The sequence below is a fragment of the Microcoleus sp. S13_B4 genome, from assembly GCF_036700885.1.
Lineage (GTDB): Bacteria > Cyanobacteriota > Cyanobacteriia > Cyanobacteriales > Microcoleaceae > Microcoleus.
On the sequence record NZ_JAUBPU010000011.1, the window covers coordinates 57,479 to 115,149 of the forward strand.

Genomic DNA, 57,671 nt, shown 5'->3' on the forward strand with positions numbered 1-57,671 from the left:
ATTAGTGCTAGTTACCTCGACGATTAGGGGGACTGATGAACCCATTGTGATAATTGATGATTTCTCCCATCGCGGCTCGTTTCCAATGGTTTGTTCGTTAAGTACAATAATATCTGGTTCATACCCCGATTCCTCGCGCATGGGTTTGATGACGCATTCTTTGGGGATGAAGTAGGGCAAGTTGAGACGCTCAATCTCTATTCCGACTTTCAGTGCGGTAAAACCGGCCACTTTAGAATGTTTACCTGTTGCTTTTGGCATCTCAACAATTTCTCCATTGTGCAGTTCGTAGTGGTGTTCTGAATTTTCAGGATACCAGTCAATGAATTGATCGAAGGTTACTAATTCGGGTATGATTTGAATCATGGTGAGTGCCTCAAGTTGGGTTTTGATAAGCTGTACGGGGAATTAAGATTTTGGCAAAAACACAGTCTTTAGACCAAGTAGCGCTCGCACTTTTTGATGCGTCTCTACTGCTGCTGTTGGCGCGATCGGCAGCCGAGGATGGCAGCTAAGATGATACTGGGGGTAAAGACGGCGATTAGGGCGTTGAGGTCGGTTGAGGGGATGGATAAGCTCGGCCCTGCGTATTTGATGGCCACGGAAAGGGCGGCGGAAAGGGTGAATACTTTGAGGATGGGGCTGATGTTGGTGTTCATGGAGGTGGTAGTTGGTTGGGCGATCTGGTTTTGAGAGTATTATGGCAAGTATGTGTTGCGGCTGGGCGGGCGATCGGCTATTTTCTGAGATACTAGAATAATTTGCCAGCGTTGAGTGTAATTGAAAATGGATCACCAAAATTTTGAGTTAATAGAAAATATTCGCCAGCAATTTGACAATACTCCTTTTCCCAGAATCCCCCTAGAACAATCTCCCAAAGACAACAGTGAATTGCTCTACCTTCATAATCTTGTAACTGCTTACTACTTCAGAAATAGAAAAGTTATTAATATCGAAGGTAAAGTTATCCTTGATGCAGGATGCGGCACCGGTTATAAATCCTTGGTTTTAGCTCTAGCCAATCCGGGAGCGAAAATAGTAGCCATCGATTTATCCGAATAATCTGTGAAGCTAGCCGAGCAACGTTTGCAATATCATGGGGTTGCTAATGCAGAGTTTTATGCTTTGAATATAGAAGAGTTACCAAGTTTAGGATTAGAGTTTGACTATATTAATGCTGACGAAGTTCTGTATCTCTTGCCCGATGCTATTGCTGGGTTGCAAGCGATGAAGTCAGTTCTCGCGACTGATGGCATCATCCGCACAAACCTTCACAGTTCACATGGTAGAGCCGGAGTATTTCGCGCTCAAGCTGCTTTCAAAACAATGGGATTAATGAATGGATCTCCTGGAGAATTGGAGATAGAAATAGTCCGGGAAACAATGGAAGCATTACAAGATGAAGTAGGACTTAAGGCATGCACCTGGAATTCCGATCGCGCGCAGGATGAGGGATGGATTATGGCTAACTATTTATTGGTGGGTGATAAAGGTTGTAGCATTCCTGAAGTGTTCGGAATGTTGAGAGGTGCTGATTTAGAGTTTATCAGTATGGTGGCTTGGCGGAGGTGGGAGTTGATGGATTTGTTCAAAGATCCAGATGATTTGCCTCCGTTTTTGGCGATGAGTCTGCCAGAAGCTTCTCTGGAAGAGCGGCTGCATTTATTTGACTTGTTACATCCCCTGCACCGTTTGTTTGATTTCTGGTGCGGCAATCCCGATCGAACTCAGGCTTTTGTGCCCGTTGCGGAATGGACCCAGGCTCAATGGCGGGAAGCACGGGTACACCTGCACCCTCAACTGAGGACTTGCCGGATTAGGGAAGACTTGAGTAATTGCATTGACACGCAGACGGTGTTTGAGATTAGCCATTATATTATTGTGCCAACTCTAGCGCCTGTGGCGATCGAGAGTGCGATCGCTGCTTGCTTGCTGCTTTGTGGGATGAGCCACAGTCTGTGGTTTTGATCGTGGAGCACTGGCTGCCGATCCGCTCGCAGATCGGTGTTAACGTAGAGCCTGTTAGTGAGTAGACGGCCTTTGAGGAAGTCAAGGAGGAACTGTTGATTAGGCTGGAAGTCTTTCTCTATGTGCTTTTGGAGCCTTAGAGCCAGGAGTTGAAAAAAAAAATAGTTTGGGGTGATATTAAAGCGCTGGTAACTGGGTAAGTTACATATAAGAGTTAGAAATCGAGCATCCCACCCCTCAAGGAGAAAAGACTTATGAAGACTGAATTTAAAGCCAAGTTCCTGCAACACATCAACAAAAGAAGACAGGATCAAGGTTTCACCCTGATTGAACTGCTAGTTGTTATCATCATTATCGGTATTCTTTCCGCTATCGCTTTGCCCGCCTTCCTCAACCAAGCCAATAAAGCCAAGCAGTCTGAAGCCAAGCAGTATGTCGCATCAATCAACAAGGGTCAGCAAGCCTACTACGCAGAAAATACTACATTTGGACAGAATGTTGGTGCCTTGGGTCTCGGTCTCAAAACTACAACCAATAATTACAACTACTACGTAACAGGTACTTCAGATGGAGCACAAGCCAGCGCCCCTCCCCTTACTAATGCTGCTGCTGCTCTCAAGGGATATTCTGGGGGGGTCGCTTTAGTTAGTGCAGGCGAAGCAAAAACCACGCAAAGCGTACTTTGTCAGACAGCAGGTACCGGAGTTGCTACTGCTACTCCGCCTACGGTTACTGGTACTATAACTGAACTGAGCTGTGCCACTGCCACTGGCATGGAAGCAGTTACCAAATAATTATTGAGCCTGACAAGCCATGCCTGTTACCGAGAGCAGGTGGAACTCATTGTTCTACCTGCTCCTGTCTGTTGTAGAAAAACTTCTTTGAACAGCTTGATCTTATGGTTTCTAGTAATGTATCGGTTGTAGCATCTGATTGGCAAAAAACTCATCAATTTGTGCTTAACGGAAATTATGCCGAAGCTGCCAAGCTTTACGAACAGGCAATTGAAGACGAACCAGGCGTCAAGTCGCACTATTGGCAGTTAGGGTTAATGTTGCTGTTGCAGGGACAAGAAGTTGAAGCTCAGACTACTTGGCTGTTGGGAGTGGCGGAGGGAGAACCTGAAGAAATAGATGGGTGGACTGAGGATCTAATACAGATTCTGCAAACAGAGGCGGAGCGACAGAGGGAACTGGGTGACTATTCGGTTGCTTGGGCAATTCGGCAACATATAAGGGAAATTAATCCTACAGATATCAACAACCTCCTGCATTTGGTGGGTTTGTCAACCATGCTTGAGACTTATACAGGAGAAGAATTGGCAGATATTGGTATTATTGATCTCCTCAAGTCACAAGAAACAAATGAGGTGGACTTTGAGCTATTGATGCAAGTGTTGAAGAATGTTTTAGATCGGGCTCCTTTGTATCCGTCATCCTTTGACTTTACAGAAGCTAGTACAGCCCATATCAAAGATACTTTAGTTTTTTTGATTATTTTAATACCCTTTATTTATAAAATTGCTTACTCGGCAAAGCAGGCTAACTTAGCAGCACGCTTCACCGAAGTGTGCTTGCGTGTGGAGCCTCAACATCCAGAATTACTGGTTGCTTTGTCGGTTTTTTATCAAGATATTAGGGAGTACACCAAAGGAATAGAAACTGCTAAGTTGTGTTACTCAGTTATGGAAGGTTTGGCAAATAAAATTTATGCTAATATACTAATAGTTCGTAGTTTGATGGGTGCTGGTGGCTACTGGGATCAATCTCTTTTAGGGCTAGAAAGAGAGAAATCCCTTTTAGGCTCTTTGTTTGAAGATCAACCGACATCCCTAAATTCAAGTGAGACAATGCGCTTATTTACCGCGGGCTTTTTTTTCCCCTACTTTCAGGATAGACCCGAGGAAAATTTGCAAATTCGCCGTAAAATAGCTCAGGTTGCTCAGTTAAACATTGAAAATTTCGCTAAGGAGAATGTAGATCGGTATCGCCATTGGCGTTCGCCTATACTAAACAGCAATCTTCCGGCAAAACGCTTGAAGATTGGATATATTTCTCATTGCTTACTTAGTCATTCTGTAGGCTGGTTAGCCCGGTGGGTGTTTCAGTACCGCGATCGCGACCGCTTTGAAGTCAATGCTTACTTCCTTGCCTCTGAAATGAGCCGCGACCCCGTAGAGGACTGGTACATTAGCAAAGTTGACAAAGCTTATAAATTAGGATTGGATGGTTTGGATGCTGCTGAGAAAATTTATGAAGATGAAATTGATATTTTGGTCGATCTTGATAGCATCACTCTGACAAATACTTGTGAAACTCTAGCTGTTAAGCCTGCACCTATTCAAGTGACTTGGTTGGGGTGGGATGCTTCGGAAATCCCGACAATTGACTATTTTATAGCCGATCCTTATGTTCTGCCGGATGATGCTCAAAACTATTATTCGGAAAAAATTTGGCGATTACCTCAAACCTACATAGCAGTCGATGGTTTTGAGGTTGGGGTGCCAACGCTGCGACGCGATCACTTGGATATTGGCAGTGATGCTGTGATATATCTTAGTGCTCAGAGGGGATATAAGTATCACCCCGATACCGCACGGCTGCAAATGCAAATTATTAAAGCAGTACCGAATAGTTATTTTTTAATTAAAGGTTTGGCGGATCAAGAATCAGTCAAAAAGTTTTTTGTCGAAGTTGCGGAATCAGAGGGAGTGGGAGCGGATCGCCTGCGATTTTTAGCCTTGACCGGCTCGGAGGCAGAACACCGGGCTAATTTGGGGATTGCAGATGTGGTACTAGATACATATCCCTACAACGGAGCTACAACAACTATGGAAACGCTGTGGATGGGCGTTCCTATAGTAACCCGTGTGGGGGAGCAGTTTGCCGCTCGCAACAGCTATACGATGATGATGAATGCTGGTATTTCGGAAGGGATTGCTTGGACTGATGAAGAGTATGTAGAATGGGGAATTCGTTTAGGGAAAGATCCTGTTTTGCGGCAGCAAATATCTTGGAAACTGCGACAGTCGCGACAGACTGCTCCGCTGTGGAATGCCAAGCAATTTACGCGAGAGATGGAAAAAGCTTACGAACAAATGTGGCAGATATATTTAGATAAACATTAGTCATAAGGGAGATCGGGTGATTGGAAAAGCTGAAAATTCTGGTTGTAAATAATCTATATCCACCCCAAGTGGTTGGAGGATACGAACGGGCGATCGCAGATTACGCTAAGCTTTTACAAGAGCGTGGTCATCAGGTTCTCGTTATCACCAGCAACACGGAACACTTACCCACTGGTTATAAAAAAGCAGATTCAGATCCTCAGACAGTGCGACGCTGTTTATCTTTATGGGGAAGTTGGACAGAGCTAGGAGCACAGCCTTTTTACCCAGCTCATATTGCAGCAATTGCTGTACAAAATTACAAAACTTTAGAGGAAGTGTTGCGATCTTTTAAACCAGATGTTTGCTTAACAGGCAATGCAGATTTTTTAGGTTCGCCTATTTTAGAGCAGATACTAGCTGCTGGGATACCGATCGCTCATTATGTGATGAATTCACAACCCGGATATAGCTGTGATCTGGCTCCTCAGAGTTCTTTATATCGATACATTACTGTTAGCGATTGGATTCGAGAGAATTTACAAAAACAAGGCTACCCCACAGAAACTGCTCAGACGATTTACCCGGGTGCAGAGGTTGAGGAATTTTACCAAGCTGAAATTCCACCGCGCGATCGCCTCCGCATTGTCTATGCCAGTTTAGTGATGCACTATAAAGGCCCAGATGTTTTGATTGAAGCTCTTTACTTACTCCACAATGCAGATATTGACTTTACTGCCACAATAGCAGGAGGTTCTTTAACTCCTAGCTTTGTTCAAGAACTTCAAAAATTTGTTGAATCAGAGGGCTTACAAGACAAAATTCACTTTGCTGGATTGCTATCCCGGCAGGAACTAAAACAACTCTACAAAACGCATAATATTTGGGTATTGCCCTCTCGCTTTGAAGAACCGTTTAGCATTGGTTTAATTGAAGCGATGGTTGCTGGAATGACAATAGTTGCCAGCAATACAGGGGGCTCTCCAGAAGCCGTGAAGCACAAAGAAACTGGGCTAATCTTTGAGTCAGAAAACCCTATGGATCTTGCCGATCAGTTATCTTATCTTCTGATAAATCCTACTGAGTGGGAAGATATGGTGAGACGAGGAAAAGAGCGAGCCTTATCGGAATTGAATCGCACTTATACAATGGATAGGCTAGAAACAGTTTTATACGAACTAGCTGTTCAGAAAGATTAGTGTACTCTATTTACCTGCAATCTGCTGTAAATAATATTATTTTATTAAAATAACTTGCTGCTAAAGTTATTTATTTCACAAGTAGGAATATTCCCTGCTTTCGCCTCTGCGATCGCCTCTCTATTCTCATTTTTCAATACAATTCTAGCATCAAGGTTAGGCAAAAGCGCTGCCCACTGAATTTTACTCAGGTTGCCAAGAATAGAAATTTCGGGTCCATCCGTAACCTCTATATCTTCTTGCATAAGAAGATTCATGATAACAGCGGACAAAATTAGATTCACATCATCCTCAATATCGTTGATAGTAGCTATTAATAAACTCATGTAACTTTTATTTGGATGAGTTACAACGGCCTTAATGACTCCTTCCAAATCCAAGCAGATAGACTCCTCTGACTGTAACCAATCGGGAAAAATAATTAAGTTAATTTCCTTTAATTGAATAGGTAGGAAAATATTAACTAAATTGCCTTGACTGTCAGAGTGTTTATCTAGCTGTGAAGAGCCAGAACTAATCGTCTCAAGAAAACGCAAAGCTGTAGGAACAGGTCCATAATTTTCAATTGCCCACTGACAGCCATCTATTGAGATTCTTTCTAAAATTTCTGGGTCACTATGGATGCGCTCGACACTATCTTGTATATTGTCAAGATCAATTCCTATATAGTGACGCCAGTTTTCTGGCATCACTGGCAGTTGAATGCCGTACTTCTCAAAGTCCACATGAAACGTCGCGCAACCCGCGGCCAGTGATTCCCAAAACCTCCAACTGTCCCACCATTCCACAATGGTTTCTCCTGTCCAATAACTAGGGATAAGACAACCTCCAAAACAGGCGCAAGCAGTAGATTGTTTTAGGCGTTGATAATAACTTGGATAGTGACGTTTATTAGTTTGTTTCCACTGTAAGTAGTGGTAATTGTTGATGGGAGGCTGTTCAAAATCGTCAACGGTATCATCCAATGGCATAATCTCTTGAATTTTTGGAAAAAATTTTTCGCGAACAATCTTTCTCAAGGGATATTCAACTACAATGAATCCTTTTTCAACCCCTATCCATCCTTGGGGAGTTCTGAGTAAGCTTTTTACGCAATCTAAGCGCTGATGGTCTACTCGGAAATTAGCAAGTAAGTTTATTTTTCTTTTAGCACTTTTTTGAAGGTCGCTAGTTTCTCGAAGAATGCGGTCGGAAATACCATAAGCCCAAGGTATGCAGTTTGATGGATATTGAGATTTGCTATTGTAGTGAGTTCTTAATCTGAAATCAAAATTGTTGAGTTCTGGGTTCCAAATTGTAAACCCATCCATAAAGTCCAGATAAACTGTAATATATTTTCGATTTTGATGAAAAAGATTTTCAGGAAAATCTGAGCAAGAGTCTAACCAGGTCATATCCACCACCACAACAGAGCAATCGTCAGGTTTTACGCTGGGGTTATAGCAAAACAAATATTCTTGCCTTTCTGGTGAAAGCTGCCAATAGTTAATATTTGAATAAAATGGAATATCTAATTCTTTAAATCCTTCAGCTAGACAAATGCTTAAATGCGAAAATTGGTTTTTACACAAATAAAAAAATACCTTTCCTTCAAAAATGTTTGGCAACTCAGATTTTACAGAGTTTGTTTCGTTATTCATTTGTTTTATTAGTAAGATGATTTGGGTGTTTTAACGCCAAGTTATCCAACCTTGAAATTATTTAATTTCCAAACAGGAATATTTTCTGCACCTACGTCTACAAATGCTTGCTCGTTCTCATTTTCTAAGACTACCCGATAGTGGATGCAGGGTAGTAAAGCTTTCCACTGCATTTCACTGAGATTTCCCAGTAAGGAAACTTCTGGAACATCTGTCTCATCTAAATCTTCTTGCATAAGAATATTCATTATAACAGAGGATAAAACTAGATTCGCATCTTCTTCAGAGATGTTGCTTGTGTCGAGAAGCGCAGTTATTTTACTTGGCTCTTTGTAAGCCAATAAAGTGGTCATTACACCTTCTAACTCAAGACATAGGGACTCTTCAGATTGCTGCCAATCAGGAAACAGAATTATATTAATCTCCCTCAGTCTTAAGTTATTGAGGAAGTCATCCAATTCCGCTGACAGTGAAACTTCTGGTGAGACAACCAAATTTAACTGTGAACGATAGCGATTTAATAGATTCTCAGCCTTGACCAGCTTTGGCACAATTTTCAAAACGGCTTGCGCTGTTTTTTTGGCTAATTCTATATTGCCCATTTTTTCTGAGGCTTGGGCTAAATACCAAAAAGTGCGCCAGTGATTACAGTCTTGATGAACAGAATCTTCTTTTTGAAACCATACACCAGTATAGTCGATAACGCGAAGAGCAAATGATTGACCGCAAAGCCTTTCAAATTCATGGATTGCTTTTGTACAACCATCCCAGTGACCGTAATCGTCTATCTGGATAAAACCGTTGGGAACAACACGATCGTAAATGTTGTTAAATATATCCATTGTTGACTCATACCAATCGCCATCAGCATGCAGTAAAGCTATACTGCCTATGGCGGATTTAGATTCAGGTAAGGTTTGAGCAAATAGCCCCTTAACGGGTATGACAATATCTGCGACATCCAAGGATTGACAAATGACATCTAAGTTGTCAGTAAGTGGAGCTTTGAGAGTCCCCGCACCCCAATCTGTTAAATTAGCAGGAATTCCGTTATGTTTATCAGCTTCAGTGGGTTCTGGCATCCCTTCAAAAGTGTCAAAAGCATAGACGACTCGCGGGCGTAAACTGTATCGCTTGATAACGACTGCTAGAAGTGCTGCTGACCCTCCTTTGTAACTGCCGCATTCAACGAAGTTACCTGGTATATTATCTAAACAGATTTGCCTGGCTAGGGAGTATAGCGAAAACAGTCGGGCTTCACTCAATAATGTGTAGGGTCTGATAACTGAGAGTATTTCTTGAAACTCGTCAGTGAGAGTGTTGTCAAAAGGTATGTTGCTAAATTGAGCCAGGATATGATGCTGCAAGCTTTTTTGAACGTCCCCTACTTGCCAGTAAAGCGAGCTGAGATAGTTCTGAGCAATTAAAGAGCTTGGATGGACTTTTAGTGCCTGAGTGAAGGTAGTGATCGCCGTCTCTATCTCACCCTTCACAAAACACTCTTTGCCTTTCTGAATTAACTCAGTAAATTTTTGGCGAGCGCCGCTAAAATCAACAGAGGAGCGTACATCAGACACAGAGTGATACTCTTCAACATAATGAAACAGCTTATTTAAAAAAGGATCGACAGACTGATTATTTGAGATACCGCTGACTGTGTAACTTTGTAAATGTGCTGGTAAAACCCAGTTAACTTTAGGATCGGGCTGATGGATAACTGGCTCTACATTTCCCCGCCAAGCAACCCCCATTATTTGCATAGTTTGGTACACCAATGTTTGCCATCCCTTGTCCCTCAAATAGTCCAAGCCTTGAGCTACATCAGGAGAAGCCAAATCGTGAAATAAAATCAAAGCGTCTGCTTCTGCTAATTGTTCACAGGCTATCGCATCATTAAGTGGTCCTGGTGATTCGTGATTGCCATCAATAAAAATCAACGACCATTTACGTTGAAATTGATCTGCTAACTCCTCCACTTTTTGAGGGCTATAACCATCCACTAAATTAACGGACTCAAAAACTTCAGCCGCTTTCAGCGAATTGCTGACACTTTCATAAAATTCTGGTATCGCTAATAGAGGGTCAACTACATCTAGCTGTACTCCTGCTAATGCTAGATGACAAGCAGACCAACCCAACCAGCAGCCAATCTCTAAAGCTTTTTTCCCCTGAAATTTAAGAGCTGTATTGTAAAGAATATGAGCCTCATCTCGACTCAGAAACCCTATCGTTGGGTGTCGCTTGTCCACATACCAATTATGGGGGATTTCCCGACGCAGGTAAGGCCAAGGTTGACTGTTAGCATCTCCTGCGATCATATTTGGGAAACACTTGTCAGGCTGTACGAGTTCAAATCCAGGCGATACATAATCTCCGACGGGTAATAAGGCACGCTCAATGACTTTTACTGTTTCCTCAATCATCCGTTCTTCTCTAAACATTTCTTCTGCTCGCTGCTTGCAATCTTGACCAATAGAGTGACGTAATTCTGGATTCTCCACCCACTCTTCAATTGTTGTAACTAATTCTTTAATTGTGGCTTGGGAGTCAATTTTGGGATCTGAAAGTAATTTACCATTATTGCCCAATTCTTCGGAAATGCCACTGACATCTGTAGCAATTACTGGTAAACCCTTTGCCATTGCTTCCATAACGCACAACGGCATTCCTTCTAATTCGGAGGGAAAAACAAACATATCAGCCACATCCAACCACTCTGAAACATCAGGAATTTGTCCTAAAAACTTAACTTTTTCTGTTATTTTCAGTTCCTGAACAGATTCTTTAAGTTGTGTTTCGAGCTGTGGATCAAAAATTCCCCCCCCTGCCCACGCAAAGTAAAGTTTAGACCAGATTGGGCTTGGGATAAGCTGCTTAATTGCTTCTAGTTGGTACTGGTAGCCTTTGCGCGTCTCTATGCGAGCTGCTGTGAAACAAACTATAGCATCTAAGGGTATACTCCACTCTTGGCGCAGCCGTTCGCGAACCCCTGCATTACGAGGAGCAAAATATTGCGGAGGTCGTCCGTTATAAATAACCTGTCCTTGATATTTAGGAAGTTTGAACCATTTGTGCAAGAGATTTAAACTATCATGTGAAACTGCAATGACTGACTTAGCGAGAGTGTATTGATGTAATAGCTGATTCAAGTATGCAGCAAATTGAGTTGCTAAATGAGGATCGACAAGATGTTCAATTATGATATACGGAATTCCTAGCTCGATTGCCGTCTCCTTTGGTATCCAATTAGAAAAAGGACAGGAATTACTAAAAATAATTATGTCTGGTTGAAGAGATAAATTTTTAAAGGTTTTCATAAAAAAATCAACAGCTTCACCTTCAAGCCAGATGTGGTGAATCCCTAATAGTTGTTGGTGCGTAATTAAGCTATTAGATGCCTTGGATTGTACGCACGTAACTTGATAGCCTAATTTTACTAATCCGCACAGAAGGGAGTGATTACATTGTGCAGCTCCCCCTACTCCTGGATCATCTGTACACAATAAAATATGTTTAATCATAAATTTCAATACATTACTTATCCTTTAGAATACCTATTTCTCCCCGAAAAGCGATCGCCCCTTCATCCCTCCTCCTACTCCTTCCCCTTCGCCTGCCCCAACAGCGCCTTATAATCCGCTCTGCCGGGATTCAGCTTCACCAACTTCTCCAAAGGCTCGATCGCCCCCACCTTATTATTCATCTGCAACCGCACATTTGCCAACCCCTCCAGAGCCGTCTGATTTTGAGGTTCCCGCTGCAAAACCGTTTCATATCCCCGTTCCTGCGCCGCCAGCAAAGATTCCTGAGAAACAGCCACAGGCGTCGGCTTTTGTTGGTGCTGGCTGCTCAAACCGCTGCTGAACAGACTTACAATACCAAAAATTGCCGAACCACCAAAGCCAACCATTGATACTAACGCAAAAATCTGCTTAATTCGATCGCTCTTATGAACCCGACTATCACTAGATTTTTTCTGTGTACTTTCCATTGCTAACTCTTGGCCTCGCTGTTTTCCAGGCACTCGCAAAGCACCTAATCTCTAGAATGCCCAAGTTCGATCGCAAAACGATCGCCCTTCGGCATTTAAAATTGGAGACCCATTCTTTTGCAACCACAAAACTTTAGATTTGTCAAGGACATTTAGGTAACAATAACACGCGGGCGATCTCGATCGGTGAAGCGCGATCGCACCCTTACTTTTTAGCCGTTACTCTCAGGCAATTGGCAAAACCGAGCTCGGTAACGCGGTAGCAAAGATGCGAGTTCAGCACCACGCTGGCGTTCCGCTTCTAGTGCTGAGGCTAATTAATCAGAAAGCAGTAATTTTTATCGATTATCTTCCCGAGCAAAAAGAATGAGTTTTCCATTTATTTATCAACCGAGTTGCAACACTTCACTGCGACTATCAGTAATTAATTTATAGCTATCTTGCTGTTGGTAGTATTGAGATCGATCGCCATTTGGAATTCCTTAATTGCCTCAACATGACTCGGCATACTAACACACCTAACGAGTAAACCAATATCGAGTTCTGGGAGCAATTGGGAACTCGCAATCTCTTCGTATCCTTGCTGTCTGAGAGCATACAGAGACAGTCCGCTGTTTTCCCAAAACCAGACTTCAGGGATTTGCAGGCGTTTGTAAGCCTCTAGCTTATCAATTCCGCCGCTAGTGACGACTACTTCGATCGCTAAATCTGGACGTTCTCTGTCAGTACCCAATTCGTAAGACTTGTCTGCTTCACACTTCACCAGTCGCGATTCATTTTCTAAAGTCAGAGACTCCGTAGGGGTGAAATCAATTCCTGCCGCCATCATGTAAGTTTCTACCAACGCACCGATACGTCCCTTGGCTGTTTCGTGTTTTCTTCCAGGCCTTTTCTGAATCTCCAGTATCCCATCTAAAAATGACAGCCGAACCCCTGGAATATCCAGCATCGGTTCTAAGGTTTTGAATTGTTCCCAGGTTAACCCTGGAAATAGCAACGGCTGATCTAATTTTTCTTCTAATGTTGTTGCAGTCATGCCCGCTCCTTAATTGTGGTTATTTTTAATCTAAAACGCCCTGACTGACTCGATTGTGCAATCAAAATGGGATTGGATTAATGGCCGAAAGGTCGATCAACCTCCCACGCCTTCAAATGCCATCAGGATCGATACCCTGACTTCTCAAGTATGCCATTAGTCGATCGGCCCTCTGGCGTTCCTCTTCGGCGCGCTGGCGTTCCTTTTCCACCCGTTCGGCACCCCAGAGCAGCAAATTGCCATTCTCATCCCACCAGCGCAACCAATAACCCGTTCTCTGAGATTTTTCACCTTCCCAAACCCCCAGAAATAAACCCATTCATTCTCTCCAGAATCGCTGATTAGCATCCGGTTCTTGCAATTCGTATTCTCCCGAGTTCGAGAGTATGTACACTTCCAACACTCCCGATTTCGGTTCAAAAATTACATAAATCGGTACTTGCAAAATTCGCTCATAAAACCGCCATTTCCGTAAGGATATGTCGGTTTATTTGAATATTCACTGCCGTCTGTATCCGATAAAAATTCCATCACTACGGCAGGTACTTCTCCCTCAGCATTGCGCGTATAACTGCGGCGAACTTCTCCCTGTTCGGCGGGCAATACCGAGGGAACGTACACCAAATATGGGGCTTTTACTACTATTTTGTCGTTAACTTTGGCACACAGTCCAAAATTGGAAGCTATTAGCATTGAAGCGAGGATAAATCCTGCGAGATCCAAGGCTTCTCGCAGGGCGGCAGCTAAAAGTGGTTGGTCGATATTTTCCACAGGATCGTCTGGTAATTTAAAGTCATCTGGCAATTTTTCCCAACTTATATTATACTGGCTTTTGATTGCGTCCGGTTTCGATAATGTGTGCGTCATTGTTTTTCTTTTTCTTATAAAAAGTTTTTTGTTAATAACATTTGGACACTAACTTTAACACCGGGGTGCGAAAGGTTTACCTTATGAATTAGCTGTAATCGGGTTGCGCTTTTTGCATCTTACTAACTAGATTATAGCGCGAATTTTGTGCAATTGCAGTTATTTTATGATACCCTGTTTTAAGGGGTATTTACGGGAGCAACTGGTTCTGCTGACCTTGCAGTTGGAGAAGCTATAACAGGCAATTTTTTCTGTTTTTGCAAGCTAGGAAATCCCGGGTCTACTGATTGATTGCTGGCAGATGTACTCACATTTACTTTCTCAGAAAGGGGAGCTAATGTTTGAGTGACTTTAACTTGCTGTCGCAGTTGTTCTGTCGAACCCAACAGGCCTCCTAATCCGTTAAACAACCTGCGAATGTTGTTGCGGAAAGCCGGATCTCCTGTCAAATCATCTACGTCGGAAGTAATTTTTTGGACGTTCTGAAATGTAGCTCGTGCAGAATCTAGAGTTTGTTGCAATAATAGCAAAGTGGCCGGATTGTTTACCTGGCTGGATAAATCTCGCAAACTACCAGAAGCTTGGGCAGCATTCGCTGATAAAACTTCTAAATTGTTCAGCAATTGTCCTTGGTTGATGCGATTAACGGTCGGACTCAAACTGCTGACAGCTACCCGCAGTTCCTGACTGCTTTGATTGATGTTATTCAGAGTGGACACTAAACTGGCGCGGTTGGTTGTTACTAAGGAATTGAGTTGGTTGGCTGTTAATGTAACTTGATTGGCTGCTTGAGTTACTGAATTAGCAGAAGTTATCGCAGCCGCCGATACGGATTTTGTGGAAGCGTCCGCCGTATCTGCAACTTTAGAAACATCAGCAGCAACTCCTGATATTTCCCCTTTTATCGATTTATTTAAACTGCTCGCTTCTCCCTTTAAGGATTGATTTAAGCTGTTAGATTCTCCCTTTAAGGATTGATTTAAATTGGCTATTTCGGTTTTTACAGATTGATTTAAACTCCGAATGTCTCCCCTGACAGATTGATTTAAAGTTTTTATTTCGGTTTGGGCAGTTTTAGTTAAACTCGATAAATCTTGAGTGAGTTTAGCTGCACCTTTAGCTGTGTTGGCTGTATTCTCGGCAAGAGATTTAATATTGTTGAACAGCACCGGGTCGGTGTAGAAATTAGCGAGGCGGACTGTGGATCGAATAAGTTCGTCGATAGTGACTCCAGCTTGACCTTTTAAGCGCGAATTGTTGCAGATAATCTCAGGGGGACAGTCGGCACTAACGGGATTGGCGGTAAGTAACGATTCTGGCAAAATCGAGTTGGGGGTAATGTCGATCGACGATTCCCCAATTAAACCGGACTTATTCGCTTCGATCGTAACATCGCGGGGAATCACTAAAGTACCGGGCGCAATCTCCAGCATCACGTCTACGCCATTGGAACCCGGTTTGAGGGCGGTAATTTTACCGACTGCAACCCCGCGATACCTGATGGGTGTGCCTATTTGCATTCCCTGGGCGCTGCCAAATTCTACGGCGAATTTGTAGTTGCGGTTGCCTACCTGCACGCCCCGCAGCCAGAGCACTAAGCCGCCAAATAAACCGATTCCTACTAAAATTAAGAACCCGACAGAACCTTCTCTTACAGTTCGCGATCGCATATTACCTCCTTAGTCATTGGTCATTGGTCATTAGTCATTAGTCATTAGTCATTAGTCATTAGTCATTAGTCATTAGTCATTAGTTATTAGTTATTGGTCGTCATTTTTAGGGGATGACCCGATAGATTGTAGGTATGAGTTTAATTGAGGGGCTAAGTCATTAATGATTGCTGTGAATGTATTTACTTGTTGAACGGTTAAAAGTTTTCGAGTGTAAGCTCGTCTCAACCAGTGTTGAGTTTCATATAAAGAACCTCTAGCTATCTTGACAAAGCGTCATAACTGCCTCGTCCCACTCCTTCTGCTATGTTAGCACCGACGCTATCGGCTGAACGGAAAATTTGTTTGCCGATCGTATCTTTGGCAAATGGCTCCCAAGTCTTAACAGTTTGCCAAATTTCATCTGCTAGTCGTTCTGATAATTTATAAACTCGCAATTCCTGAAAACTTTTTGTTGCCATATTACCCTCGACCTTAATGACTAATGACTCATGACTAATGACTATCCAAGCGCTTGAATTGGCCCAGTAACACTGCCGCTAAAAAATTGTCTGATCAGTAAATTATCTGTCGATGCAATGTCATTGACAGTTCCCTCCCACTGCACTTTGCCTCGATAGAGAAACACGATGCGATCGGCAGTGCGACGGATGGTACTGTCTTGGTGAGTGACGATCGCATAAGTGCTGCAAACACCTTGGGCCACCTGCAAGTCGCGGATTAAATCTTCAATTACCGTCGAAGCGATCGGATCTAAACCCGCCGTCGGTTCGTCGTATAGCAAAACCTCTGGATTATCCCTGTCATTATCCGGATTCGCCATGATAGCGCGGGCAAAACTTACCCGCTTCCTCATTCCCCCAGACAACTGCGCCGGATAGCGTTCGCCAATTCGTGGCAAACCCACCATCTCCAACTTTTCCTCCACCAATTCCCGAATGCGGCGGCGCGGCAGCTTAGAATGCTGGTAAAGTAAAAAACCGACATTCTCCTCCACCGTCAGCGAATCAAACAAAGCCGCTTGCTGAAACACCATCCCAATTCCGATCGGATCGGCCACGTCGTCTACCCATCCGACCCTGCGCTGTCCCTGAACGAAAACCTCACCGGCATCCGGGGCCAACAAACCCGCAATTATCCGCAAAATAGTAGATTTCCCCGTGCCCGAAGGGCCAATAATTGCCAGGGCTTCTCCCCGATAAATCCTCAGATCGACTCGATCGAGGATCGGGTTCTGGCCGAAGGACTTACTTACCCCCTTGAGTTCGATTAGCGGCTCAGCCATAAGATGTTATCCATAAGTTGTCAGTCCTCAGTCATCAGTCTACCTAATGACTCATGACTCATGACTAATAACTAATTACTTCAATTGACTGCCACAATCAAAACTCTCTTGTATTGTAAATTTGTCAGATCGAGCTGTTCCCATACCCTTAAGACTAATTAACCATGTCAATTAGTTCACTTCCTAAAGCCCTCCGCGTCTTGGCTAAAGCCAAGCAGGTTTTTGCCCAATCCAGAAATCCTTACCCCCCTTCTTTGCGGAACGGGCGAGTTCACCAGTGGTTTAAGTGGTTAGCCCCCGGACTTTTAGTGAAACGGTGGCTGCTGATCAGTGCCAGCGGCGTGGTACTTGCCACTTTGGGTTTAGCAATTTGGACTGGGATGACTCCCATTTTCTTCTTATTGCAATTGTTGAGAAATTTTTTGGCGTGGATTGCGGAAGTTATTCCCAATTACGTGTCGGGGCCGATCATCATTGCTGGCGGGATTTTGTTAATTCTGTGGGGTCAAACTCGCAGTTTGAACTCTATTACTCAAGTGCTGATGCCGGAAGGGAATGAGGAATTGGTCGATCGACTCCTCAACCACCGCCGCTTGCACCGCGGGCCGAAAATTGTGGCACTTGGGGGCGGAACAGGCCTTTCTAATTTGCTGAGGGGATTGAAGGATTATAGTGCCAAAATCACGGCTATTGTCACGGTGGCCGATGATGGGGGGTCTTCCGGGCGGCTGCGCCGGGAAATTGGGGTATTACCGCCGGGAGACATTCGCAATTGTTTGGCGGCTTTGGCAGATGAGGAAAAGTTATTGACTGAGTTATTTCAATATCGCTTTCAAGCCGGTGATGGTTTGGTGGGTCACAGTTTTGGGAATTTGTTTTTGACGGCGATGAGCGACATTGCTGGAGATCTGGAACAGGCGATCGCGGCGAGTTCTAAAGTTTTAGCAGTGAGGGGAGAGGTGCTACCAGCTACTCTGAGCGACGTGTCTTTGTGGGCAGAACTCGCTGACGGCCGGAGGATTGAGGGGGAGTCCAGCATTACAAAAGCTAACGGAAAAATCCTCAGAATAGGCTGCACTCCTGCGAATCCTCCGGCGTTACCTAGGGCTGTGGAAGGTCTTCGGGAAGCCGATTTTATCATTATTGGGCCGGGGAGTCTTTATACGAGTGTCATTCCGAATTTGTTGGTGCCGGAAATTGCTGATGCGATCGCCAACAGCGAAGTTCCGCGCATTTATGTGTGCAATATTATGACTCAGCCGGGGGAAACTGACGGATACAGTGTTGCAGACCACATTCGGGCGATCGATCGCGCTTGCGGCCGGCCCCTGTTCGATGCTGTAGTCGTTCAAGGAAAAGTCCCTTCTGCAAAAGCTTTGATCCGCTATTCTCAGGAGGATTCTTATCCGGTTGTACTCGATCGCGAAGCAGTAACGCAATTGGGGCGGCGAATTGTCATCGCAAATGTGATGGATGAAGATAAAAATACGGGTTTAATTCGCCACAATTCTCAAAGGTTGGCAGGGATGTTGCTGCGTTGGTACGGCCGCGCCCAGAACATTTAAGCTGGTGACTGTTGACTGCTGATTGTTGACTGTTGACTAATGACTAATGACTAATGACTAATGATTAATATGATACTTTCACTTCCAGATGCTGAAGCTACCCGCAAGTTTGGTTTTGCGTTAGGTCGATCGCTTCCTGCCGGCACTGTCATCTTATTAGAAGGAGACTTGGGTGCTGGCAAAACTACCTTGGTTCAAGGTATAGCTGAAGGTTTAGGAATCTCAGACTCGATTGAGAGTCCTACTTTCACGCTGATTAACGAGTATTTTACAGGGCGAATTCCGCTGTATCATCTAGATTTGTATCGACTGGAACCCGAAGAAGCCGAGGCTTTGCACTTAGAAAGTTATTGGGACGGATTAGAAAGGGATTTGGGAATTGTGGCGATCGAATGGGCGGAAAGATTGCAGTACAAACCAGAAAAATATTTGCAAATTTCTTTAAGTTATCTCGATAACGGGCGGCAAGCTGAAGTGATTGGTAATAGCGAGTTAGGGGATTGGCAATGGGAAAAGTGAGAAAGGGCGATCGAACTTACTGTGGCGGGCGGTTGACTCGAATCAATTTACCGCTCAAATTTTCCTCACCCGCAATAGCATTATTGATGCGTGTTGCCAACATTTCTACGTTCCGATCTTTCGTACAAACAATAATACCAGTGTGGTCGGGCTGTCGCTTATGCAGTCCGATGAAATCAAACCGATTTAATGTCAAAACAGCTCGATCTTTGCTTATAGCAAATGCTAGCACCTCTGGATCTGGAATCCCAAGTCCTGCTTTTCCTGCTTCCTGAACAGTCAAGATATTGTGACCAAAAGCGCGCAGCAATTGGACGACTGGCAAAGGAAATTGTTCGTCTGCATACAAATTTAGCATGACTCAGGCTTCCTCATTCTTGCAGATTGCTTCTTCGATTTCCTCCAGATGTGCATCAGCATAAGTCCAAACATTGACTAGATCGGCAGCGCTTAGATGGGGATAAAATTGTAGAAGTTCAGAATCGCTTGAACCTTCACGGCGAAAACTTTCAAGCAGCCAAACGGGGATGCGAGTTTTGGCAATGCAAGCATCGCCACCACACACGTCAGGAGTTTTGGTAATTCCTGGCCAACTATTGTTTAAACTTTGGGTTAAAAGCCGGATGGCTTCAGCTTTCTCAGTCGGAGTTAAGGCCAGGAGTTGTGTTTCTAGTTCTTCGAGGAGCATGGGTAAAATCGCCTTTGCGATGCAGGAATACCCAATTATAACACTTGAGTTAAATTCATGCTTACTCAGCGTCAAATGTCAAGGCTTCTCCCCTCACATTTGTATCCAATTTACCATTCTCAAAAACCACTTTTCCTCCAACAACAGTCACAACTGGCCATCCAGTCAAACTCCAACCTTCAAAGGAACTCCAGCCGCACTTGCTCGCCATCTCTGCGCCGACCACCGGGCGGTAGTTCTCCAAATCAACTAAGACTAAATCTGCATCAAAACCCGGAGCAATGGCCCCTTTGTTCGGAATCTTATAAGCCTTAGCAACTGCCGTCGACATCCAATTAGCAACTTGAGCAACTGTACATCTTCCCTCTACTGCTTGCGTCAGCATCAAAGGCAAAGAAGTTTCTACTCCCGGCATTCCCGACGGCGTATTTGGATAATCTTGAGCTTTTTCTGCTAATGTATGCGGCGCGTGGTCGGTGGCTATAAAATCAATTACGCCGTCGAGTAAAGCTTGCCAAAGTATTTCGTTATCGCGGGGTTCGCGCAAAGGCGGATTCATCTGAGCTAAACTGCCAATTTTTTGATAGGCGCTGGTATTTAACAACAAATGCTGCGGCGTAACTTCGGCTGTCACCCAACTCGGTTTTTCCTGGCGCAACAACTCAGCTTCATCCCCAGTTGAAAGGTGCAGAATGTGCAGTCGGCGCTGATATTTATTAGAAAGTTTTAAGGCTAGCTGAGTTGCTAACAAAGCTGCTTGATTGTCTTGAATTTGGGAGTGCACGGCAACATCGGAAATCCCGGCAAATTCAAGACGCCTCTGGTTGATTCTAGCTTGGTCTTCTGCGTGCACGGCAATTAGTCGATCGCCCTTGGCAAAAATCTGCTCTAAAGTTGCTTCTCCATCCACCAACAACTGCCCGTGCATCGAACCCATAAACACCTTAATTCCCGGAGTCGGATTCGCAGTCAACAAATCCGGCAAATTCTCGGGCGTTGCACCAATAAAAAAGCCGTAGTTCACCAAACACTTATCGGCAGCGCGACTTAGTTTATCATCTAAGGCAGCTTGGGTTGTAGTCAGAGGTCGCGTATTCGGCATTTCCAGAAACGATGTCACGCCGCCTTTAGCGCAAGCACAGCTAGCGGTAAATAAGTCTTCCTTGTGTTCTAAACCCGGTTCCCGGAAGTGTACCTGGGGATCAATTACTCCGGGTAACAGAGTTAAGCCTTTCGCATCTATTTCTCGATCGCCCGATTCGACAATTTCAGCAGCAACTTTGACAATTTGGCCATCGCAGATTTGCACATCTCCTACCAAAAATTCACCATTGGGCAGAAGAATGCGAGCGCGACGGATTAACAAACTTGATTTGGGAGTCATAATATATCATTAATTGAGTAGACAGCGTGCTAGCATGGAAACATTATTAAGTCTATAATTTGTATCCAGCTCAGTCACTACAATACCCTATGACTCGTCTAGACAAGTCAGCCGACGAAAAACCTCCGCAAGACACCGAAAATCCTTGGATCGAAGGAATTAAGACGATCGGCTTAGCAGCATTTTTAGCGTTTGGTATCCGCACCCTGGTTGCCGAAGCACGCTACATTCCCACCGGCTCGATGCTCCCAACCTTACAAATTAACGATCGATTAATTATAGATAAGGTGAGCTATCGATTCCAAGACCCCCACCGGGGAGATATTATCGTATTTATGCCTCCTGACCCGGCTAGTTTGTGCACGGGACAGCCACCGCCGATCAAAGATGCCTACATCAAGCGAGTGATTGGACTGCCGGGGGATACTGTGGAAGTCAAAGAGGGAAAAGTTTTTATCAACAAGCAGCCGCTACAGGAAAAGTATATTGAAGAAATTCCGAATTATCCCTACGGGCCTGTAGTTGTAGCTAAAAATTCTTACTTGGTGCTCGGCGACAACCGCAACGCAAGCTGTGACAGCCATTATTGGGGCTTTGTACCCAAGCAAAATATCATCGGTAGGGCAATTGTGCGTTTTTGGCCACTCAACCGCACAGGCTCGATCGACCCCACGCCCCTTTATCCCGCTAAAAATTAGCTCTAACGGAAGGAAGAAGGAAGAAGCAAGAAGGCCAATTCAATAATAGCAATGGTTTGGGTGATTAAGAACATCCTAATCGTCTTGCCCGTTGCTATACAAAACGCGAGGGATATTAGATCCCCGACTTCTTCAAGAAGCCGGGGATCTAAGCTGACTGGATCAAATCTAAAATCTAAAATCTAAAACCTAAAATCGCCTGACGTTTCGCGATCGAGCACTTTCACAACTTTGTTGTACATATCCTCTGCTTCTTGCTGCGAATTGCCGATACTCGTCACTCCCAATTTGCCAAACTCCGACAAACAACCCATTAAATGAAACACACTGCCCGTCTCTGTACCGCTGTCAAAGTGCAGTTGATTGTCAGCAATAATATCCATCAAATCGTTCGGTAATAACCCCCGATAGCGCTCTTTTTTCAAGTTGTCCGAAGCGACATAATATTTCGGACGGCCCTGCTGGCTGTAAAATAATCCTGTCGAACGTTCGTACCGACCATTTGTCAACAGCTTCAGCGCCATAAACGGATGAGTTGTGCCTCCTTTCCGCAAGTTAATTTCTATTGCTTGCATATCCCATTTCCCATCGGATTGCCTTACAGCGAGAAAATCTACTCCAAATCTCTCTAAAGCCCCTTTTTTAGCTAAGTTTTGCCCCACTTTCCATCCCAATTCTTGCAACGCCAGCCGGTAAGATTCGTCCGCCGGAAATCGGCAACCCAAGAAAATTTGACCGTCGGGGCCTCCTAAAATTTGGTCGTGAGTGGAGAGGATTTCTACTTCGCCGCTGGGAATAATTCTGCCTTGAACGCTGGGCGAGAACTTTTCTTCTCCTTCGATAAATGCTTCGGCAATTGCCCCTAATTCGGGAATGCGACTGCTAAAATTTTCCCAGGTTTCGCCTGTGGATTGAAAGCGCAAATTATGGAAGCAATCCCCAATTGCCTTGGCTCTTTCTTGAGGCGCTTTACTTGCCAGGGAACGCAGATCTAGAATTGCATTCCCTTCCCCCGAAAAACCTTCATTTAACTTAATTACCATCCGCTGCAAATCCGGTTGCCGTTCCCACAATTGAGCGGCAGCTTCTGCTAAATCTTCGGCATTCCAAACCAACTCGGAACCGTCAGGATAAGGCACGCCACATTCTTGGAAAATTTGCCTGCTGCCGCTTTTTGTTCCCCAGTATAACAGATCGGGATCGCTGGCCCACAAAGGAATCCCCAATTTAACAGATAACTCGCGTTCTAAGGGCGTCGAGTTATAACAAACCATATAAGATTTTGTCGGCCGTACTGCTTGACGAATGCGCTCCATCAAGCGAGGGCGCTCTAAAATTTTCTGGGTGAGGGATTTGGCAGAAGCATCGTAAGCACTGAACAGCAAAAGCCGATCGCGCGCGTGAGAAAATGGAATTCCTGGCAGCAATTGCAGGTAATAATCCACAATCATCGGGTGCAAGGGTTCGGAGGTAATGTAAATTAAGCGCGTGCGGGGATTTCGCAGGCGAATCAATGAAAATAAATGCCGCTCTTCGTAGTGGTAAGCACCCTCAACTTTCTGCATTTCTTGCTGATCTAAGCTGACAGAAGGAATGATAATAATGTCACAATCTCCGCTGTCGAATTCTTCGAGCCCTCGCCAACGTTCACGTAACTCTGTCTGAAGATTGCGAAATTGCTGTGCGGATTCGGAAGATAAATTATTTAACTCTGGCATTGCGTTTAATCCTAAGTATTCAAATAATTATTGCTGATGCTGTCGGGTGTGTCAGCCCAGATACTTGAGACAACTCAAACAGTTTTTTCTGACTACAATCCTCAATCTTATACCAATTATTAAAAGTCAAAGCGAACATTAGGGGAACGGCACTGCCGTATCCCTAATCCCCGCGCCGGACACGGCATTGCCATGTCCCTACAGATGCTTACGTACAATCTATCTGTATCACTACTTTTCATAATTGCTCTAAGAAGCTCGTCGCACTCGAAAAAGTCTGGCATACTCCAATATTGGCTCTAAGCGGCGTTGATTTTGCTTGAGTGCCGATCGCAATTTTTCCGAAGGGCGGAACACTAGGGGAGCCGAATATTTGTTCAGCATCTCGATTTCTGGCGACTGGCTCATCAGCATCAGCCGCACGTCTTTGTCGAGCAAATAACTCAGAGAAAGCAAATCTCCCATGTTCGTAAAATCGTTGCCGCGATCGCTAATTACAATTGTATCTTTAATTGATCGGTTAGCTATCGCCTCTTTGTTAATAATTTTCGCAACTTCAGCATTAAAATAGCTCAAGTCTTTGCTCCACCAAGTATCAGAAAAAGCGCTAACTGTACAGGAGGCTACACTAGCTGTAAATACCAAGGCTAAAATGACTTGCCAAAACCGCTGCTGAGTTTTCAGGTAACAGGCGAGCAAGTAAGCAACTGCTAGCTGCACTCCCGGAAAGCAGGAAATCAGATAACGGCTGACGGCAGAACGTTTGCCACCTAGGATTAGATCCGGTAATGCCAGTATCAAAAAAGGTACAAAAATTGATGTTAAAATAAACAGCCAAGTTGAACTACTAGCCCGACGGCAGATTTGGTAAAGTGCTGCCACAATTAACAGCAAAGATGGCAATCTCAGCAGATAAGTCAAGATATTATCAAACCCGAAGTCGCAGTCAAAAAATAAGGCGGTAAAGCTGAGAGTCCACAATTTGACTAAATACAGCCAACCGGGAGATACTCGCGTCCAATCTGTCGTAGCTGAGGCACGTTCCAGGTTGGTTGCCAGCACGTAAATCCAGGGGATATACAATATTAAAGCTGCTGTTACTGCTAAGAAAAATTGGGAATTAGTTACGTGACCGGGCAATTTGGTTTTTTTGACAAACAACCAGTAAGAAATTATAAAAACTCCCTGTCCGATGAGTGTTAAACTGAAGAACGGGTGAGTGTAGAAACCAAGGGCGATCGCCAGCGAGTAAAATACCCAATTTTGCCAGCCCCGCAACCGCACGGCTCTCAGCAGCAGCCAACTGCTGCCAATAACGGTGGCTGTCAGCAAACTGTACTGCCTTGCTGTCTGAGCAAACAATATGTCAAAGGGAGATAATGCCAAAAGTGCTGTTGCTAATAACGCCACAAAATTCGAGGCAAAAAGTTCCTGAGCTAACAGGTACATCAAAGGCAACGACAGCAAACTCAATAGTGCTGGCAAACTGCGGGATGCTGTTAGAGAACTGCCAAATTGCTGCATCCACCAACGAGCCATGAGAAAGTATAAAGGCGGATGCTGCGGGTCTTCTAGTGCTAAAGAACGAATTGTGTCTGCTTCTGTACTTCCCGGTTTAATCCGCTGATATTTTTGCAATTCTGGTGCGGGAACAATCCGGTTTTGGAATAGTTCGTCGTCAATTTCTTGGCGGGTGAAACCAGCGGCGCGGATTGATGTGTAGGCTTCGTCGTGCCAGTACAGTTTGCGATCGATCTCAAAAAACCGAAATCCGATACCCAGTAAAATGCCGATCGCCAATAAGTTCATCAGCCAGCGGGAATTTTTGGTACTAACAGATGTGTCTTGATGTGTTGTAGATCCCATGCTTGTCCTAATTGTGGCGATTCCGTCGGGGATAGCTACGCTTCACGGAATTTGGAACTGTAGACAATCATTAAACCTCACTCCGATAGCGATCGATACCAACTACATCTCCTAACAGACAATAATTCTACCCTCTGCCGGATGCCGAATACCTTCTAGATTAGAGCCTGCTGAAAGCTGGCTCAGGCTGAACCACCCCCAAAATCAAGAATCTTCAGCCAGATCCTCCCAGAACCTCCAGACCCCAAAAATAACTGCTAACATACGTGTTGTACAGTTAATCAACAAGCTCCGCAAGGGGTCTACCCGCGTACCGCAAATGGCAAAAAAAGAAGCGTCTATAAAAACTTCCACTGAAAACTCAGAAAAGCAAAAAGCTCTAACTTCCGTACTCTCCCAAATCGAGCGCAGCTTTGGCAAAGGGGCGATCGTCCGATTGGGAGACTCCACTCGCATGAGGGTAGAAACCATTCCCACCGGAGCCCTGACACTGGACATTGCTTTGGGCGGCGGTTTGCCAAAAGGTCGAGTCATTGAAATTTACGGCCCCGAAAGTTCCGGTAAAACCACTCTAGCCCTCCACGCGATCGCCGAAGTCCAAAAATCCGGCGGTATCGCAGCCTTCGTCGATGCCGAACACGCCCTCGATCCCACCTACGCCTCAGCTTTAGGCGTCGATATTGAAAATCTCTTAGTTTCCCAGCCGGATACCGGCGAAATGGCCCTGGAAATTGTCGATCAACTCGTCCGTTCCGTCGCCGTCGATATCGTAGTAATTGACTCCGTAGCCGCCCTCGTCCCCCGCGCCGAAATTGAAGGCGACATGGGCGACTCTCACATGGGTTTGCAAGCCCGATTGATGAGTCAAGCTTTGCGGAAAATCACCGGCAATATCGGCAAATCCGGCTGTACCGTCATCTTCCTCAACCAATTGCGGCAGAAAATCGGCATAACTTACGGCAACCCGGAAACAACAACCGGCGGCAACGCACTCAAATTCTACGCCAGCGTGCGGCTCGACATTCGCCGCATTCAAAGCTTGAAAAAAGGTACCGAAGAATACGGCAACCGCACGAAAGTTAAAGTTGCTAAAAATAAAGTTGCTCCGCCTTTCCGCATTGCCGAATTTGACATTGTATTTGGCAAAGGCATTTCTACTTTAGGCTGTCTGACTGACTTGGCCGACGAAATGGGAGTAATTCTGAAAAAAGGTTCTTGGTATAGCTACAACGGAGAGAACATAGCTCAAGGACGAGACAAAGTGATCCAGCACATGGAGAAAAACATCGATTTCAAAAATGAAATTGAGGAGCTAGTTAAAAAGAAACTTGAGACAGGTGCTGTGGTTTCTGCTAATTCTGTCGCTCCTGTTGAGGTAGATGATGTAGATGATGTAGATGATGTAGATGATGTAGATGATGTAGATGGCGTAGATGATGTAGATGGTTTGGACGAAGAAATCTAAATTTTTTAGTCCTCAATTATTACTCGTTTACTCGTTTTACTCGTTACCAGGCGGCAGCGAAAGTAACGCTCAACAGCGACCTAGAGCCTCGAATTTAATTTTCGCTCGGCTTCGGCTCTTGGTCGCTTATATGGGTTAAGAGGCACAGTCAGTAAACCAGTAACGCAGCCTGGGAACCAGTAAAACCAGTAAATTATGCTTCGGCGCGATCGAATTTACTGGTTTATTCGTTTTACTCATTACCAGGCTGGAGCGAAAGTAACGCTCAACAGCGACATAGAGCCTCGAATTTAATTTTCGCTCGGCTTCGGCTCTTCCTTTAGGTATCGGTTCCCAGGCTCCAGCCATAGAACCAGTAAATTGACCCGACATGATATGAGTTCGGGATTGCTGAATATTGCGGATTGCTATACTTGTACAGTAAGTAGTACAAGTGTCAAGTACATGAATATTGGGCGTTGCTTAATCAGGGTAAGAAAAAAATAAGTTGAAAATCCCCAAGCTTTGTGGATACTGGTTTCCATGACTGGCATATTTAGCCTTTCATACCATAAATCAGCAACGCCAGCATCGAAAGTGTAGTTGTGATATCACTTGTGACCTGTATCTGACTTTTTCCCGATTTCTTTCTAACTTTTAAGGAAATTTAACAATGAACCTGAAAAGATTTCTGTGCTACAGTGCGATTTGCTTAACGGTAGTTTGTGTTTATGCAAGCCCAGGAGTTCTTGCACAACAAGCTCGTGGAAGGCTTATTAGAAATCAACTATCTGGCAAATGCCTTGACGTATCAGGATATCCGGGTACTGCAAATGGCACACCATTAATTCTTTATGATTGCGAAACGTCTGACCCTGAAACAGACCAAAGATGGATAATGACAAGTAGAGGATTCATCCAAAATCAACTATCTGGCAAATGCCTTGACGTATCAGGATATCCGGGTACTGCAAATGGTACACCATTAATTCTTTATGATTGTGAAACGTCTGACCCTAACACAGACCAAAGATGGATAATGACAAGCAGAGGATTCATCCAAAATCAACTCTCTGGCAAGTGTATTGATGTTGCTGGTGCTCCAGGTCAACAGAATGGCGCACAGTTAATACTTTGGGACTGTGAAACGTCTGAACGTAATGGTGACAACGGTTCAGTAACAGATCAACGATGGAGTCAGTAGAAAATCAGGCGTTGCTGGATTGAGGTATGATAGAGTTCGAGCGCTCTTCATCTGACTCGATCGTAATGATTAATTGAATAGGGAACGGGAACACTATTAAACTTAAGATAGTGAATTAGTAATCGAATTGAATGTTTGAGCATTTCTTCTGACTTAGAATAACAGAGAGTTTTTCTTTTTAAGCGAGCTAGATAATGTCTGAGTCTGGTATTTTCTCCTTTTACTCGTGTCATGTAAGTTTTGCAAACAAGGTGGTCTCCATCGGGAATAAACATTGGGTAAACCTTCCATCCATCAGTCACATAAAAATAGCATTTCCATTTGCTAACTACCTCATCCCATAAAGGTTTAAATGTCTGAGCGCTATGGTCTCCCAACACCCACCCTAAAATACCTACTTGAAAGTGGTTTACGGCCGTCCATAACCAAATTTTATTTTTTTTGACTTAACAAATGTTTCTAGTTCATCTAATTCTCCTACTTCGGGTAGGGTCTCTGGAGTGTAATAATCGGGCAGCAGTTCTCCTACTTGTTTCACCCAAGCCATAATTGTTGTATTATGTACGCCTGTAACTCTCTCTATCGCTCGAAATCCCATGCCATTAACATACATCGATAGGCATTGTTGTTTAACTTCTTTTACGTATCCTTTCTGAGCTTCATAAGAGTCTATAAATTGCCTACCACAGTTAACACAAAGATAATTTTGTTTGCCTTTTTTGTGTCCATTCTTGTGAACATGAGTTGACTTACATTCAGGACATTCCATTGATTTTAATTCTCTGTTGATGTTTTTTTGTTACTCTCGCTCGAACTATATCATACCTCAATCCAGCAACGCCTTGTTTCTTTTAGCGAAGCGAGAAATAACCTCAAGGCTGTTTTAGACAGAGTAGTGGAAGATACGGACTATACCATCATCACTAGACGGGATGCGGAGGATGCCGTGGTGATGTCGTTAGAGTTCTTTAATAGTTTGCTAGAAACAGTTCATTTACTCAAATCTCCCGCCAATACGGCCCATTTGGAGCGTTCTATTGCTCAGTTTAAGCAGGGGAAAGTGGTGGAGCGAAATTTGTTGGATGACTAGAAAGTTAGCATGGACGGATGAGGCTTGGGGTGATTATTTATATTGGCAAGGGCCAGACAAGAAAACGTTAAAACGAATTAGCAAGCTAATTGAGCCAACAATCCGATTGCCGTTTGAGGGCATCGGAAAGCCAGAACCACTGAGGGAGAATATGGCTGGTTTTTGGTCGCGGCGAATTGATGATACGAATCGATTAGTTTATGCTGTGGATGACGAGTATCTAACGATTATCTCTTGTCGATACCACTATTCTGATTGACATCCTCCTTAGCCTGCTTAGCTATGATGTGGCGTTTTTGTTTGACCGGAAAGTCGGCGATTCTTTGAGCAGTTTAATTTTAATTTAATGACGATAGCGAGTTTCTATTTAACGGGCGATAGTAACTTTTGTCACGCTATGTAAGTTTTGCAGGATAAACGGGGATGAGAGGGTACTCCTTTGCATGGCAATTGTTATGCAGTGATCGATTGTTTAGTAGTGAAGCCACAAAATAACGCGGACTTTTTTGGGATTCCCTAGCTTCAATAAATCTTCAATCAACTATTCGACGCAACCCACATAATCTCGATAAGTTTCCACCTATGAAACCTCAGTTGTCTTGTCTTTTTTATACTTATAAACAGGTTTATTTTTGGGCAAATCCTGGGGAAAACAACCTGAATTATGAAACGGATAAGCATATCGACGGTCTACATAAGCGGTGCATGGTAAAAACCTGCCGTCCCCATCATATTCAATAACTTCCTGAACCATAAACCAAGTAAAGTGATACTTTAAGCTGTCGCGCATTTAAATGGCATATTCGAGGCGGTCGGGACGCCCAACCCCTACTCCCCACAAGACTTTGATTGTTTTTTGACATACAATTTAAATCCCGCAACAGCTTATCCCAACAGAATTGTTTTCAGAATACTCCTTGTAAACTGGATTCATGTCTTTTGGTAAGCTGCGTGGATCTGACAGCGGGACTGGGAGCATCTCATATTGGTAAAAATACTTCTTCTGGCTCCTTCCTTCTGCCTTCTGCCTCTTGCCTCAAAACTCCAATTGTGGGCTTGGCTGTTTTCATTGAGATGCTCCCTACTTACGCTCACTTATTCAGGCATAGAAACTGGCTGAACGTATTGAGAATTAGCGCGCACATAACAGCCTTGTCTTGTGAGCAACCAGGGTTGACCGTTCGCCATTGTAATCGCATTTACTCCCCTGAGTTCAGCAGCAACTGTATCTTTATCCGCGCGGTAAACTGTTTGAATTGCTCCGTTTGCGGTCTTGCGGCAGTTGAGCTGTCCATCTCGCGACGTGACTCGCCAAGCAGGCCAAGTTGCAGAACCAGCAGTTTGAGTCAACCAAGTATTAGAATTGCTAGAAGTATAGTCGCCACTTGCATTAGGAAGCGGTAAAGCTTCTACTAAATTTACTTTAAATGTCTTGCCAATAGAAGGACAATTTTCTCCTTCTTTCACCTTCCAAGTAACTTCGGCTCCCAAGCTACTCCTTCCAACTTGATGCCTGATAATGCTAATATCTCCAGAACAAACAATTTTTCTGCCAGGGCCAGTCGCATGGTCTTTGAAAGTTCCGTTGTAGTAGTAAGAGCCTGCTGCTCCTTCGGAACGAGTAATTTGAATATTGCCCAAAAAATCACGATTGCCTACTCTGGTAAAGTAAAAACTGCTGCTATTGTTCACTTTTTCTGACAGGTTTAAAGTAGTTTTACCCTTGGGGTTAACATAAGTCGTAGCGCTAGCAGCAGCGCACCAAATTAATGACATAACTCCTGTGGATAACCAAATGTAAAGTTTTTTCACAGCAACACCTTGTATGAATCTCTACTTTATTTATAGCTGTTGGTGAAAATACTTGACCAGTCGCTCAAATGAGTGTCACTCATTTGAGCGACATTCTAACGACATACGGGCAATCCCCCATGCTGGCCACTACAAATTCGCCAACCACAGGGGATGGGGACTACTGCGTAATTCCAAAAAATCAACTCTGCATAACTTCACCTTGCTTCAGCTCCCTTCAACTCTCTTCACTTGTATGCACCTGCATCACGATGCCTGCAAGCTTCCACCTCTGACTCATTGCAAGTTCCAATAATTAGCAGCAAAATAAATTCATATACGTAAGTAAGCGGGTTCCAATCACCGCTAAATACTGTGGATTTTACGGGTACTTCCGGGTGAGGCAAGTTGGGATTCCAAACACTAGGGCGATTTTTACAGATAGCAGATTTCACATCTAAGAAGGTTTGTAAAGAAATGTAAAAGCTCCTGATAGCCAATTGGTTTGACAGAAAGTACGATTTTTAAGCTGACTCGGTAAAAAAAGTCGTCTTGATTCACCGCAAAAATGAACGTGACAAACACAAATTAATTTGCTCGAAATTTAAATCATTGTTGAAGGGAGGATAAATTATGGCTGACGGTCAATTAGAAGTTATATTAAAGATGGCTCAAACAATTAATCCTCAAATTGAGAGCGATCGACATTTTGAAATAAACTTGGCAAAATTGCGCCAACTGCCAGCAGGAACATTAGGGTGCGAAGTGGCGCGATTTCTAGACGAACAAGGCTTTGAGCCGATCGCATCGGGAGACTGGATTCAGCGAAACCACGACGTTTGGCACGTCCTGACTGGCCTTTCGGCTTCAACTGAAGATGAATTGGTACTTCAAGCCTTTACTCGCGCTCAAGTATTTCGCCCTTCCTGTGCGATTTTAGTGTTAGTTGGACTAATCGGCGGAAAATGCGCGATCGGACAAATTATCAAAGGCTTAAAACACGGAAAATTAGCCACTAGGCTAATTAATTGGGACGTTGCATCTGATTGGGAAACTCCTTTATCTGAAGTTCGAGAGAAACTCGGAATTCTACCCTTAATTGATTAGATTTTAACTCGTTACCTCATTGCAAAAATATGCAAAGCACAAGTTACAAACCGGAAATTAGCCTGAGTCCGCGCGAAAGAGCGATCGCGCAATTAGTAGCCCAAGGCCTGCCAAACAAATGTATTGCCAAAAATTTAAATATCAGTCACTGGACGGTTGCTACTTACGTGAGGCGGATTTTTATGAAACTCGGTGTTTGTTCCCGAACTGCGATGATTGCACTGCTGATCCAAGAAAATTTGCTCTGGGATTAATAAATAAGTAGGGTGCGTCAAATATTAAGAACGGGCAAGATGCCCGTTCCCCAAAAATTCAATGTTCTTGTGGAACGGGCATTTTGCCCGTAGATATTAAGAACGGGCAAGATGCCCGTTCTTATTTGCAAGCGTTAATTTTTTTCTAAGCCAAAGCCAAAGAAGGAGAAGAATTTCTCAGAAAGCTCAGCAATTCTCGATTCACCGTTTGCGGCGCTTCCTGCTGAATCCAGTGACCGCAGTTAGGGACTAATTTTAACTTAAACGGAGCCGTAATTAATCTGTCTAAACCTTCTACAAGTTTGTGGCTCAAAAACGCATCTTCTTCTCCCCAAAGAACCAAAGTAGGCACTGTCACAGGTTCTAATTTCTGCCCCAAATGCCAAAGCCGCTGCGGGTGAAACATCTGCCGATAATAATTGAGCGCGGCGGCTAATACTCCCGGCTTTTCTAAAGCAGTCTGATAAATCTTAGTTTCCTCAGCGCTAAAAGCTCCTTTGCGAACAGCTTGTCCTTGAAAAACATTGTGCACAAAATCTTTCAAGTTTTGCCGGATCAACCATTCGGGAATGCCGGGAACCTGAAAAGCCAAAACGTACCAACTGCGACGGATTTGATCTAAATTGCTCGCCATTTCCTGTAAGAATCGCTGCGGGTGGGGAGCATTTAAAATTGCCAAGCGATTGAGCTTTTCAGGGAATTTTTGAGCTAAATGCCACGCGATCGCGCCTCCCCAATCATGACCGACAATGTGAGCTTTTGTATAGCCCAAGCTCGCAATCAAACCCCCAATATCGGCGCTCAGCGTATCTAAATCGTACCCGCCTTCCGGCTTGTCGGAATCGTTGTAGCCCCGCAAATCTGGCACCACAACCTTGAAATAACGCGCTAAAGCAGGAATTTGATGGCGCCAAGAGTACCAAAACTCGGGAAACCCATGCAGGAGGAGAACGAGATCGCCTTCTCCTTGAGAAACGCAGTGCAGGCGGATGTTATTGGTTTCGACAAAGATGTGTTGCTGCTCGGAATCTAAAGAATTCATAGTTGGAAAGTTAGACTTATTTTCGGGAAGTACAGAAACCGCCGACTGATAGCAGGCTGAAACGGCCCAATGGTGTTAATTTTTCTACTTTTATTGTAGCTGCTTTTCGAGCTCCGCCGCTGCAATCTAATGAAACTTAAAACTTGTAGGGTTTTTGGGTGTCCTGTTTTTTAGGTGTAACTACTGAGCTTAACTTTCTCACCTTAAATGTGTTGTTTTAACAGCGACGCAAGCGGTTCAATAATAGCACAATTTCGTCAGTTGCCGATCGCATTTTTGCAGCCGATAGGTCAGATTGATTGACGATAATGCTAAACACCAGGGGTTCGTAATTCGGAACTTCGATATATCCCGACAGCGCCGAAACTCCGCTCAAAGTTCCTGTTTTAGCTTGCAAAATTACGCGGTTTGGTGTATTATTGAAGCGATTTTTTAAAGTGCCGTTCTCGCCAGCGATCGGCAGTGACGCACGGTAAATAGATGCCGCAGGCGAATTTGCCATAAATCTCAAAGTTTGCACCAAGGCTTCTGGACTAATTAAATTGTGCCGAGACAAGCCCGAACCGTCGGCTAATATGTAGCTGTTTGGATTTACTCCTAATTGAGTTAAAACTGTCTTTAACTCTTTCAAACCCATTTCACGTGTATCCTCTTCCTGCTGGGGCATCTTGTCGGTAAGTTTTCCAAGCAATCTCAATAAAACTTCTGCATAAAGATTGTTGCTTTCGCGATTAGTTTCTCTCACCAATTCCGCCAGCGGCGGCGATTCAACGGTCGCTAATTCTTGATTTAAATTGCGATAATTCGAGGCAACTAAAGCCTGTTTAACAGGAATTCCCTCCGCCGCCAGAACTTGCTGAAACTGCTGCAAAAAATTATTAGCTGGGTTGACAACTGCGACATAAGCTGATTCAGGTTCGCCACCAACTTTCAACTGTCCACTAACTCGAATTATAGGTCGATCGAACTCCCGGCCAACTTCAATAAACTCGGATTCGCTTTGAGCGACGGTAACAGAATTGTTCTGAATTTGCCACTGATTTGCCAGCTTTGGTTCGGCAAAAGTAACTTTCAGAGGTTGCCCGAGATCCTGTGGGGACAAGAGAAGGTCGATCGCGTTTTGATTGAAAATTAAACTGTTAATTGGCGCTCCGTAGCCAGCTTGCGCGTCTTCCCATTCCCAATTCGGATTGACTGCACTGCCTTGAAAATAGCTGTCATCGCCAATCAACTCGTTTACTTGAGTGATTCCCCGCTGCTTCAACTGCTGCGCCAAAGATTTCAACTGAGGCTCAGCAATGCTGGGATCTCCCCTGCCGGCAACGTACAAACTCCCATTTTCGCCGCTGTAAACCGATGTCTTAATCCGAAAATCTGCACCGAGTTTCTGCAAAGCAGCGGCTGTGGTTAGCAGCTTGACATTTGATGCTGGAATAAAATATTTTTGGGCATCGCGGCTGTAGAGAGTAGTAGTAGAAGATAGAGGTTGAATCAAAATGCCCCAGCGCGATCGGCTAAATTCGGGACGATTGGCGATCGCATCTACTTGCGCCCCCAATTCCCCAGGACAAATATCCCCAGCAACCGCAGACGTTTGAGCAGCAACCGCCGACGGACGCCCCAGAATTAGGACTAACAAACTAAGCGCAATTCCTTGGATTTTCAAAGTGCCAGTTCCTTAACAATAACTATTAAAATTAGATGCGCCAGAGCTTGGAAGTTTCACCTAATCAAGTCAATATTAATAATAATAACGCGCATGAATTCTCGGATTGAACAGCGCCTCTACAGGTTTTCCCCCTTTGAAGTGCTCTTCCACAATCAACGGTACATCACTCGGTTTAACTCGACAATACCAAATTTCGTCTGGGGTAACTCGTACAGTCGGACCAGTGGTGCACTGTCCCTGACAACTACAGGCCTCCACTTTCACCCCTGCAACTTGTTGAGCTTCAAAAGCAGCTAGCACTGCTGCTGAACCATTTTTCAGGCAAGATAGATACTGGCAAACCAATACACAGCGCGCTTCTGGTTGGGAGTCTGGTTCTCGGGCTGGAGATTCTGGCATTGGTAAGGATTTATCCGCTCTTTAAGATATCTTAACAATCTTGTCAGACCGATCGCTCGCCGGAGGGAGGCAAACGGCAGAATTTTATAGTGCGATCGAAAAAAACAGCAAAATTCTGGCATTCAAACTTTTTCCTTCCTTCTACCTTCTAACGAATCCCTTCAGCAGAGCTTCCTTTCTTCAGTTTGTGCCGCCCTTTCCCTATATGATCGATTTAGAGCAACAACTCAATCAACCGCTAATCATGCCAAAAACAGTAGCCGATGTAATGAGCCGCGAGCCGATTTTGGCGCGACCCGAAATGCCCTTGAACGAAGCGATTAAAATTTTAGCCGAACGACGCATTAGCGGTCTTCCCGTCGTAGATGAGAATGACTTGTTGGTAGGAGTCATCTCCGAAACCGACTTGATGTGGCGCGAAACCGGCGTAACTCCGCCGGCTTATATCATGGTGCTCGACAGCGTGATTTACCTAGAAAATCCAGGTCGTTATGAGCGAGAACTCCACAAGGCTTTGGGGCAAACAGTAGGAGAAGCGATGAGTAAAGAGCCAGTTACCATCGATCCCGAGAAATCTCTCCCAGAAGCTGCAAAACTAATGCACGATCGCAGCATCCACCGATTGCCAGTAGTTGATGCTGCGGGCAAAGTAATCGGCATCCTCACTAGGGGAGATATTATTCGAGCGATGGCGGCCGAGTCTTAATTAACTTTTGCAGTTTCAGGACTGGATCAGAAAACGAGCCGATCGCTCTTTCAATCTGCGAATTTTTGGCAATTGCCAATTACCAAATCTAAAATCTAAAATCTAAAATCTAAAATCCGATGAGCATTACCCCTGAGTCTGTCGAACAATTGCTGAATTCCGAGGATTTTGGCGAAAGACTGCGAGCAGTCAACCAACTGCGGCAACTAGAACCAGCGATCGCCTATAAACTGATTCAAATTGCGATCGGCGACAACAACGTGCGGGTTCGCTACGCAGCAGTCAGCCAATTATCAACCCTCGGCACGCAGAATCTGCCGAACGCTTTAGAGGTACTGCGAAACAGCTTGAACAACGACCCCGAACCCGACGTGCAAGCAGCCGCAGCCGATGCTTTGGGCGCATTGAAATTAACAGATGCTTTAGAAGATTTGCAGCAAGTTTACAGCAGTACATCTGAATGGCTGGTGCAACTCAGCATCGTCGCGGCTTTGGGAGAAATGGGAGATCCAAAAGCTTTTCCGATGTTAGAAAATGCCCTCACTTCTGAAAACGAATTGATCCAAACTATTGCGATCAGCGCATTAGGTGAATTGGGAGATGGACGGGCGCTGCCGCTGCTGCTTCCCTACGCTTCCAATGCAGATTGGCAAATCCGTTACAGAGTCGCCCAAGCTCTCAGGCGCTTGGGCGGTAAAGAAGCAGAGGCGGCTTTGGAAATTCTCGCCAAAGATGAGGTTGAACAAGTTGCTCAGGAGGCTAAAGCCGGACAAGAAAATAGTTTGAAATCTTGAGATTGCTTTTGTGATCCCGAACAACCCTGCGCGGTTGTGAATTTTGAATTAATTTAGAATTTTTGGTGAAGATTCTACTAAAAACTCTGTTCGCGATCGCACAAAGAATTCACAAACCCGGTTTCTTCCTATATTTCTCGTTCCTGTCCGCAAAACTCGTAGAAACCGGGTTTCTAGCCCGCCAGCCCGCGGGCTGGTGCACACCGCAAACCTTACTAATCAGGAACAATCTCAAAGCTCAAATCTGAAATATAAAATTGTATTGATGCCAGGGCCGATCGCAAATTCTTTTGAAACTCTCCTCAAAGTCGATCGCACTCTTCCCAAACCCAACCAGAGCCGGACTCTTGACATCCCCACTTTGAGAACAGCTATAATCTAAATAGATACAGCAGTGGCAGGAATTAATACAAGTATTTAATTTTGCCCAGCTAGCGATCGGGGAAACTATCGTTAAGACGGTAAGCCATCTACCAGCAAAACCAAGTCTTAAAACTGTTTATCATCCCCATGTTAGAACAACTACCAAATTCTGCTTCGGATTCTGAGTCTTTGGACATTTTAACAGGAGAGCGAGCTGCCTCTCAAGTAGCACCAAGCCCAACCAATCAAAACTTTATTAATAGAGTTTTAGAACTTACCAACATCGAACGCAGCAAATTAGGTTTGTCCCCGCTAATTTTAAATAGTCAGTTACTAAAGGCAGCGGAAAATCACAACCAAAATATGGCACTGCAAGACTTCTTTTCCCATACCGGAAAAGATGGTTCGTCGTTAGCAAGTCGGATTTCTGCAACGGGCTATCAATTTTCAGCAGCAGCAGAAAACATTGCTGCGGGCTCTTCTACACCCGAAGAAGTTGTATCATCGTGGATGAACAGCAGCGGCCACCGGGCTAACATTCTTAACCCCAATCTCAAAGAAATTGGCATCGGTTACTATTTCTTAGCCAACGATACTGGCACAGAAAATTTCAATCACTATTGGACGCAAGTTTTTGCGACTTCTCTTGACGGTAGTGTCAATCCCGCACCAACTCCCACACCGACACCCACACCGACACCAACTCCTACTCCCAACACATTGGTATCGATTACTTCGCCCATACCCAATGCTACAGGGGACGGCATCTCGACAACAGCACCCAAAAATACAGCCAGCGGAGGCAATTATTTCCTATCAGATAGTGCCGATACTCAAATACCGCCAAATGCTGCGGGATTGCCAATTTTTGCCCTTTCCGGCAAAGACAATATCACCGGGGGAGAAGAGGTTGATAGCATTAATGGAATGCAAGGTGCGGATACAATTAATGGCGCAGGCGGCAATGACAGCTTATCGGGCGGCAAAGAATCCGATTCAATTGATGGCGGTGTTGGCAATGATTTTATTAGCGGCAACAACGATAACGATCGACTAATCGGATCTGACGGTAACGATACTATTCGCGGCGGCAAAGAAGATGATGTCTTGATTGGCGGTAATGGCGACGATTTGTTGGCGGGCGATCGCGGGCAAGATATTCTGACGGGCGGCGCGGGAAATGATACGTTTATTTTAGCAGGAGGTTTGTCTGCTTCGGCTAGTTTAATCGGTGCTGATGTAATAGCCGATTTTGCGATCGGGGATAATATTGGTTTGACTGACGGTATGGGATTTGCCAACTTGACTTTTGAAGCTGTGAGTTTGCAGTTGGATGCAGGTGCAAGCATCGCTTCTACGGCGATTAAGTCGGGCAGTAGTTATTTGGGAATCGTGCAGGGTGTAAGTCAAAGTCAGCTTACATCTTCTGTTTTTGTCAACACCTAAAAAACAGCATACCCAGATTCCCGACTTCTTGGAGAAGTCAATCGATTTTAGATTTTAGATTAAAGAATTGAAGCATTGACCCCACGGATAAATTCGGGGGGCAAGTTTCATCGGATACACGTTTTTTATTTGTGGACGGATGAATCCGGGGGCTTGTATCCTGGATGCTTTCGGTCAACTCAACCGCAGGCATGGGTACTGAGTTGACGATCGCATTATCAGTGAAAGCCAACTTAATCGGGTCAAGTCAGAGCTTTTTGCAAGCTGCCGTCATACCCTTCGGGTTGACGGCGAGTTCTTGACTGGTTCAGCTTAAAAGTGGGTGGCAATAGGGATAGATGCTGCATCAGACTGAAACGAGTCGTTTAGCACTTTGGTGATTGTATCAGCGTTAGCAGGGCGACTGAAGTAAAACCCTTGACCTTCATGGCAGCCTCGCGCTTGCAGGTAGTCACGCTGCTCCTTGGTTTCAATGCCTTCTGCGGTGATCGTTAACCGCAGACTTTTGGCTAGAGCAATGATCGCATCAGTAATGGTGGCGCTGTCCGGGTTAGACAGTACATCTTTGACAAAGGATCGATCGATCTTGAGCATATTAACCGGAAACCGTTGCAGGTAATTAAGGGAAGAATAACCTGTGCCAAAGTCATCTAGGGCGAGGGACACGCCAAGTTCTCGCAGTTGCGTTAAGATTTTGACCGATCGATCGATGTCAGTCATCAAGGCAGTTTCAGTCACTTCCAGTTCTAAATACGCAGCTTCGAGTTCCGTCTGGGCCAAAATTTGGCGAACCATCTCAACCAGATTCGGCTGCTCAAATTGTCGAGCCGACAGATTCACCGAAATCCGCAGGGCTGGCAGCCCAGCCAGTTGCCAGCGACGGGTTTGAGCGCAAGCCGTTCGCAATATCCATTCACCAATGGGCACGATCTCGCCATTGGCCTCGGCGATCGGAATAAATTTTACCGGAGGGACCAAACCCTCTGTAGAATGCTGCCAGCGAACCAGCGCCTCCGTTCCTGTCACCTGTCCGCTGTGCAGGTCGATCAGCGGTTGATAGTAAACCAGTAGTTCGTTACGCTCCAGCGCTCCGCGCAGGCTATTTTCTAGGGCCAGTCGCTCCTGTAAGTGAACGTTCATTTCGGGTGAATAAAACTGATAGTGGCTCCGCCCTTGCTGCTTTGCCTGATGAAGTGCGAAGTCGGCTTGCTGAAGAAGTTTATCTACAGAATTCGTATTTTCTAGATGGTTCAATGTAATGCCAAGACTGGCGGTGATGTGGATCGGGTTGCCCTTGATAGAGAAAGGTTTGGTCAGCGTACTCAGCAGCAGTTGGGATAGCTTGACCACACTCTCCAGCGAGGGGAGTTCGCTGCGAGCGATCGCAAACTCACCGTCGCCCAAACGCGCCAAGACATCTGACTGATCCATGCACTGTACCACCCGTTGGGAAACGGCTCTAATTAGTAAGTCGCACATCTCAGGCTCCAACGCGTGGCGCATCCCTGTAAAATCATCGATACCCACTACCAGCACTGCGACCAAGGGTGAGTCATTTTGAGAGCGGGTTTGATTCAGGCGATCGCAAAATAAGTCACGATTGGGCAATCCAGTCAGTTCATCGTAGTGGGTAATGTAATGAATTAATTCATCTAGTTTGTAAAGCGTTTGTGAGGAATTTGCCATCAGCGTACCGACTTCATCAGTAAACTCTGTTGGTAAGTTCGGCAAGGTTCTTGTATCGAGGTAGTTTTGTAGAGCCTCCGAGGTTAAGATTACCGGAACCAGGAGGTAGCGTAGCGTAGAAAGCGTTACTGCCGTACCCGCTAATGTCGCCAGCAGAGCAATCAGCAGAACCCGGACTGATGTCTCTACAGAGTAAGCGTTTGAGGTAAGAAACCAGACCATTAAGGTTAGCAAAGGAACGTGCGTGCCTAAAAATGCAACCACCATAATTTTGGCAGTGTAGCTTTTTTTCAGCCAGGGGAAATGCCCCAAGGATGAGTATAGGTTAAGGTTAGGCTTTGGTTGCATAGGATTCGGTTTGAAATTTCAAAGTGGGTAGAGTATCCAGCAGTCTCGTACTAGGTGCGTTGGCTTCAGAAACGGCTTTTTTAACTAAGGAGCGATCGCCTTACATTTGACAGATATTTTACAAATCGCTCGACAGACAATACCGGGCAGCGCTCGCTTATCTGATAAAATATCGAAGCGATCGCCCAACAACAAATATATATACTGACCCTAATCGCATTTCTCAATAACGTCAATGATCCGCGCCCAGAATCACCGAAATTGACTTTTTTGAAAGCTATAAATTCGCTCTACCTTCAGCTTTTAGTCCGCTACTGATAACTAACAACTAATAACTAATAACTAAATTCCTAAAAGGGGAACTATGAAAAAAGTAGCCGTGTTTGGCAATACTGGAGGCGGTAAATCAACTCTCAGCAAGAGATTATCGGAAATCACTGGTTTGCCACTTTACGCTTTGGATAAGATTCAATATCAATCTGGGGGCGCTGAGGTTCCAAATGAAGAATATAAGCGTACCCACGATCAAATTTGGGCTACTGACCGATGGATTATAGACGGTTTTGGTTGCATGGAAACCGTCTGGCTTCGACTCAATGAGGCGGATAGTCTGGTTTTTGTCGATTTACCGCTATACGTGCATTTTTGGTGGGTGACGAAACGGCTGATTTCAGGTAGCTTTATACCGCCAGAAGGCTGGCCTGAAAACAGTCCCCTCTTGAAGAGTTCAATTAATAGTTACCGCGTTCTTTGGTTGTGTCACAAGTATTTGACTCCCAGATATCGCGAGTATGTCGATCGCGCTCAAAAAACCAAAAGTGTTTATCACATCAGATCTACTGAAGAGATTTCACAATTTTTTGAATCGATATTGCAAATGACTAATGACTGTTGACTGTTGACTGATGACTAATGACAGATGACTGACTAATGACTAATTGATGCCACAGCCGATCGCAAATTCCCTTGAAACTCGCCCAAAATTCGATCGCACTCTTCCTTCTCCAAACCAGTCCAGTGCATCATCAAAGCTAATTTAACCGACTTGCCGCTTTTTTCGAGCAAAAAACCCGCCTCCTCCCGGTTTAAATCAGTCAAATCCTGCAACATCCGCACAGCCCGATCGCGCAATTTCTTATTAGTAACCGCCACGTCAACCATCCGATTGCCGTAAACCTTCCCCAGCTTTACCATTACCCCAGTCGAAATGATATTTAAAGCCATTTTTGTGACTGTACCGGCTTTCAAGCGCGTCGAACCCGCCACTACCTCCGGGCCAACCAACAACCGAATATCAACATCAGCCTCAAAATTCACTTGTTCGACGGGTACGCAGGCCATAAACACAGTTTTCGCCCCCCGCTGCCGTGCCGCCTGTAAAGCGCCCGCGACAAACGGCGTCGTACCTCCAGCCGTAATCCCGACAACTACATCTAAGTTGATAATTTGACGGTGGGCGATCGCCTCAGCCCCATCCTCAGCCCGATCCTCCAAATCCTCCGAACTCCGCACCAAAGCCCCCGCACCCCCGGCAATTATGCCCTGTACGAGTTCTGGCGGCGTGCAGAAGGTGGGGGGACACTCGGCCGCATCCAGCACCCCCAAACGCCCGGAAGTACCCGCACCGACGTAAAACAGGCGACCTCCTTGACGTAGAGACTCGGCTGCAATGTCGATCGCTTGGGCTAACTGTTGGCGGGCACTGGCGATCGCGCTTAAGGTTTGGGCGTCTTCCCGGTTGAACAAGTCCACTAATTCGATCGAACTGAGTTGGTCTAAATTCTCGCTGTTGGTATTCACCTGTTCAGTCAGCAGATGGCCCCGTTCTTCCAAATTCTTCATGATGTTTTCTGCGTTATTGGTCATTGGTCATTGGTCATTGGTCATTGGTCATTGGTCATTGATTTAGAGGGAAACCGCAGATAAACGCAGATAACCGCAGATGCTTTTCAAGATTGGAGAGCAATTTTTGCAATTGGATTCTACTAATGACTGCTGACTCTCACAAAAGTCCTTCGAGTCGGCGGCGAATAGAATCCAGTTCGTTTTGGGAAACGTCAGAATCCGGCTCCGGCTCCGGCTCCGGCTCCGCCTCCGGCTGCCACTGAGTCTGTGTTACATTGTCTTCTGGCGGGATCGCCAGCGCGCCCGCCGGCACCAGTTCCCAATCATAATCAACACTATCGCAGAACTCCTTAATTTCCTCATCGTCGATCGCCTCCACAGCGGGTTCGGGAAAATCCTGAGCTTCCAACATCACGCCAAAGCGGGTGGCGTCGTCTTCTGACTCAAACATCAGAACTTTATTGCGATCGCCGAGTTGAATGGTATGAATTCCCTCATTCTCGGTGCGGGCATTGAAGAGTAAGACGAACACTCGCATAAGTTTTAAAGACCTTCTTAACCACCGTTTTTTTATCTTAAGAGCGATCGGGCAACCAATCAGTCGATTTTAGATTTTAGATTTTAGATTTTAGATTGACGATCCATCCTGCGCTGGCGCAATCGAAAGGAGTTGGGGCATTTGGACGACTTGATTTGATATTTTAGATTTTAGATTGACCACCCATCCTGCACAGCGGGGGAAACCTAGAGGAGTTGGGGGAGTTCGAGGACTTGGTTTTAGGTGGTGTTGCGTGTTTTGATTAAGTTCGGTAAAGGTTTCTGGAGTCTACCCTGGAGTGGGGGCGTGCCTTTTGCCTGCGATCGATCCGGGGATCGGCACTTCCGACATCACTTTTGAGTCTACCAAAGGCAGAAGCCACGCTGGCGAATCACAGAAATTATACCTGTCTAAAATCGGCTGATTCCCTTAATTCCTGAATTCTCTGATTTCTGAGAAACACCCATGACTAACTCGGACGACGACAAAAATCAACTCGCACCCCGCCCCCACCGCCGCTGGTGGCGTCTGCTGCTGCTTAGCGGTACGGGATTGGGCATTATCGCCTTGGTTGGGGCGGTGGTAGCTCAGGCGTGGGTGCGGGCAAATTTAGCTCCTTTGGTGGAAACTGAAGTTAGTCAGTTGCTGAAGCGGCCCGTGCAACTCGGACGTTTGGAGGGATTTTCTCTGACAAGTTTGCGGTTTGGTCGATCGACTTTACCTGCAACTTCTACCGATCCAGATTACGCTTCTACAGAAGCAGTTAAAGTAAAGTTTTCGGTTTTGCAACTACTGTTCACCCGCACTCTCAAATTAGATATTACTTTAGTTCAAGCCAGCGCTTATATCGAACAGGATGCTAAAGGCCGCTGGGTTAATCTTCCAACTGCGGAGCGGAAATCTCCGGGTTTATTTAAAACTGAAGTTGAAGCAATTAGAGCTGAAAACACCGCCGCCGTTTTGGTGCCGAGTCCCGCAGTGGGACAGAAAACGTCGGCTCCTATTTATGTAAATTTGAAAAATGGCAGCGCTCTATTTCGCGACCAAAACCAGCGCGTTCTCTACGAAGTAAACGGTCAGTTTACTAACAGCGATAACTTTATACTTAAAGCTGATTCTATGTTGCCTGCAGCGCAAACTAACCTGCAGTTGCAAGGTCAAAATTTGCCTTTGCCCGACCTCGCTCGCTTGCTACGACTTTCCAGCATTTCTTTACAAAAAGGTCTGGCTAATGGGAATTTGACCGTGCAAGTGCGAGACAATAAAGTATCGGGAATTACCGGAACTGCTAGTTTTGGAGGAGTGCAAGCGAGTATTGCTTCACTGAAACAAATTATACAAAATAGTAGCGGTCAGTTGCGGTTTCAGGGAACTAATATTATTGTCGATAGTCTGGCGGCTAATTACGGTCTAATTCCGCTGAGAATAGCAGGAACAGTTGCAACTGGAACTAATTTTAATTTGGAGAACGCTAGCTTCAATCTGACAACTAACGTGCAACCAGTGGCTTTCGCAAGTGTTGTCAGTGCGGTGGAGACAGAGTTAGGGAAGAAAGTAGTATTGCCCGTTGCTTTTGCGGGGGAGGTGAAGGCGGATGCCAAGCTAACTGGAACCGTTGATCTGCCGGTGCTCACAGGTGCGATCGCCTCGACAAAACCCGCTACAGTCGATCGACTGCAATTAAACAATATTAGCACTAATTTCAAATTGGAACGCGGGAGAATGGCTCAAACCCCAACTCCCAATTCTCAATCTTCTATTCCCCCGTTTTCCTCTTTAGGATTGACTTTGAGCGATATTTTGGTAGTGCCGGCGGCGGGGGGTAAAATTGGCGGCAAAGGTGAAGTTGATATTGCTTTAAAAAGTAAGAATTCGCCATCTGGTTTGGTGTTTGACTTTCAAGTTGAAAATGTACCCGGAGACGCGATCGCCCAAATTTACGCTCTCCCGATTCCTGCTACTGTTAACATTGGCAGTGTCTCCGCAAAAGCTCAAATTTTCGGCCCGTTAGACAACGTTCAAGCGAGAGTTCAATGGCAAGCACCGCAAGGAACTTTCCCCGCAGCGGGCGAAATTCGAGCCGGAAGGAATTCGGCGGATTTGCAAAATACGGTTGTGAAGATTGGCGACGCTTCTGTGAACGTGGATGCTGCGCTAAAAGACCGTCAATGGCAAACTATCATCGAGGGCGATCGCGTGGCCCTTAACCGTTTGCAGCAACTCGTACCGACGCTGAATTTCCCTCCTGAAGTAGCAGGTTTGGTCAGCGGAACCGTCGAAGCAGCAGGAACTCTGGACAATTTGAGTTTAAATGCGATCGCTGCGACGGGCAAAGGAACGCTGAATATTGCTGACAGTATTGTTGATGTTAATGGCGAACTAGAATCTGGTCGCTGGCAAGTTTTTGGCAACACTGAAAAAGTTGCTGTAAATCAATTGATTGATATTGGCTTGCCGTTATTAACACGGGAAACGCCAGCAAATCGGGAGAATCTAGAAGCTAAAATCCAAAATTTTAAAGCGTTAAACGGACAGCTAGCAGGTGAATTTCAAGCTGCGGGAAATGTTAACGATTTGACTGCTGGCGGAATCAATTTGAGTAGCAAGGGCAGGCTCTATTTTGCCGACAGCAATGTGAATTTAAACGGAGAATTGGTAGCGGGAAACTGGCAAGCAACAGCACAAACAGATCGCACTTCCATCAGCCGCTTGGTAGATTTGACACTGCCGATTTTAGATGTGGCTTCAGCATTCAATACCGAAAATCAGCAATCTGCCAATCTCAACAATCTAAAATCAAAAATCTCAAATCTCAAATCGATTGACGGACTGCTATCGAGTCAATTTACAGCATCGGGAAGTCTTGACAATTTGACAGCTAGCAGCATCAATGCCAGCGGCCGTGGCAGACTCAATCTTGCTGGCAGTGATGTTAATTTAAAAGGAGAATTGGTAGCGGGAAACTGGCAAGCAACAGCAGAAACAGATCGCACTTCCATCAGGCGCTTAGGAGATTTAGGATTGCCCCTGTTAGATGTTGGCTTAGCTTTCGCTGCTGACAATCCCCAAACAGTCGCCAATATCAACAATTTAAAATCCAAAATCCAAAATCTCCAATCACTTGACGGACAAATATCCAATCAAATTCAAGCCCGCGGCAGTCTTGATAATTCAACCGCCGCTGACATAGGCGTCAGCAGCAGCGGAAAACTCAATATAGGGGACGGTACTCTTGCTTTTAGAGGTAAATTAGAAGGCAGACGCTGGCAAGCTTTCGCCGATGCCGATCGAGTTATTCTCAGCCGCTTAGAACAAACTGTTCGCAATATCCACCTGTTTCCGCTGACGGCGACTTTGCCTAAAGGATTTGACGGCAGAGTTAACGGTCAATTCCAAGCAGCGGGCAGTTTGGATAACTTGACAGCCAAGGGAATTAGTGGTAGTGGAGAAGGACGGATTTTGGTCGATCGACTCGGGGCGATCGACACTACGGCTAAATTAGAAAACGGCAACTTGCAAGCATTGCTGGAAACCAACGGAATTGCCGTCAGTAATTTAGAACAAACCCTCAAACAAACAGGTTTGCTGACAGCGGATTTGCCACCAGAAATTGAGGGAACCCTCGACGGCAAAGTCCGCATTTTGGGAACAGTAGATAATCTAACCGCCAACGGCATCACCGCCAACGGCGACGGACAAATTCGACTCGCCAACGGCGGAGGAATTGTCAATGCTAAAGGCCGCGCCGAATCGGGGAATTGGCGCGCGTCAATTCAGGGCGAGCAAATTGCTCTAAGTCGCTTCCAGCAAGCCTTTGAGTCGCAGCGACAAAGCTTGCAAACCGGAGATGTAGTATCTGGTGCCCAAAATCTCCCCCAGCTTGGAGGACTGTTTAACGGCAATATCAATTTATCCGGGCTGATGGGGGCGGGCACGGGGGCACCGCCCCTACAAAATGTTCGCGCCGGCGGCAGTTTCCGCATCTCGGAATTGCCGTTTTTGAAACAACCTTTTGAGGCAGTATTTAATTGGGACGGCAAACGGGTAGAAATTGAGAACGCCACAACTCCCGGTTTGACAGCAAACGGCTTTGTTAACGTCGAACTCGCAGGTAAAGGAGGGCCCTCAATTTCCAACTTAGATTTGGATCTGAAACTCGCCAACTTTAACCTGCAAGCCTTACCAGCAGAACAGTTAGGATTTTTGTCTAGAATTGCGGACAAAAATTCCTCACAGCAAAACCCACCCCTGCGCGGCAATGTCGATTTTACGGGCAGCCTCACCGGAACCCTCGCCGCCCTCAGCTTAGTTGGCGACGTGGAAGTGCGGGATTTAGCAGTAAATCAAGTCGCTTTTGACCCGGTACTGGCGGGGAGTGTGAATGCGGATGCTGGGAAAAGTGTAGATTTGCGTTTGGCCGGTCGCCAAGACAAAATTCAAGTAGCTTTAAATCAATCTTTTCTGCCGACATCTTTCTTAATTCAACGCGGGGAATCTGTGGCTATTGGCCAAACCGAGGGAGAAACTTTGCGAGTTAATCTAAGCGATTTTCCCCTCGCTGCTTTGAATTTATCACCCGGTAAAGAGGCGGGTTTGGGGCCGATAACTGGTACGGTTTCGGGACAAGTGAATGTGCCCGGTTGGAAGATGCCGTTAAATCCGGCGACTTTGCAAGCAAGTGGACAAATTGCGATCGCCCAACCGGCGATCGGCTACATTAAAGGTGACAGTTTCCAAGGCGAATTCAGCTACGCTAACGGCAGCGCCACTCTCACAAACGGACTTTTCCGCCAAGGCAGCGGTCAATACTTAATTTCCGGCAATGTTCAAACAGGCGCCAACCCGCAATTTGCGGGGAAAGTTAACGTCCAGCAAGGCAATTTGCAACAGGTTTTAACCGCTTTGCAATATTTCAATTTAGGCGACTTGGCTAGAGGCGTAAAACCTCCGGTTTACGGTGACAGCGGCGACGTGCAAACTGTAGCAGTGGGAGAACCCGAAGCGCCGCTAATCGAACAGTTGCGCCGTTTGGCAGAAATTGAAACAATTTTGCAGCAGCAGCAGGCAGTGAAATCATCAGAAAAATTGCCTCCCTTATCCCAATTGCAAGGCACTTTTGGCGCGGAAATTGCTGTTGCCGGTTCTTTGCAAACGGGTGTGCAAGCTCAATTTAACGTGAAAGGCGATAACTGGCAGTGGGGAAGATATGTCGCTGAAAAGTTTAGCATTGAAGGCAGTTTTCAGGACGGGATTTTAACTGTTTTGCCTTTGGAAATTCGATCGGGCAAAAGTGCGATCGGCTTTTCTGGACAACTTGGTCAAAAAGCTCAATCCGGGCAGTTGCGGGTAGAAAATGTGCCCGTGGAAGAGTTGGCAAAACTGGTGGAATTGCCTTTTGTGGATGTCACAGGAAATTTGAATTTGCGCGCGAATTTGGCCGGCAGTTTGGAAAACCCGCAAGCCACGGGAGAATTGAGTTTGCTTGAGGGTACGCTAAACGGAGAACCGATTAAACAAGCCGACGGCAGTTTCAGTTATAGCAATGCCCGCCTGAATTTTGGTGGCAGCGCTTTGGTAACTCAAACTGAACCGATTGAGGTGCAGGGAAGTTTGCCTTTTGAGTTGCCGTTTGCAGCGGTGAAAGCTGATAGCAATCAAATCGATTTGAGGGCGAATTTGAAAAATGAAGGTTTGGCAATTATTAATGTATTGACTCCGCAAGTTGCGTGGGTCAGCGGCCAGGGACAGGTGCAAATTCGCGTGGGAGGAACGCTGCAAGAGCCTGTAGCGCAAGGAATTGCGAATTTTGAAAATGCAACTGTCCGCGCGAGAGCCTTCCCAGAACCGCTGACAGGGCTTACTGGGACGGTGCGCTTTGAGGGCGATCGTATTCGGGTAGAAGGAATTCGGGGACAGTTGAGTCAGGGACAAGTTGTGGCCGCTGGCGTGATTCCGCTGTCTGTGCCTTTTGCTGAGGGCGATGTCGATGCGGCTAATCCCCTGGCTGTAAACCTCGACAAGTTAGCACTAAATCTCAAAGGATTGTACAGCGGTGGCGTTGTCGGTCAAGTGCAAGCAAGGGGCACGGCTAGGCGTCCGCAGTTGAGCGGTAATATTGAACTGTACAACGGCGAAGTATTTCTCCGGAGTTCCGGCGGCGGCACAACTCAGTTAGCTTCTTCCTCTTCTGCTTCCGATTCTCCTTCTACATCTTCCCCTTCTCCTGGGACTGAGGTTTCTGATTCCCCTACAACTGAGGTTTCTCCTTCTCCTGCAACTCCGACTTCCCCTTCCTTTGAAGTTGGATTGAACGATTTGCGGCTGAAGTTGGGCCGGGGAATTCGGGTAACAAGTGCGCCCATATTGAGTTTTCAGGCGACTGGGGGCTTGACGGTGAATGGAACTTTAGATGACCTTCGCCCTGTCGGTACGATTCGGTTGACTTCCGGGTCGGTAAATTTGTTTACGACGCAGTTTAGACTCGATCGAGGATACCCGCAGACTGCTACCTTTGTACCAGGACAAGGACTCGATCCGACGCTGGATGTGAGATTAGCAACTTCGGTGCAGGAAGTAACCCGGTTCCGCACTCCCGGCACATCTGTAGCGTCTGAAATAGCAGACGAACCGACAAGTTTGGGCAGCGTGCGGAGTGTGCGAGTTCAAGCGTTAGTGCGGGGAAGAGCTTCTCAGTTGGCGGAAAGTCTGGAGTTGAGGAGTTCTCCGAGTCGATCGGAAACAGAGATTGTAGCGCTGTTGGGCGGCAGTTTCGTGCAGACTTTGGGACAGGGAGATAGTACGCTGGCGATCGCAAATTTAGCTGGTGCGGGTTTATTGAACAACATTCAATCTGCGATTAGTAACGCCACAGGATTGAGCGAAGTTCGCTTATTTCCCACTCGGATTAGAAGCAACGAAGTAAAAACTGCTAGTTCCAGTTCCGCTGCGGGTTCTCTCGGTTTAGGTTTAGAAGTTGGGTTTGACATTACGCGCAATATTTCAGCATCAATCATTCGAGTTTTGTCAGCAAATCAACCGACTGAATTTACTGTGCGCTATCGATTGAGCGATAAACTTTTACTCAGGAGTTCGAGTAATTTTCAAGGAGACAATCGCGTCACTGCTGAATATGAATTGAGGTTTTAGGCATCAGCCCAAAGCCAACAGTCAGGAGTCATCAGCCATTAATTATCGCGAAGGCACCGGCAGCGGAGTGAAGCACTAGCATATTTTGCCATGCCACCGTATATTCCGAGCGATATAATACCAATTAGGTAGGAAAACTGCATTTTCTTGTCCGGCGCGAGGCTCGGCGACTTTTCATAATTGGCATAAAATTAAGGACTGTAGCAAGACTTTTTTAATAGGTATAACCGAACATCATAATCGCACTTCCCATTCCCCATTACCAGTTAATTTGCTATAATAGTAACAGCAGCAAATGGGTGCTGCCAACCCCGCACACAAGGTTATAGGAGTTAAGTCAAATGGCAAACAAACTCCAAGTTAATACACAGTCGATCGGCTATAGCGACTTTTACTGGAACCGCTTTAGTCCGAGAGTTGCGACTATCAGCAGCGTCCGCAACGCCAATCATTGGGACGGCGGATTTATCACTTATATTGCATTTCCCACAAAAGTCGAAGCTACAGCAGCAATGAAATATTTGCTCTTGCATCAAAAAGTTGCTGATGTCGATATGCGGAAAGCCAAGCGAATGAAAGCAAAAGGCATTCGGTGGGAACTCAAAATTCGGGGTTTAGCTTTTAATGAAGTGCTGAAGCTTGCGACGATGGATATAAATGGAAAGCTAGTTATGTCGCCTGCTACTACTCAAGCCACAGGCTGATAATTGAAAAACTTCGTAGTTGCGCTGAGGGTGGTAAAGCGCAACTACTAACCCAAAAATCCCTAAGATATTGCATTTTTCTTCTTCCTTCTACAATATTCGTTTCATCACCCCCAAAGCAGACTTTGCATTCAAAAGAATATTCTGATATTCAGAACATCCTGAAATTTTAATCAGCTTCCTAAATGCAATGTTTTATAACGGAGAAGCGACCATCCAAGAAATAGAACTCCTTGACCCTTATTCAGCAGGAAGCGTTACAGGCTTGAAAGACACTTACCTGGATGTCAAGGCCAAGATTATCGGCAACAAAACCGTGGTTGTGGAATTTCAGGTACTCAACGCCACCGCCCAGGAATCGAAAGGGGTAAAATTGAGGGGGAAATAGGATTAATGATGCGTCCGATCGTGCGGCGGGTGGGTGAGGTTACACAGGAAGTTCAAACTCGCATCCAGGGATTATCTGCGGAACAGTTAGATGATTTGCGAGAAGCTTTGTTGGATTTTAGGAGTCAAGAGGATTTGATCGCGTGGTTGGAGTCTGCGGCGGGATGAACTGATGAGTTAAAAAGAGAGTGGGGGATTTGTAACGCGGATTTGGTAAAATTCCCAATCTCTGCATTCATTTAAACTTTAGTATCTGCGGGAACTTCCCTCTGTACCAGCATCCAACCTAACAGCGCTAAACTAACTCCAAGAGTGAGAAATCCTAAATCCCAAGCTAACTCGTTGATACCGGGTTTGACGTGGTGGATTCCCAAAATTTGATGGTCAACAATGCCTTCAACAAAGTCAAACAATCCAGCACCAATTAATATTGAACCGAAAAAAGTTTGAGTTGACAAAGGAACATCTTTGCGCTTCACAGCACTCCACAAACAGAAGATTCCCGCCACTGTTACCAACCAATCTGCAGCGTGAAACAATCCATCTCCGAGGGTATTTAATTCTAAACCGGCAACGGTAGTATCGGTTTTAACGCTGCTAAACATATGGTGCCACTGGAGGAGTTGGTGCAGCACAATGCCGTCAAAAAAGCCGGATTGACCGATACCGAGGAGAATTCCTGCGATAATTAGAGGTCGGCGGTTGTTAACAGAGGTGGCTGGTGAGTTTGTGCGATCGTCCAATGGAAAACCTCAGATTATTTAACTGCTGAGCCTGGGTCTGTGAAGGGATTTGCCAGTACATTTTTTAGTTTTGCTGGGGAGGAGGGGCGATCGCATCACCCGCGAGATAGATTTATTGAGTGAAGTGCGATCGCGCGTTGATTTTTGATGGATGATTGGAAAGTGCGATCGAATCTTGCCTGCAATAACTTCTACAACACCATCCACATACTAATTGATAGTTTTAATTACATTAAACCTCAACATATTTGCATAAAGTCCTGGCTTCAGGAATAGACGAACCAGATTGACGCAACTCTTCTAAATGAAAAACTATTGCTGCTTTAATTTGCTGTTCGACTTCCTCGATAGTTGTACCTGTTGCTACGCATCCGGGTAAATCTGGAACATAAGCCGAATAATTGCTTTCTGATTTCTGGATAGCAATTGCATAACCTATAATTCGGCTTTGACTATCTGCTTTTGGGTTTGCCAACACCATAGACCCTTCTGGCGTCAATTCCCATCTGTCGCGAGGCGAATTTGTTTCTACATATCGTTTAACCAAGCCATCAGCAGCCAGTTTTTTTAAGACAACCATCATGTCAGGTTCTCGCGGTACATCTCGACGGGAAAGTGCATTCGCTAGTTCGTACCAACTCCACTTTCCTTGACCTTTAGCTACTAATTCCAGCAGCACTAATTCAAGCTGGGTTAATTGAGTTAGGTTTTTCATTCTTTTTATCCTATAACTTCTCCAACTCGAAAAAACTGCCCCATCGCTTGAAATTATTGAGTCTTTTCTCGCTGTAACTGCTGTCTAATTTTTGCAAATTTCCTAACTGTTTCCACAGAATACAACCGTTCTCCACAGCTTAGGCAAACTTCAGCGGATACTTTTAAAATAGCAGTAGACTTGCCGCCCGTAAAACTTTACCGACTTCTTTGATAACTATTTCACCGCCGCAAATAGGGCATTTTTATACAGAGTTCATTCGTAATTTATTAGGCAAATACTGCTTCTACGGCTTTCGGCAATTCAATCGGCACGAAATACGCGACTGGATACAAATAATCTTCGCCGGATTCATCAATAACTCGGATAAATTGATGTTCCGCAGCGCGATTATCGGGTATGATTCGATAAATTTTTCGCACTTCCAAGGATGCTTGATAGTCTTGATTGTTAATGCAAACTACAAATTGTGTTTCTAAGTTATGGGGATTCATGACTCCTCCTATAAAATATATTTTATTTTGATTTCTTTTGTTCCAATGCCGTGTGCTTCGTACCAATGTAGCTCAGCTTTGCAGGCTGTACCCTCAGTAAGGATAATTGTTGCAATTCCTTTGAGTTTTCTCCAACGTCCCTTACCATAATTTTTCTGCAAACGTTCCACTTACGGAGTTTATTTACCTACTACTATTGTTTCAATATTAGTAAGGTTTCCGATAATTTGAAAGTTCATTCGACATCAAACATTATGTTAACAATTAGTATCACTGGTAGCCTTTTAACCCACTCCGGTGAGTGCCAGGTATCGGAAACGTAGAAGTGGCGCAGTTTCGTGGTTCAAGCTTTGGTTATTATCATAATCTTCACGAAACCCCAAAACGCTTAGATGTTAGACTTTACAAGTCTCTACGTGAGAGAAGAAGAGCAGCAACCGCCCCACTCTGCGTGATTCTCAGAGACTCTACTAAATCCTCTGTTTGAATCCCCTCGGAACGATACAGCCAGTTAGTCAATAGCCCGGGAAGGTTGCCAATTTGGGTATTGGGAGCTAATTTTAATTGACTAGCAGACAGCCAACGACCGTTCACGCGCCACCCCACACGATCGCCAAACTCTTCCCAAATTTTCTGCTCGGATTTCCTACTTCCTCCTAGACTTTCGTAGATATTCTTTTGCACCGAAAATCCAAAGCGTCCATTACTATATTTTACCCAAAGTAGGTCAATGGTTCCCAAGTCTTCAACAGGAAAGCTATTAATATCTGAATACTGGAGGTAGTTATTCGAGGCCCTAAGCGCTACTTCCACCATTTTTTTAGTCGTTTCCTCATCCGCCTCTTTCCATTTTCCGCTAGCCAGTAAATCGCGCAACTTGGTGTAGTCTGTTCCGCGTTTTGACTTGAGGGGAACATCAGCCTCACTAGAAGTAGTATTTCCTAGAGGTGTAGATTTTGGAGAGGATAGAGATTCTGATTTGTTCGCAACGCTGGCACCAACAGAATTCTTTTGAGATGATGCCTCCTTTCCGCTCAGCTCAACAGCAATTCTTTGAATTCCATTAATAGCGTCCATATCGCCAGGATATACAACTAATACGCGAATCCACAACTGTTTTGCCAGGTCAAAATTTTTGTTAATTTCCGCATAAAAAGCATCAACTTTCATTTGAGCAACATCATGTGAAGTTGCATATTGGGAGTAGATAATTAAGTGCGACTTAGTAACAGGCTCTGCAATAACGTAAGGTGTTTGTCGCAAGGTATCACTTTTTTTATATTGTCTGATCAGTTCAGGCACTCGGGAACTCAAATAATGATCCAATCGCTCAACAGTTGCACATTTACCTTGAACGCCCAACCCGTCCAACAATGCTTTTGTAAAAGCACCTTGCTGTAAAGCATCAATTTCATAGGACAACTGATTAGGACTGCAAGAAAAAAATGTAATCACTCCCTTTTGTCGCGCAATTTCAGCAGATTGATTGCCGATTCCTTCTCCTGATTTACTTCCTTGACTCCGACAAGCATCCAGAATCAAAATAATATTATCAGCACCGCAGCGACGCAGGCGTTCCGTCATAAAATTAATCGGAATCGCCGTATTTTCAACATCTCCCGGATCGCCATCGCAAGGCATTAAATAATCATAGCCATTATGGGGCATTCCATGACCGCTGAAGAAAAACCAAAAGTTATCTCCATCTCTCATAAATGGTTTTTCAAACATCGTCCTCAAAACTCGCTTCAGATTGATAAAAGAAGGACGAGTTGATTTACCTCGAATATCAGGCGAGTCATCTGAGAAGAAAAAAACTTGATCAAACCCCGCCCGATCGCGAAGAAATTCCTGCATTAACTCTGCATCCCGCTTGGCATATTTCAGCGGGGTTAGGAAATCATATTTATTAATGCCAATTGAAATCGCCAGATTTTTCCCCATCTCACCTTAAGACTTCCGTTTGAATCTCAACAATACAGTTCTTGTATCTGCAACTTTAGCTCCCAGACCGACTAAACTGAAAGAACCCTCGGCGTTAATCGCAACGGATAACTCAATTTCAGATAACTCGATCGCTTTCATGTCAGCTTCCGCATCCGCACGGCTGAACATTTGATCTACCGTTTGCATGAAGTCAACCAATTCTTTTTCTAATTTCTTGATACTGACATTGTGAAGTCGCAAGCTATCAACCCCTTTTGCCGCCTGCTTTTGGGTCGGCTCATTTGGCTGCGCGTCCCAAGCATCACTCCAGTCCACGCCTATATGTCCCCCATTCTTCGCACCGTCATCATCATGTGCATCAGGAGACTCATGCGAAGTATCGGCGGTCACAATCCAAATCGTTTCATCTGGCATAAGTGTTTAAGACTCCAAACTATCTAGATAATCTTGCTAGATGCGATTACCCACAATAATTTTAAATTGTACCTAAAATTTATCAACTGTTAAACCAGCCCCCGGATTCATCTGTGGAATGGGCATCTTGCCCGCCCAAAATGTTAAATTTTAATACTAAAAAATTCATCCCGCGATCGCCCAAACATACATAATGTGACTTACAAGTTCGATCGTACTTCTATCAAAAATCCTAAATCGTAAAACCTCATTGCCCAAACAGTCCACTTCTGTGCAAACCTAAAAAACAGCAGACACAATTTTATAAACTCTAATTACAGAACACTCGCAACCAGTTATGCAAACTCTGCCGAACCCCACTAAAACCCCCTCCACCGAACCAATATTCGACACCACCATCAAACGCCGCAAAACCCGTCCAGTCCAAGTCGGTAGCGTCACCATCGGCGGCGGCAACCCCGTCGTCGTACAATCGATGATTAACGAAGACACCCTCGACATCGACGGTTCAGTCGCCGGAATTCGGCGCTTGCACGAGATTGGCTGCGAAATCGTCCGCGTCACCGTGCCCAGCATGGCCCACGCCAAAGCATTAGCCGAAATCAAGCAGAAACTGCACGCCACCTACCAACCCGTGCCCCTCGTGGCCGATGTCCACCACAACGGCATGAAAATTGCCCTGGAAGTCGCCAAACACGTAGACAAAGTGAGAATCAATCCCGGACTTTACGTGTTCGAGAAGCCGAAAGCCGACAGAAGCGAATACACCGACGCCGAATTCGCGGAAATTGGCTCAAAAATCCGCGAAACCCTCGAGCCTCTAGTAATTTCCCTGCGCGACCAAGGCAAAGCTTTGCGAATCGGCGTCAATCACGGTTCCCTCGCCGAACGGATGCTTTTTACCTACGGCGACACCCCCGAAGGCATGGTGGAATCGGCCCTGGAATTCATCAAAATTTGCGAATCCCTCGACTTCCGAAATATCGTACTTTCCCTGAAAGCCTCCCGTGCACCCGTGATGGTTGCTGCTTATCGCTTGATGGTGCACCGGATGGACGAACTCGGCATGGATTACCCGCTGCATTTGGGCGTCACAGAAGCAGGAGACGGCGAATACGGCCGCATCAAATCCACCGCAGGCCTGGCACCTTTGTTAACTGACGGTATCGGCGACACCATCCGCGTCTCGCTGACAGAGGCCCCAGAAAAGGAGATTCCCGTCTGCTACAGCATTCTGCAAGCCTTGGGACTGCGGAAAACGATGGTTGAGTATGTCGCTTGTCCTTCCTGCGGTCGCACTTTGTTTAATTTAGAGGAAGTGTTACACAAAGTGAGAGAGGCTACCAAGCATCTCACCGGTTTGGATATAGCAGTAATGGGCTGTATTGTCAATGGCCCGGGAGAAATGGCTGATGCTGATTACGGCTACGTCGGGAAGCAACCGGGTTATATCTCGCTGTACCGGGGCCGGGAAGAAATTAAGAAAGTGCCGGAAGACCGAGGCGTGGCAGAATTGATTGATTTGATTAAATCGGACGATCGCTGGGTCGATCCTTAATGGCTGTCGATCGCTCCTAATGCCTGTTGTTAAACCCGGAGATCCCCCCTAACCCCCCTTAGTAAGGGGGGGACAAGAGCGCTCAAAGTCCTTGTTAAGGGGGGACAATAACGCTCAAAGTCCCCCTTCTTAAGGGGGATTTAGGGGGATCGAGACTTTGATACAAACGAAAGAGATAGAGGGTTTCAGTCTTAAGTTGACACCGCAGAACTCGGCAAAGTGGAATAATATATGTACGCAAAACGCGAGCCGGCCTTGCCTGTGTTAGATTGAGCGTAATTATTCTGAACTCTTTTCCTCCCGCGCGTCAGACAAATGGTTATAACAAAACGAGGGCTTGTTCTAAGTGCAGCAGCAGTGGTACTCACTGCTGTAACTCTTGCGAACACTGGTTGCAGTTCTAAATCTCTGGCTTCTTTTCGGGGAAGCCCTAAAGAGTTAGTTGATGAAGTTTGGCAAATTATTGACAAAAGTTATGTGGATGGCACTTTTAACCAGGTTGACTGGAAAGCGGTGCGAAATGATTATTTGAACCGGACTTATACCAGCGACGAGGAAGCTTACAAAGCAATTCGGGAAATGCTGAAGAAGCTAGACGATCCTTATACGCGGTTTATGGACCCTCAAGAGTTCAAAA

54 protein-coding genes and 3 pseudogenes (2 of these 57 running past the window's edge) are annotated in these 57,671 nt (G+C 45.3%); 25 read left to right on the forward strand and 32 right to left on the reverse strand.

Going from position 1 to position 57,671, the window contains the following annotated elements; genetic code table 11:
- On the reverse strand, positions 1 to 366 hold the 5' portion of the coding sequence (locus QT994_RS09165; protein WP_333173607.1) for a Uma2 family endonuclease. It extends 252 nt beyond the left edge of the window; only the first 366 of its 618 coding nucleotides appear in the window; its start codon is at positions 364 to 366; its stop codon lies off the left edge, out of view.
- Between the two features lie 201 nt (positions 367 to 567).
- Between QT994_RS09165 and QT994_RS09170 the strand changes: the two genes are divergently transcribed.
- The 5 genes and pseudogenes from QT994_RS09170 to QT994_RS09190 all read left to right on the forward strand — a co-directional run bounded on the left by QT994_RS09170 (position 568) and on the right by QT994_RS09190 (position 6,273).
- The gene (locus tag QT994_RS09170) at positions 568 to 693 is read left to right on the forward strand and encodes a hypothetical protein (RefSeq protein WP_333173609.1); all 126 of its coding nucleotides are present in this window, start codon (positions 568 to 570) and stop codon (positions 691 to 693) included.
- A 93-nt stretch (positions 694 to 786) separates the two neighbouring features.
- Positions 787 to 2,108, forward strand: a pseudogene (locus QT994_RS09175) (class I SAM-dependent methyltransferase).
- Between the two features lie 114 nt (positions 2,109 to 2,222).
- Positions 2,223 to 2,762 (forward strand): type IV pilin-like G/H family protein, encoded by a 540-nt coding sequence (locus QT994_RS09180; protein WP_333173611.1) that lies wholly within the window; start codon positions 2,223 to 2,225, stop codon positions 2,760 to 2,762.
- A gap of 104 nt (positions 2,763 to 2,866) precedes the next feature.
- Entirely contained in the window at positions 2,867 to 5,095 is a 2,229-nt protein-coding gene (locus QT994_RS09185) for an O-linked N-acetylglucosamine transferase family protein (RefSeq protein ID WP_333173614.1), read from the forward strand.
- 20 nt (positions 5,096 to 5,115) lie between these two features.
- The gene (locus QT994_RS09190; protein WP_333173616.1) at positions 5,116 to 6,273 is read left to right on the forward strand and encodes a glycosyltransferase family 4 protein; all 1,158 of its coding nucleotides are present in this window, start codon (positions 5,116 to 5,118) and stop codon (positions 6,271 to 6,273) included.
- 44 nt (positions 6,274 to 6,317) lie between these two features.
- Here the strand turns inward: QT994_RS09190 and QT994_RS09195 are convergent, their stop codons facing one another.
- The 8 genes and pseudogenes from QT994_RS09195 to QT994_RS09230 form a co-directional block, all read right to left on the reverse strand.
- Positions 6,318 to 7,913, reverse strand: coding sequence for a hypothetical protein (locus tag QT994_RS09195; RefSeq protein WP_333173618.1), 1,596 nt, complete (start codon positions 7,911 to 7,913; stop codon positions 6,318 to 6,320).
- A gap of 41 nt (positions 7,914 to 7,954) precedes the next feature.
- Positions 7,955 to 11,434 carry a TylF/MycF/NovP-related O-methyltransferase gene (locus QT994_RS09200; protein WP_333173620.1) on the reverse strand — a complete coding sequence of 1,160 codons (3,480 nt, stop codon included), beginning with the start codon at positions 11,432 to 11,434 and terminating at the stop codon, positions 7,955 to 7,957.
- Between the two features lie 74 nt (positions 11,435 to 11,508).
- Positions 11,509 to 11,904 carry a tetratricopeptide repeat protein gene (locus QT994_RS09205; RefSeq protein ID WP_333173622.1) on the reverse strand — a complete coding sequence of 132 codons (396 nt, stop codon included), beginning with the start codon at positions 11,902 to 11,904 and terminating at the stop codon, positions 11,509 to 11,511.
- Between the two features lie 424 nt (positions 11,905 to 12,328).
- A complete protein-coding gene (locus QT994_RS09210; RefSeq protein WP_333173625.1) occupies positions 12,329 to 12,940 on the reverse strand; it encodes a Uma2 family endonuclease in 612 nt (203 codons plus the stop codon).
- A 112-nt stretch (positions 12,941 to 13,052) separates the two neighbouring features.
- Positions 13,053 to 13,807 (reverse strand): annotated as a pseudogene (locus QT994_RS09215) (Uma2 family endonuclease).
- 179 nt (positions 13,808 to 13,986) lie between these two features.
- Positions 13,987 to 15,477, reverse strand: coding sequence for an MlaD family protein (locus tag QT994_RS09220; RefSeq protein WP_333173628.1), 1,491 nt, complete (start codon positions 15,475 to 15,477; stop codon positions 13,987 to 13,989).
- 90 nt (positions 15,478 to 15,567) lie between these two features.
- Positions 15,568 to 15,938, reverse strand: a pseudogene (locus tag QT994_RS09225) (four helix bundle protein).
- Between the two features lie 41 nt (positions 15,939 to 15,979).
- A complete protein-coding gene (locus tag QT994_RS09230) occupies positions 15,980 to 16,762 on the reverse strand; it encodes an ATP-binding cassette domain-containing protein (protein ID WP_333047966.1) in 783 nt (260 codons plus the stop codon).
- Between the two features lie 164 nt (positions 16,763 to 16,926).
- On the opposite strand from QT994_RS09230, the gene QT994_RS09235 reads away from it, so the two are divergent.
- Positions 16,927 to 18,327 (forward strand): gluconeogenesis factor YvcK family protein, encoded by a 1,401-nt coding sequence (locus QT994_RS09235; RefSeq protein ID WP_333173629.1) that lies wholly within the window; start codon positions 16,927 to 16,929, stop codon positions 18,325 to 18,327.
- A gap of 69 nt (positions 18,328 to 18,396) precedes the next feature.
- The gene (gene tsaE, locus QT994_RS09240) at positions 18,397 to 18,846 is read left to right on the forward strand and encodes a tRNA (adenosine(37)-N6)-threonylcarbamoyltransferase complex ATPase subunit type 1 TsaE (RefSeq protein ID WP_333173631.1); all 450 of its coding nucleotides are present in this window, start codon (positions 18,397 to 18,399) and stop codon (positions 18,844 to 18,846) included.
- 16 nt (positions 18,847 to 18,862) lie between these two features.
- Here tsaE and QT994_RS09245 read toward each other — a convergent pair whose 3' ends face one another.
- From QT994_RS09245 to QT994_RS09255, 3 genes are all read right to left on the reverse strand, one after another.
- A complete protein-coding gene (locus tag QT994_RS09245; RefSeq protein ID WP_333173632.1) occupies positions 18,863 to 19,204 on the reverse strand; it encodes a DUF5615 family PIN-like protein in 342 nt (113 codons plus the stop codon).
- Between the two features lie 3 nt (positions 19,205 to 19,207).
- Positions 19,208 to 19,534, reverse strand: coding sequence for a DUF433 domain-containing protein (locus QT994_RS09250; protein ID WP_333173635.1), 327 nt, complete (start codon positions 19,532 to 19,534; stop codon positions 19,208 to 19,210).
- 61 nt (positions 19,535 to 19,595) lie between these two features.
- The gene (locus QT994_RS09255; RefSeq protein ID WP_333173638.1) at positions 19,596 to 20,918 is read right to left on the reverse strand and encodes a dihydroorotase; all 1,323 of its coding nucleotides are present in this window, start codon (positions 20,916 to 20,918) and stop codon (positions 19,596 to 19,598) included.
- Between the two features lie 89 nt (positions 20,919 to 21,007).
- Here QT994_RS09255 and lepB point away from each other — a divergent pair, with 89 nt between their 5' ends.
- Positions 21,008 to 21,616: a signal peptidase I gene (gene lepB, locus QT994_RS09260; RefSeq protein ID WP_333173640.1), complete on the forward strand. Its 609-nt coding sequence runs from the start codon at positions 21,008 to 21,010 to the stop codon at positions 21,614 to 21,616.
- A gap of 182 nt (positions 21,617 to 21,798) precedes the next feature.
- On the opposite strand, the gene QT994_RS09265 is transcribed toward lepB, so the two are convergent.
- Both QT994_RS09265 and QT994_RS09270 read right to left on the reverse strand, forming a co-directional pair.
- On the reverse strand, positions 21,799 to 23,334 hold the full coding sequence (locus QT994_RS09265; protein WP_333173642.1) for a peptide ligase PGM1-related protein: 1,536 nt from the start codon (positions 23,332 to 23,334) through the stop codon (positions 21,799 to 21,801).
- A 249-nt stretch (positions 23,335 to 23,583) separates the two neighbouring features.
- On the reverse strand, positions 23,584 to 25,200 hold the full coding sequence (locus tag QT994_RS09270; protein ID WP_333173644.1) for a glycosyltransferase family 39 protein: 1,617 nt from the start codon (positions 25,198 to 25,200) through the stop codon (positions 23,584 to 23,586).
- A gap of 319 nt (positions 25,201 to 25,519) precedes the next feature.
- Between QT994_RS09270 and recA the strand changes: the two genes are divergently transcribed.
- Positions 25,520 to 26,665, forward strand: coding sequence for a recombinase RecA (recA, locus tag QT994_RS09275; protein ID WP_333173646.1), 1,146 nt, complete (start codon positions 25,520 to 25,522; stop codon positions 26,663 to 26,665).
- A gap of 135 nt (positions 26,666 to 26,800) precedes the next feature.
- Here the strand turns inward: recA and QT994_RS09280 are convergent, their stop codons facing one another.
- Entirely contained in the window at positions 26,801 to 27,037 is a 237-nt protein-coding gene (locus QT994_RS09280) for a hypothetical protein (RefSeq protein WP_333173648.1), read from the reverse strand.
- A gap of 280 nt (positions 27,038 to 27,317) precedes the next feature.
- Here QT994_RS09280 and QT994_RS09285 point away from each other — a divergent pair, with 280 nt between their 5' ends.
- Positions 27,318 to 27,848, forward strand: a complete 531-nt coding sequence (locus tag QT994_RS09285) for an RICIN domain-containing protein (RefSeq protein WP_333173649.1) — start codon at positions 27,318 to 27,320, stop codon at positions 27,846 to 27,848.
- 47 nt (positions 27,849 to 27,895) lie between these two features.
- Here the strand turns inward: QT994_RS09285 and QT994_RS09290 are convergent.
- Positions 27,896 to 28,617, reverse strand: a protein-coding gene (locus tag QT994_RS09290) for an IS1 family transposase (RefSeq protein WP_445243889.1) whose coding sequence is annotated in 2 segments (ribosomal slippage) — positions 27,896 to 28,284 and positions 28,284 to 28,617 — 723 coding nt in all. Because the reading frame shifts where the segments join, the coding sequence is not laid out codon by codon here.
- 27 nt (positions 28,618 to 28,644) lie between these two features.
- Here QT994_RS09290 and QT994_RS09295 point away from each other — a divergent pair.
- Together QT994_RS09295 and QT994_RS09300 are read left to right on the forward strand one after the other, a co-directional pair.
- Positions 28,645 to 28,938: a type II toxin-antitoxin system prevent-host-death family antitoxin gene (locus QT994_RS09295; protein ID WP_333173653.1), complete on the forward strand. Its 294-nt coding sequence runs from the start codon at positions 28,645 to 28,647 to the stop codon at positions 28,936 to 28,938.
- Positions 28,931 to 29,197 (forward strand): Txe/YoeB family addiction module toxin, encoded by a 267-nt coding sequence (locus QT994_RS09300; protein WP_333047976.1) that lies wholly within the window; start codon positions 28,931 to 28,933, stop codon positions 29,195 to 29,197. Before QT994_RS09295 ends, QT994_RS09300 begins: the two co-directional genes overlap by 8 nt.
- 836 nt (positions 29,198 to 30,033) lie before the next feature.
- Here the strand turns inward: QT994_RS09300 and QT994_RS09305 are convergent.
- Both QT994_RS09305 and QT994_RS09310 read right to left on the reverse strand, forming a co-directional pair.
- Complete coding sequence (locus tag QT994_RS09305) at positions 30,034 to 30,714, reverse strand: hypothetical protein (protein WP_333173655.1); 681 nt, start codon at positions 30,712 to 30,714, stop codon at positions 30,034 to 30,036.
- A 263-nt stretch (positions 30,715 to 30,977) separates the two neighbouring features.
- A complete protein-coding gene (locus QT994_RS09310) occupies positions 30,978 to 31,229 on the reverse strand; it encodes a hypothetical protein (protein WP_333173657.1) in 252 nt (83 codons plus the stop codon).
- Positions 31,230 to 31,362: 133 nt separating this feature from the next.
- Here QT994_RS09310 and QT994_RS09315 point away from each other — a divergent pair, with 133 nt between their 5' ends.
- Positions 31,363 to 31,836, forward strand: coding sequence for a Coq4 family protein (locus QT994_RS09315; protein WP_333047980.1), 474 nt, complete (start codon positions 31,363 to 31,365; stop codon positions 31,834 to 31,836).
- Between the two features lie 29 nt (positions 31,837 to 31,865).
- Positions 31,866 to 32,090 (forward strand): helix-turn-helix transcriptional regulator, encoded by a 225-nt coding sequence (locus QT994_RS09320; RefSeq protein ID WP_333047981.1) that lies wholly within the window; start codon positions 31,866 to 31,868, stop codon positions 32,088 to 32,090.
- Positions 32,091 to 32,235: 145 nt separating this feature from the next.
- Here the strand turns inward: QT994_RS09320 and QT994_RS09325 are convergent, their stop codons facing one another.
- The 3 genes from QT994_RS09325 to QT994_RS09335 form a co-directional block, all read right to left on the reverse strand.
- A complete protein-coding gene (locus tag QT994_RS09325; protein WP_333047982.1) occupies positions 32,236 to 33,132 on the reverse strand; it encodes an alpha/beta hydrolase in 897 nt (298 codons plus the stop codon).
- A gap of 217 nt (positions 33,133 to 33,349) precedes the next feature.
- Complete coding sequence (dacB, locus tag QT994_RS09330; protein ID WP_445243890.1) at positions 33,350 to 34,792, reverse strand: D-alanyl-D-alanine carboxypeptidase/D-alanyl-D-alanine endopeptidase; 1,443 nt, start codon at positions 34,790 to 34,792, stop codon at positions 33,350 to 33,352.
- A gap of 81 nt (positions 34,793 to 34,873) precedes the next feature.
- A complete protein-coding gene (locus tag QT994_RS09335) occupies positions 34,874 to 35,200 on the reverse strand; it encodes a (2Fe-2S) ferredoxin domain-containing protein (protein WP_333047984.1) in 327 nt (108 codons plus the stop codon).
- 244 nt (positions 35,201 to 35,444) lie between these two features.
- Here QT994_RS09335 and QT994_RS09340 point away from each other — a divergent pair, with 244 nt between their 5' ends.
- The 4 genes from QT994_RS09340 to QT994_RS09355 all read left to right on the forward strand — a co-directional run bounded on the left by QT994_RS09340 (position 35,445) and on the right by QT994_RS09355 (position 38,811).
- A complete protein-coding gene (locus tag QT994_RS09340) occupies positions 35,445 to 35,906 on the forward strand; it encodes a CBS domain-containing protein (protein ID WP_333048022.1) in 462 nt (153 codons plus the stop codon).
- A gap of 119 nt (positions 35,907 to 36,025) precedes the next feature.
- Positions 36,026 to 36,700 (forward strand): phycobilisome degradation protein NblB, encoded by a 675-nt coding sequence (gene nblB / locus QT994_RS09345; RefSeq protein WP_333173662.1) that lies wholly within the window; start codon positions 36,026 to 36,028, stop codon positions 36,698 to 36,700.
- 510 nt (positions 36,701 to 37,210) lie between these two features.
- Positions 37,211 to 38,509, forward strand: a complete 1,299-nt coding sequence (locus QT994_RS09350) for a CAP domain-containing protein (RefSeq protein ID WP_333173665.1) — start codon at positions 37,211 to 37,213, stop codon at positions 38,507 to 38,509.
- A gap of 164 nt (positions 38,510 to 38,673) precedes the next feature.
- Positions 38,674 to 38,811 (forward strand): hypothetical protein, encoded by a 138-nt coding sequence (locus tag QT994_RS09355; protein WP_333173668.1) that lies wholly within the window; start codon positions 38,674 to 38,676, stop codon positions 38,809 to 38,811.
- A gap of 10 nt (positions 38,812 to 38,821) precedes the next feature.
- Here the strand turns inward: QT994_RS09355 and QT994_RS09360 are convergent, their stop codons facing one another.
- Positions 38,822 to 40,543 (reverse strand): bifunctional diguanylate cyclase/phosphodiesterase, encoded by a 1,722-nt coding sequence (locus QT994_RS09360; RefSeq protein ID WP_333173670.1) that lies wholly within the window; start codon positions 40,541 to 40,543, stop codon positions 38,822 to 38,824.
- Between the two features lie 364 nt (positions 40,544 to 40,907).
- On the opposite strand from QT994_RS09360, the gene QT994_RS09365 reads away from it, so the two are divergent.
- On the forward strand, positions 40,908 to 41,438 hold the full coding sequence (locus QT994_RS09365; protein ID WP_333173673.1) for an isopentenyl transferase family protein: 531 nt from the start codon (positions 40,908 to 40,910) through the stop codon (positions 41,436 to 41,438).
- Positions 41,439 to 41,470: 32 nt separating this feature from the next.
- On the opposite strand, the gene murQ is transcribed toward QT994_RS09365, so the two are convergent.
- Positions 41,471 to 42,385 carry an N-acetylmuramic acid 6-phosphate etherase gene (gene murQ / locus QT994_RS09370; protein WP_333173720.1) on the reverse strand — a complete coding sequence of 305 codons (915 nt, stop codon included), beginning with the start codon at positions 42,383 to 42,385 and terminating at the stop codon, positions 41,471 to 41,473.
- A 160-nt stretch (positions 42,386 to 42,545) separates the two neighbouring features.
- On the reverse strand, positions 42,546 to 42,926 hold the full coding sequence (locus QT994_RS09375; protein ID WP_333173675.1) for a DUF3110 domain-containing protein: 381 nt from the start codon (positions 42,924 to 42,926) through the stop codon (positions 42,546 to 42,548).
- 465 nt (positions 42,927 to 43,391) lie between these two features.
- Here QT994_RS09375 and QT994_RS09380 point away from each other — a divergent pair, with 465 nt between their 5' ends.
- The 4 genes from QT994_RS09380 (at position 43,392) to QT994_RS09395 (ending at position 51,331) form a co-directional block, all read left to right on the forward strand.
- Positions 43,392 to 50,072, forward strand: a complete 6,681-nt coding sequence (locus QT994_RS09380; RefSeq protein ID WP_333173678.1) for a translocation/assembly module TamB domain-containing protein — start codon at positions 43,392 to 43,394, stop codon at positions 50,070 to 50,072.
- Between the two features lie 341 nt (positions 50,073 to 50,413).
- Positions 50,414 to 50,776 (forward strand): hypothetical protein, encoded by a 363-nt coding sequence (locus tag QT994_RS09385; RefSeq protein WP_333173681.1) that lies wholly within the window; start codon positions 50,414 to 50,416, stop codon positions 50,774 to 50,776.
- 190 nt (positions 50,777 to 50,966) lie between these two features.
- Positions 50,967 to 51,164, forward strand: coding sequence for a hypothetical protein (locus tag QT994_RS09390; RefSeq protein WP_333173683.1), 198 nt, complete (start codon positions 50,967 to 50,969; stop codon positions 51,162 to 51,164).
- A gap of 5 nt (positions 51,165 to 51,169) precedes the next feature.
- A complete protein-coding gene (locus tag QT994_RS09395) occupies positions 51,170 to 51,331 on the forward strand; it encodes a DUF4351 domain-containing protein (protein ID WP_333173686.1) in 162 nt (53 codons plus the stop codon).
- Between the two features lie 71 nt (positions 51,332 to 51,402).
- Here QT994_RS09395 and QT994_RS09400 read toward each other — a convergent pair whose 3' ends face one another.
- The 8 genes from QT994_RS09400 to QT994_RS09435 all read right to left on the reverse strand — a co-directional run bounded on the left by QT994_RS09400 (position 51,403) and on the right by QT994_RS09435 (position 55,476).
- Positions 51,403 to 51,906 (reverse strand): DUF2243 domain-containing protein, encoded by a 504-nt coding sequence (locus QT994_RS09400; RefSeq protein WP_333047995.1) that lies wholly within the window; start codon positions 51,904 to 51,906, stop codon positions 51,403 to 51,405.
- 18 nt (positions 51,907 to 51,924) lie between these two features.
- On the reverse strand, positions 51,925 to 52,113 hold the full coding sequence (locus tag QT994_RS09405; protein ID WP_333173689.1) for a hypothetical protein: 189 nt from the start codon (positions 52,111 to 52,113) through the stop codon (positions 51,925 to 51,927).
- A gap of 25 nt (positions 52,114 to 52,138) precedes the next feature.
- A complete protein-coding gene (locus QT994_RS09410) occupies positions 52,139 to 52,621 on the reverse strand; it encodes a type II toxin-antitoxin system HicB family antitoxin (RefSeq protein ID WP_333173691.1) in 483 nt (160 codons plus the stop codon).
- 53 nt (positions 52,622 to 52,674) lie between these two features.
- Positions 52,675 to 52,791, reverse strand: a complete 117-nt coding sequence (locus tag QT994_RS09415; RefSeq protein ID WP_333173723.1) for a hypothetical protein — start codon at positions 52,789 to 52,791, stop codon at positions 52,675 to 52,677.
- Between the two features lie 99 nt (positions 52,792 to 52,890).
- Positions 52,891 to 53,115: a hypothetical protein gene (locus QT994_RS09420; protein ID WP_333133278.1), complete on the reverse strand. Its 225-nt coding sequence runs from the start codon at positions 53,113 to 53,115 to the stop codon at positions 52,891 to 52,893.
- Between the two features lie 8 nt (positions 53,116 to 53,123).
- A complete protein-coding gene (locus tag QT994_RS09425; RefSeq protein WP_333173694.1) occupies positions 53,124 to 53,285 on the reverse strand; it encodes a hypothetical protein in 162 nt (53 codons plus the stop codon).
- A gap of 232 nt (positions 53,286 to 53,517) precedes the next feature.
- The gene (locus tag QT994_RS09430) at positions 53,518 to 55,059 is read right to left on the reverse strand and encodes a GUN4 domain-containing protein (protein ID WP_333173696.1); all 1,542 of its coding nucleotides are present in this window, start codon (positions 55,057 to 55,059) and stop codon (positions 53,518 to 53,520) included.
- A 6-nt stretch (positions 55,060 to 55,065) separates the two neighbouring features.
- A complete protein-coding gene (locus QT994_RS09435; RefSeq protein WP_333173698.1) occupies positions 55,066 to 55,476 on the reverse strand; it encodes a Pepco domain-containing protein in 411 nt (136 codons plus the stop codon).
- A 337-nt stretch (positions 55,477 to 55,813) separates the two neighbouring features.
- Between QT994_RS09435 and ispG the strand changes: the two genes are divergently transcribed.
- Positions 55,814 to 57,034, forward strand: coding sequence for a (E)-4-hydroxy-3-methylbut-2-enyl-diphosphate synthase (ispG, locus tag QT994_RS09440; RefSeq protein WP_333173700.1), 1,221 nt, complete (start codon positions 55,814 to 55,816; stop codon positions 57,032 to 57,034).
- 315 nt (positions 57,035 to 57,349) lie between these two features.
- On the forward strand, positions 57,350 to 57,671 hold the 5' end (the start) of the coding sequence (ctpC, locus tag QT994_RS09445) for a carboxyl-terminal processing protease CtpC (protein ID WP_333173703.1). Its footprint extends 1,034 nt past the window's final position; 322 of the gene's 1,356 nt are visible here — the first part of the coding sequence; it begins with the start codon at positions 57,350 to 57,352; its stop codon lies beyond the right edge, outside the window.

Coding starts and splice junctions, on each gene's coding strand:
- QT994_RS09390 (WP_333173683.1), top strand. CDS start 50,967: ATGTTTTATAACGGAGAAGCGACCATCCAAGAAATAGAACTCCTTGAC.
- QT994_RS09380 (WP_333173678.1), top strand. CDS start 43,392: ATGACTAACTCGGACGACGACAAAAATCAACTCGCACCCCGCCCCCAC.
- nblB (WP_333173662.1), top strand. CDS start 36,026: ATGAGCATTACCCCTGAGTCTGTCGAACAATTGCTGAATTCCGAGGAT.
- QT994_RS09420 (WP_333133278.1), bottom strand. CDS start 53,115: ATGAATCCCCATAACTTAGAAACACAATTTGTAGTTTGCATTAACAAT.
- ispG (WP_333173700.1), top strand. CDS start 55,814: ATGCAAACTCTGCCGAACCCCACTAAAACCCCCTCCACCGAACCAATA.
- QT994_RS09270 (WP_333173644.1), bottom strand. CDS start 25,200: ATGGGATCTACAACACATCAAGACACATCTGTTAGTACCAAAAATTCC.
- QT994_RS09365 (WP_333173673.1), top strand. CDS start 40,908: ATGAAAAAAGTAGCCGTGTTTGGCAATACTGGAGGCGGTAAATCAACT.
- QT994_RS09235 (WP_333173629.1), top strand. CDS start 16,927: ATGTCAATTAGTTCACTTCCTAAAGCCCTCCGCGTCTTGGCTAAAGCC.
- QT994_RS09305 (WP_333173655.1), bottom strand. CDS start 30,714: ATGTCATTAATTTGGTGCGCTGCTGCTAGCGCTACGACTTATGTTAAC.
- QT994_RS09230 (WP_333047966.1), bottom strand. CDS start 16,762: ATGGCTGAGCCGCTAATCGAACTCAAGGGGGTAAGTAAGTCCTTCGGC.
- lepB (WP_333173640.1), top strand. CDS start 21,008: ATGACTCGTCTAGACAAGTCAGCCGACGAAAAACCTCCGCAAGACACC.
- QT994_RS09210 (WP_333173625.1), bottom strand. CDS start 12,940: ATGACTGCAACAACATTAGAAGAAAAATTAGATCAGCCGTTGCTATTT.
- tsaE (WP_333173631.1), top strand. CDS start 18,397: ATGATACTTTCACTTCCAGATGCTGAAGCTACCCGCAAGTTTGGTTTT.
- QT994_RS09180 (WP_333173611.1), top strand. CDS start 2,223: ATGAAGACTGAATTTAAAGCCAAGTTCCTGCAACACATCAACAAAAGA.
- QT994_RS09185 (WP_333173614.1), top strand. CDS start 2,867: ATGGTTTCTAGTAATGTATCGGTTGTAGCATCTGATTGGCAAAAAACT.
- QT994_RS09220 (WP_333173628.1), bottom strand. CDS start 15,477: ATGCGATCGCGAACTGTAAGAGAAGGTTCTGTCGGGTTCTTAATTTTA.
- QT994_RS09280 (WP_333173648.1), bottom strand. CDS start 27,037: ATGTCGGGTCAATTTACTGGTTCTATGGCTGGAGCCTGGGAACCGATA.
- QT994_RS09350 (WP_333173665.1), top strand. CDS start 37,211: ATGTTAGAACAACTACCAAATTCTGCTTCGGATTCTGAGTCTTTGGAC.
- QT994_RS09325 (WP_333047982.1), bottom strand. CDS start 33,132: ATGAATTCTTTAGATTCCGAGCAGCAACACATCTTTGTCGAAACCAAT.
- QT994_RS09285 (WP_333173649.1), top strand. CDS start 27,318: ATGAACCTGAAAAGATTTCTGTGCTACAGTGCGATTTGCTTAACGGTA.
- QT994_RS09320 (WP_333047981.1), top strand. CDS start 31,866: ATGCAAAGCACAAGTTACAAACCGGAAATTAGCCTGAGTCCGCGCGAA.
- QT994_RS09255 (WP_333173638.1), bottom strand. CDS start 20,918: ATGACTCCCAAATCAAGTTTGTTAATCCGTCGCGCTCGCATTCTTCTG.
- QT994_RS09200 (WP_333173620.1), bottom strand. CDS start 11,434: ATGATTAAACATATTTTATTGTGTACAGATGATCCAGGAGTAGGGGGA.
- QT994_RS09435 (WP_333173698.1), bottom strand. CDS start 55,476: ATGCCAGATGAAACGATTTGGATTGTGACCGCCGATACTTCGCATGAG.
- QT994_RS09430 (WP_333173696.1), bottom strand. CDS start 55,059: ATGGGGAAAAATCTGGCGATTTCAATTGGCATTAATAAATATGATTTC.
- QT994_RS09205 (WP_333173622.1), bottom strand. CDS start 11,904: ATGGAAAGTACACAGAAAAAATCTAGTGATAGTCGGGTTCATAAGAGC.
- QT994_RS09170 (WP_333173609.1), top strand. CDS start 568: ATGGATAAGCTCGGCCCTGCGTATTTGATGGCCACGGAAAGGGCGGCG.
- QT994_RS09335 (WP_333047984.1), bottom strand. CDS start 35,200: ATGCCAGAATCTCCAGCCCGAGAACCAGACTCCCAACCAGAAGCGCGC.
- QT994_RS09195 (WP_333173618.1), bottom strand. CDS start 7,913: ATGAATAACGAAACAAACTCTGTAAAATCTGAGTTGCCAAACATTTTT.
- QT994_RS09245 (WP_333173632.1), bottom strand. CDS start 19,204: ATGCTAAATTTGTATGCAGACGAACAATTTCCTTTGCCAGTCGTCCAA.
- QT994_RS09355 (WP_333173668.1), top strand. CDS start 38,674: ATGCTTTCGGTCAACTCAACCGCAGGCATGGGTACTGAGTTGACGATC.
- QT994_RS09250 (WP_333173635.1), bottom strand. CDS start 19,534: ATGCTCCTCGAAGAACTAGAAACACAACTCCTGGCCTTAACTCCGACT.
- QT994_RS09360 (WP_333173670.1), bottom strand. CDS start 40,543: ATGCAACCAAAGCCTAACCTTAACCTATACTCATCCTTGGGGCATTTC.
- murQ (WP_333173720.1), bottom strand. CDS start 42,385: ATGAAGAATTTGGAAGAACGGGGCCATCTGCTGACTGAACAGGTGAAT.
- QT994_RS09300 (WP_333047976.1), top strand. CDS start 28,931: ATGACTAGAAAGTTAGCATGGACGGATGAGGCTTGGGGTGATTATTTA.
- QT994_RS09385 (WP_333173681.1), top strand. CDS start 50,414: ATGGCAAACAAACTCCAAGTTAATACACAGTCGATCGGCTATAGCGAC.
- QT994_RS09315 (WP_333047980.1), top strand. CDS start 31,363: ATGGCTGACGGTCAATTAGAAGTTATATTAAAGATGGCTCAAACAATT.
- QT994_RS09265 (WP_333173642.1), bottom strand. CDS start 23,334: ATGCCAGAGTTAAATAATTTATCTTCCGAATCCGCACAGCAATTTCGC.
- QT994_RS09340 (WP_333048022.1), top strand. CDS start 35,445: ATGCCAAAAACAGTAGCCGATGTAATGAGCCGCGAGCCGATTTTGGCG.
- QT994_RS09395 (WP_333173686.1), top strand. CDS start 51,170: ATGATGCGTCCGATCGTGCGGCGGGTGGGTGAGGTTACACAGGAAGTT.
- QT994_RS09375 (WP_333173675.1), bottom strand. CDS start 42,926: ATGCGAGTGTTCGTCTTACTCTTCAATGCCCGCACCGAGAATGAGGGA.
- QT994_RS09410 (WP_333173691.1), bottom strand. CDS start 52,621: ATGAAAAACCTAACTCAATTAACCCAGCTTGAATTAGTGCTGCTGGAA.
- recA (WP_333173646.1), top strand. CDS start 25,520: ATGGCAAAAAAAGAAGCGTCTATAAAAACTTCCACTGAAAACTCAGAA.